We start from the raw sequence: 56,710 nt of genomic DNA, 5'->3' as shown, positions 1-56,710 counted from the left end.
CAGCGCCGAATGGGGGTCGGCGTTCATGGCGTAGATGTCACTGAGGCTGTGCAATGCCGCCACCCGGCCAAACAGATAGGGCTCGTCCATGAAGGCGGGAAAATAATCCACGCTTTGCACCAGCCGGTATTGTCCGGACCAGCGGATGATCGCCGCATCATCGCCCTGGGCCACGCCGGCTTCGATGTCCTCGCGGACCTCTGTCCGAAGCGCATCCAGCGCATGACTGAGCGTCGTGGCGCCAACCTTCGCCCCGCAGCCGGCGCAGTGCATGGCGTCGTCGTTGGCGGGCGCGGCTGGCATTGGCGCCGGCAGGTTGTCAAAGCGCTTCATGAAGGCCCGGTCGATGCGGTCCTTCCAGCGCCAGACCCAGGGGCCGGCCAGCGCCGGCCAGGGCGGCCTGGGAGGCCACCGCGTCACCGGCCCCCGCGGACAGCAGGGACAGAAAACGCCGCTGCGGGCGATAGGGGCGTTTGCGGCCACCCCGGGCGGCGGCAAGTAAATTATCGGCCAGCACCGGCGCCTGACGCACCGCGTAGACACCGGCCTTGGGCAAGGGCGAGGGAAATGAGGCGCAGTCTCCAGCGGCGTGGACGTGCGGGCTGCCCAGGCTGGTCAGGGTTGTGTCCACGCGCAGGAAACCGCGTTCATCGCAGGGCAGACCGCTGGCGGCGAGCCAGGCCGGCGCGCGGGTGCCGGTACACCAGAACACCAGATCCACCGCCTGGGACCGGCCGTTGTAGTGGAGCTGCCCTTCGCTGACCCGTTGCACCGGGGCGTGTTCCACGATGTGCACCCCGGCATCCCGCAGCCGTGTTCGCATCAGCGAGCGTGCCCGCGCCGGATAGCCGGGGAGCAGCTCGCCCGCGCTGATCAACCCGATCCTGGTGGTGGCGCCAAGCCGCTGAGCCAGAGCGGCGGCCAACTCGGTACCGCCGGCGCCGGCTCCCACCACCGCCACCCGGCGCGTCGCGGCGGGATCGGCCAGCAGGTCGCGCCAGCGTTGCTCGAAAGTAGCCACCGGTTTTACCGGTACCGCATGGGCCCGGGCACCGGGCACGCTGTCCAGGTCCGGGGTGGCGCCGACATCCAGGCTGAGTGTGTCGTACTCCACCTGATCGCCGTTATCCAGCTGCACGCGGCGCTGGGTGGGATCCAGATCGAGTACGCGTTGTGGCAGCCAGCGGGCACCGGCGGCGCGGCTCAGCCGGCTCAGATCAATGTGGGTTTCCTGCCGCTGGTAACGGCCGGCCAGCATGCCGGGCAGCATACCGGAATAGGCGGTCAGGCTGTCGGGGGAAATCAGCGTGAGGCGCAGCCCGGGGACCGGCCGCATGCTCAGACGGCGCAGTACCAGCGCGTGGCTGTGTCCGCCTCCCACCAGCACCAGATCATGGTGCGCGGTCGCCGCCATCACCGTGGGCGGCCCTCCGGCCGTCCCTGCCCCCGGCGTTCCCATTCTTGCAGGGTGGCGATGACCTGGTCGCGGCTGCCGCGAAAGTACACCGGCCCCTGACGATGGCTCAGCATGTAGTCGTACATCGGGTCGTAGTAGTCGCTTAGCAGGGCGCGTATCCAGCGGCGGTGTTCGCCGCAGCCATCGCCACGGCGATGCTGTTCCAGCGCCCGGGTCATGGTTTCACGCAGGGTCTGGTGCCGGGCGCCTCCGAGGCGCTTGCGGATCCGGTCCAGCGCGTCGAGCAGATGCTCGGCGAACAGATTCCGGGCTTGCTGCTCGTCATGGCCGTCGAGAAATTCCCGCAGCGGTGTCAGGACGTAGTCCTCCAGAATCACTTCCACCCGGCTTTCCAGCGGTTCCTGAATGTCGATGCGCGGCATGTTCCTCAGTTGCTGGTGGAGGGGCAAGGGCAAAGCGCAACGGCCGATCAGACGCCCTTCGTCCTCGACCAGAACCGGTGTCTGGTTCCCGAGCTTCAGCAAGCGGATCGCCAGGGCATTTTCAAAGTCGATTTGCGCTGGTTGTCCGCCGGGCCGGTGGCCGAAGGCGGAACCGCGATGGTGGGCGAGCCCTTCCAAATCCACCGCCCGGTACAGTTGATGCAGGACGCGGGTCTTGCCGCAGCCGGTGCGCCCGGTCAGCACCCACAACGGTCCCTGAAGCACATGCTGCTCCAGGTGCTCCAACAGAAAACGCCGCAGGGCCTTGTAACCACCAGTGACCAGGGGCGCGTCGATACCAGCCTGACGCAGCCAGTCCTGGGTTGTGCGGCTGCGCAGACCGCCACGAAAACAATAGAGATAGCCGTTTGGGTGCGCTCGCCACCAATCGTGCCAGGCGCGCAGACGGCGCTCCTTCACCTCGCCACGGACCAGCTCATTGCCGAGATCAATGGCTGCCTGTTGCCCTTGCTGCTTATAACGCAGGCCGATCAGATGGCGTTCCTGGTCGTCGATCAGAGGAAGGTTGGTGGCATGGGGGAACGCGCCCCGGGCGAATTCCACCGGGGCGCGGACATCCAGGAGCGGCGTGTCGTCCAGGAACAGCGCTGCGTAGTCGTTGGTGTCGTCACGGGTCATGGGCGGCAGTGTACACCGCCCTTATTTGTGGTTCATCGCGGAATGACGGGGATGAGCCTCTCCATCGGGGGCACGGGTCTGCACGGAGGCCTCCCCGGATCGCCCCGGTATGGTGGTTTGCTCGCGGTCGCCGGTCACTTCGAAGCGGAGCCGTATTACGCCTTTGCGGAAACCTGCTTCACGACGTTCCAGCAAAGGTGTAATACGGCTGATGGAGGGTAAGGAAGGCTGTTTCCCATTATTTGAGCAGATAGCGATTGAGCAGACCGGACGCCGGTTTAGTCGCTGACCGGACGCGCTGTTCCGCTCAAGTGGGGCTTGACGCCGTCGGCGGCCAGCAACTGAAAATCGATGCCGTCATCCTGACGAGTACGGACAAACTTTACCTTGGCCGGAATGAACATGGGCAGCTTGAAGCGCACATCCACGGTGAAGGCCTGCTCCGGCAGTTCCGGTTGCAAAGCCGCCAGGCAGCGAGCCTTGGACCACATGCCATGGGCGATCTGGCGTTTGAAACCGAAGGCCTTGGCGGTCAGCGGGTAAAGATGGATCGGGTTACGATCTCCGGACACGCTGGCGTAGCGTCGACCGGTGTCGCCGGGAACGTCCCACTCTTCGATCAGATCGGGAGCAGGGGCAGTGGTTTGAGCGTCTCCAGACGTGTCCCGGGCCTTTTTTTCACCGTGGCCGCCGCCGCGATGGAAATTCACCGATTCACTCTGCCAGACCCGTTCGCCGGCGGTGCTGACCACGGTGAAGATGGAGAACTCGTAGCCTTTCTCCACCTGGGTCAGATTGCCGGTATAGCATTTGATATTGAGCTGCTCGCGTTCACCGATCGGACGGAATTGAGTGATGCGGTTGCGCACATGGACCAGCCCCATGGCCGGGAACGGAAAACCGTCGCTCAGGATCAGCGCCATGTGCAATGGAAACGCGTGCATGTGTGGGTAGGTGATAGGCAGATGACCGTCGGCGCTGAAACCGCATACCTGGCGGTAGGCCGCCAAATGGCGAGATTTCTGAGCCACATCGTTGAGCCGCAGCCCCTCGGCGGGCAGCACCGGAGCGCTGCCCGGGCGTACCCGTGCGCGCAGCACTGCTTTGGCGAAATTCACCGCCATGGGCGGCGCGTGACGCAGCTCCTTGAATCGAACCTCACTCATAAGGACACCCTTCTCCCACGAACATTTAGCGCAATGTCGTGGCAGTATAGGCAGAGCGTCGGAGAGGCTGATTGGCCGTATCGCCGAGGGCTCAGGCAATCCTGTCGGGTTCGGAGCGCCACTGGGCTACCCCGAAGTAAATCAGACGAACCTGTTTTTCCGCCATGATCAGCATTTCGTTCTGGCCGGCTTCGTCGTCCTCGCTCAGCTCCAACATTTCCTGTGTCAGTGCCACCACGCTGTTGACCACCAGCGTGGCCATCATTTGCAGATCCTGGGAACTGACATTGATAAGGAAAGGAAAACGCGCCATGTCCATGGCCAGTTCACTGACGAACAGACGGATTTCCCGGCGGATCGCCTGCCGCATGGTGGCGGAGCCGCCGTACAGTTCCTTGGAGACAAAAAGAAAATAAGTGCGATTGTTGCGCACATAATTGAAGTAGGTCTCCATGGACCCGCGGATCATCTGTTCGTTGGGCAATTGATGCTGGCGGACCTCGCGCATCATCTGCCGCAGAGTGCGAAATGACTCATCCAGCAAGGTCAGGCCGAGCGCGCTCATGTCGGTGAAATGACGATAGAACGCCGTGGGCACCACACCGGCTTTCTTGGTCACTTCCCTGAGGCTGAGGGAAGAAAAGGGGGCCTTTTTCGCCACCAGATCCAAGGCCGCGTCCATCAGCGCCTGGCGAGTCCGTCCCTTTCTGGCTTTCCTTCCCCGGGGGGCGGTTTCTCTGGTCATGTGTCAGACAGTCTCCCGAATTGTTGTTTTAACCAACGAATCAAATCTAACCAATCAATAAGCAGTGATACGGCCTGGGTATTGTCGTTGCGCTTTTTGTCCCCGGCTCCGGCGGCAATGGTATTCAATTTCCGCTCCAGGATATAGCAAACCACTTGACAACTCCGTTCACAATTATTTTTGTGAACAGGTGTTGACTATAAAAACGGCGCCCTGTAAAAAGTGTACAACTGTTCACATCAATCATAGGAAGTGCCGCATGCAGACCATCATCGAGCCTCGCCGGGGCTGGTTTGGCCGCCTCGGCCAGGCTCTGACCAGCCCGTTTCAGCCGGAAGACTACCTGGCGCTGATCAACCCGGTGGCCTCGGCCCGGGAAATCCGCGCCCGCGTCACCGCTGTTCACCGGGAAACCGGGCAAGCGGTTTCCCTGACGTTGCACCCGAACCGCCTGTGGCCGGGGTTTCAGGCCGGCCAGCATGTGATGCTCGGCATCGACGTGAACGGTGCGCGGCAATGGCGCTGCTTTTCCCTGTCCAGTGCCCCGCAATCGGGAAGCCTGACCATCACCGTCAAGTGTCACCGGGCCGGCGGTGTGACCGAACATCTGCTTGAGCGTGCCCGCCCTGGTGACGTGGTGACGCTCAGCGAGCCCGCCGGTGAGTTCCTGTTGCCGGCCCGAATTCCGGACCGGTTGCTGTTCCTGACCGCCGGCTCCGGCATTACACCCGTTCACAGTATAGCAAGATACCTGAAAAACACCTCCTTTGCCGGTCAGGTGGAATGGCTGCACTTCGATCGCCGTTATGAGGATGTGATCTTGTTGGCATCCTTGCGGGAACTGGGACGCCATTCCCAACTAAACGCCCGTGTGGTGCTGGGGCATCAGGCGCCGTTGCCCGGCGATGAGCAGGGCCGCTTTGACGCCGCGTTGCTGACGGCTCTGGTTCCGGATGCCGCCGAGCGCCAGGTTTACGCCTGCGGGCCGGCCGGCTTCCTCGACGCGGTCAGTGAATGGCACCGCGCCGAAGGCCGGGCGCCGTTGTTACATGAGCGGTTCCAGCCGCTGACCAGAAATGCTGGCAACGGTGGTCGCATCCGCTTCTCCGGCAGTGACCTGGACACCGAGGCCGGTGGCGACGAAAGCCTGTTGGAGGCCGCCGAGCGCAGTGGGCTGAATCCGGCCCATGGTTGTCGCATGGGCATTTGCCACACCTGCCGGTGTTCGGTGCGGGGGTCGGTCCGCGACCTGCAGACCGGGGAGAGCCGGACCGTGGACAACCAACTGGTAAGACTGTGTGTCCATGCCGCCGAAGGCGACGTGGAAGTGGCGCTGTAAGAGCCTGTTCACGATCTTTACGTCACCGCGTTGCCGCCGGAAAAGCCGCCAGAGGGCGTTGGGGTCTGCAGGCTCTGGTGGTTCCAAAGTCAAAGGCCACAGCGTCGTCTGGCGGCTTTTCCAGCGCAACCCGAAGGGCCGGGCCCCACTTTCTTTAGGTGGAGAGTCCGTCAGGCTGCGATTACGCTTGTTTATGTAGATTGACTACACGGCACAATCGGAATCACAACCTGACGACACTTTCTACCAGGTGAGAAGGGAACTCCGGCGCGGCGGCGTAAAGATCGTGAACAGGCTCTAAGCGACGCAAAAACAAGGAGTTGAACAAATGGGATACGCAATGCAACAAGAGCACGACCCAATCGTCTTTCAGCGCGACGGTGTCAGCCTGACCCGTTCCCAGGTGGACGCTTTCGGCGAGGAAATCGAGGCGCTGCGCCAGCAGGTGATGGCGGATCGGGGCGAAGCCGACGCCCGCTATATCCGCCGTGTGGTGCGCTTCCAGAAAGGCTGCGAAGTGGCCGGCCGGGGCCTGCTGTTCCTTGGCTTCCTGCCGCCGGCATGGCTGGCGGGAACCGGTCTGCTGGCGCTCTCCAAAATTCTGGAGAACATGGAGATTGGCCATAACGTGATGCACGGTCAGTGGGACTGGCTGGGCGATCCGAATCTGGACTCCGCTCATTACGATTGGGATAACACCTGCCCGGCCGAGCAATGGAAACATTCCCACAACTATATGCATCACACCTACACCAATGTGGTGGGAAAGGACCGTGATGTTGGCTATGGCATCATGCGCATGTCCGAGCACCAGAGCTGGAACCCCGCTTATCTGTTCCAGCCGATCTATAACTGGGTGCTGGCGCTGCTGTTCGAGTGGGGGGTGGCGTTCCATGATCTGGAAATCGAGCGAGTGGTCCGTGGCGACAAGAGCCGTGAACAATACCGCAAGGAACGGAACCTGATCCTCAAGAAGGTGCGCCGTCAGGTGCTCAAGGATTACGTACTGTTCCCTTTGCTGGCGGGGCCGTTTTTCCTGTTCGTGCTGTCCGGTAACTTCACCGCCAATATCCTGCGCAATCTGTGGTCCTACCTGATTATTTTCTGCGGGCACTTCACCGAGCGCGCGGAGATGTTCACCGAGGAAGAAGTGGAAGGCGAGAGCCGTGGGCAATGGTATCTGCGTCAACTGCTCGGCTCGTCCAATCTGGAGGGCGGTCGGTTGTTTCATATCCTCAGCGGCAACCTCAGCCATCAGATTGAACACCATCTGTTCCCGGATATGCCGTCCAACCGATACCAACAGGTGGCGCCGAAGGTGCGTGAGATCGCCGAGCGGTACGGCTTGCACTACAACACCGGCAGTTTGCGCCGCCAGTTCGGCTCGGTCATGCGTCGTATTCACCGTTTGGCGCTGCCTTCCCGCCGTGGAGCAGCGGCGGTGAATTGATGCTGTTCCGGCCTCCCCAGGCATGTGCTACTCTCGCTCGTTGATACCAAAAAATTCGGGGAAGTCGCGAAAGGATGGCAGAGCTTACCGACTCCGGCGTGCTGTTGCGCATGGCCTACCGGGCCATGGTCAACGCAGGCATTGATGCAGACGCGGTTCTCGCTGAAGTGGGCGTGGACCGCGCTATTCTCCAGGTACCTGACCTGCGTACGCCGCATGATGCCCAGGAATGGTTCTGGCAGGCCGCGGAAAAGGTCTCCAAGGACCCGCACATTGGCCTGCATCTGGGCCAACACATGCCGGTCTATAAAGGTCAGGTCCTGGAATACCTGTTTCTCTCCAGCCCCTCATTCGGGGAAGGCTTGAGGCGGGCGCTGAATTATCAGCGCTTGCTGTCCGATGCCGCCCGCGCGGAGTTGATGGAGGAGGAAGGGGATCGTGCCTTCCTGCGCCAACCGTTCTGGGGTCGTCGTCTTGCCCATCTCAACGAGTGCGTGATGGTGGGGGTGATCAAATTCTTTCGTTTCGTTACCGATGGCGCCTTTGAGCCACTGGAGATTCACTTTGCGCATGAACGTCATGCGGACCCGAGTGAGTATGAACGAGCCTTCGGTTGCCCGGTGAAGTTCGAGATGAACTCGGTGGGGGTGTACTTCGATGCCCGTTTGATGGCTCTCCCGTCGGCCCATCACGAGCCGGAATTACTGCGCCTGCACGAGCAACTGGCCAGTGAACAGGTAGCGCGCCTGGAAAAACAGGATCTGGTGGCTCAGGTGAACCGCCTGATCGCCGAACTGCTGGAGTCCGGGCACGCCAATCTTGAGGAAGTGGCGGAACGTCTTGGCATCAAGGCGCGTCAGCTGCGCACCCGGCTGGCGGATGCCGGCACCAACTTCAATCAGTTGGTGGCGGATTACCGTTGCAAGCTGGCCAAGCGCTTGCTGGCCGGTACCGACGAGTCCATCGACGAGATCGTCTATTTGACCGGTTTCTCGGAGCCTTCCACCTTCTATCGGGCCTTCAAACGCTGGGTGGGCATGACGCCCATCGAATACCGCAAGATGAAAGCCGAGGAGGACGCCGCCGCTCGCGGTTGACGCGGGCGGTGGTGACGGTGCCTTCGCTCTGGAACCATCCCCGGAAACATCTCTCTAAGCCTGTCCTGACGGGAGTGCGGTTTTGCACCTCGCATGAATAGGGTGGTGGCGCTTTATGGGGAAACTCTCCTTCAATCGTCGTTCCCGGCGCGCCATAAAAGCACGCTGGTGGCTCGGTGGCGCGCTGGTGTTGACGCTGCTGGCCGGTGTGGCGTATTGGCGGCATTGGTATGAGCCCCTGTTTTTCCATCTGAAGGAACGGATTGAAGGGCCGCGGCAGGGCGTGCGGTTGGAACAGTACCGGGTCGTTATCGAAGGCAAAGCGGTGGCCGGTGTGAGCCGCAATCTGTCCGCGATCAGCTATGACAGTGGGCGTGACCGGCTGCTGGCGGTGACCAACGACCCGCCGGTGATGTTGGAGCTGGACCGTCAGGGCGAAGTGTTGGGACGCTATCCGCTGGAAGGGTTCGGTGACATCGAGGGCATCGCCGCTCTGGGCAACGGTCGCGTGGTGGTCGTGGATGAGCGTCGTCAGCGTTTCAGTGTGTTTGCTATACCGGAACCCGGTGCGGCGGTCGATCAGGAGCGGGTCCAGTCGTTGTCCCTGGGCATGGAAGAAGACGGCAACAAGGGGTTTGAAGGCATTTCCTACGATGCCAGGGGAGACCGTCTGTTCGTGGTGAAGGAAAGTCGTCCGCGCAAGCTCTATGCCATTGAGGGATTCGGCGCCAGTCTGGAGCAGGGCCTGTCCCTGCACATTCGTGATCTGACCGGCTGGATTGAGGGGCTGGTGTTCAACCGGGACCTGTCCGATGTGTTTTACCATGGCCCCACCGGCCACTTGCTGTTACTGAGTGACCGCTCTCATTCCCTGGTGGAGCTGGATCACGAAGGGCGTTACGTCAGCTACCGGGCCTTTCTGCGCGGGAATGAGGATATGCAACGGGACGCGCCGCAATTGGAAGGCGTGACCATGGACGATCAAGGCGATCTTTACCTGGTCAGCGAACCCAATCTGTTTTACCGGTTAAACAAGACCGGCCCCTAGGATTCTTCTGTAAAACGTCATGCCGGATTTGATCCGGCATCCCCCGCTTGGAAGTAGTGCGCCCTCCTGGGGAGATCCCGGGTCAAGCCCGGGATGACGCGGTATTTTTCCGAGATTCTTAGCTCCGCCGGTTCTGGTCATGCCCCAGCGGGTCGCGACTTTCCGTTTCTTCCCGGGCCTCGCCATCGATGATTACGCCGTTGCCCTGACTGTTACCCTGATGATGGCGGCCGCCACCGAACGGGCCACCGTTGAAGGAGCCGCTCTGATAGAAGAACGCGGAGCTCTGCTGGCTGCTGAAGGCTTGCAGGGTACCCCGGCGAACCAGCATGGCGGCCAGCCGGCGGCGGCTGAGCGGCACCAACATGAGAAAACCGACAATATCACTGACGAACCCGGGGGTGATCAGCAGCGCGCCGCCGATCAACAGCAGCAGACCTTCCACCAGCTCCTGGCCTGGCATCTCGCCGGATTGCATGCGCTGATTCAGGCGCGTCCAGGTTTTCAGACCCTGGCCGCGGAACAACCAGGAGCCAATGATGGCGGTGGCCAGGGTCAGGATGATGGTGACCGGCCAGCCGATCACATCGGCCACGGCGGCCAGGACCAGTACCTCCAGCAAGGCGAAGGCGAAAATTACGAAAAACAGGCGGCCAAACGTCATGGGGACCTCTTGGTGACGGCGTTGCAGCCGGGAGACGTGTCGCGGCATGGCTTGGCCCTGCCGACGACGACCTGTCCCAAGAGATGGCGGTGAGGGGAGAAAATTCAACCCCGGGGGCAGGCCGCTAACACTCAACACGCTGGCACGCTTACATGCCGATTCGCTGCCAAGGCAGCTTCCCACCGCGGCTCCGTGGTCCTTTCTGTGGGAAGCTGCCTTGGCAGCGAATACCACCAAAATTGGTGGCACGGCAGTGGTTACCGGGTTCCGAAAGGCCTCCGTACAGATCCGTGCCCCGATGGGGACACCGGACCGGGGAAGCCCCCCGGTCCGGTATTGGATCAGGCGCCGAGCATCATCTGCCCGCATACCCGGACCACGTTGCCCGTCAGGCCCTGAGCGGCGGGGCTGGCGAAGAAGGCGATGGTTTCCGCCACGTCCACCGGCTGGCCGCCCTGATTCATGGCGTTCATGCGCCGTCCGGCCTCGCGGATGGTGAAGGGGATCGCCGCGGTCATCTGCGTTTCGATGAAGCCCGGAGCCACCGCGTTGATGGTGATGCCCTGGTCCGCGTAGTCCTCGCGATAGGCGTCCACCATGCCGATCACCGCTGCTTTGGAGCAGCCATAGTTGGTCTGGCCGGTGTTGCCGGCGATACCGGCGATGGAACTGATGGAGACGATGCGGCCGCCTTCGCCCATGGCGCCGTCCGCCAGTAATTGCTCATTGATGCGCAACTGGCTGGCGATGTTGATGTTCAACACCATGTCCCAGAGGTTTTCCGGCATATTGCCGAGCATCTTGTCGCGGGTGACCCCGGCATTGTGCACCAGGATATCCAGCCCGCCGTGCTCCTTGGCGGTCCGGGCTATCACCCCCGGCGCTTCGTCGCTGGTGATGTCCAGTTCCAGGGTGTGGCCGCCGATTTCGCCGGCCACTTTGTTGAGGTCCTCCGCCATCGGCGGAATGTCCAGCACGATCACCTCGGCGCCGTCGCGGGCCAGGACCCGGGCGATGGCGGCGCCGATGCCACGGGAGCCGCCGGTGACCAGTGCTTTCTTGCCGGCCAGCGGGCGCTGCCAGTCAAAACCCCCGGCATCGAAGCCGGCCTGGCGGGCGCGTACCACCTGACCGGAAACATAGGCGGATTTCGGCGACAGGAAGAATTGCAGCGGCGCGGCGAGCTGGCTCTCGGCCCCGGCTTCGGCGTAGACCAACTGAACGGTGGCGCCGCGTTTGATTTCCTTGCCGACCGAACGGGTAAAGCCTTCCAGGCCCCGTTGGGCGACCCGGGCGGCACCACTCAGGGTTTCCGGGGTGCGGCCGATCACCAGCACGCGGGCGCATTTATCCAGTTTCTTGATCACCGGGTGGAAAAAGGCCCACAGTGCTTTCAGTTGATCCGGGTTCTCGATACCGGTGGCGTCGAACACCAGCCCCTTGAAGCGGGCGTCGTCTTCACGGGTGGCGGTGTAATTGTCGGCGTTGACACCGGCGGCGGCCGCCTGCTTTTGCAGCTCGCTAGCGTTGCCGTTATTGGCCAGTACCGCCAGTTGCGCGCCGGGAGCGGTTTTCAGGGTGGTCAGAATGGTCTCCATGGCGCTGCCGCCCTCGGCGGCACCCACCAGCACGCGGCCATCGATGAACGACGCCTGGCCGGGCCGCCAGCGCTCCAGGATCACCGGGATCGGCAGATTGATGGCGTTGAAAAGGGCCTTGCCCACGGAAGAGTTGGCAATCGTCTGATAGGTATCGTTCATGATCCTGTCCTTCGCCGTGCGATATGCGGAATGTCGACCCTTGGAGCGGAACACGCTTGCGGGTCACTGTTGGCTGCGTATTGAATCACCCGTCCGTGACACGCGGATTGACCCGCCTGGGAAGCGCCAGGGGCGCCGTAGCCAATGAGGCGCGTCAACGGAACGATAGACTGCGCTCATCTGTTAATCTTGGCGGAAACGCCATTGTGGAGGATTTGACTATGCTGGCAGGCGACGCGGTTCGCAAGGTAGCCGTGGTGGGGGGCAACCGGATTCCCTTTGCCCGTTCCAATACGGTGTATTTCGGCGCAAGCAACCAGGACATGCTCACCGCCGCCCTCAACGGCCTGGTCGATCGCTTCAAGCTGCAAGGCGAGCGGGTCGGTGAAGTGGCCGCCGGCGCGGTGATGAAGCACTCCCGGGATTTCAATCTGGTGCGCGAGTCCGTGCTGGGCTCCCGTCTGGCGCCCGAGACCCCGGCCTATGACCTGCAGCAGGCCTGCGGCACCGGTCTGGAAGCGGCCATCCTGGCGGCCAATAAGATCGCGCTGGGGCAAATCGACAGCGCCATCGCCGGCGGCGTGGACACCACCTCCGACGCACCGCTGGGTGTGAACGAGGACGCCCGCAAGGTGTTCATGAACATCAACAAGGCGAAGACCAACGGCGAGAAAATCAAAGCGGCGCTGAAACTGCTCAACCCGAAGATGATCGTGCCGGACATCCCCCGTAACGCCGAGCCGCGCACCGGCCTGTCCATGGGCGAGCACCAGGCGATCACCGCCGCCGAATGGGGCATCAGCCGCGAGGATCAGGATGAGCTGGCCTGGCGCTCCCACCAGAATCTGGCCAAATCCTATGAGGAAGGCTGGCAGGAAGACCTGATCACGCCGTTCCAGGGCCTGGAGCGCGACAATAACATGCGTGGCGATTCCACCCTGGAAAAACTGGCCACCTTGAAGCCGGTGTTCGGCGGGCCGGAAGGCACCATGACCGCCGCCAACTCCACACCCTTGACCGACGGAGCCTCCGCGGTGTTGCTGGCTTCCGAGCAGTGGGCCGAGGAGCGCGGTCTGCCGGTGCAGGCGTACATCACCCACTGCGAAGTGGCGGCGGTGGATTTCGTCGGCAAGAAAGAAGGGCTGCTGCTGGCGCCGGCTTACGCGGTACCGCGCATGCTGGCCCGTGCCGGCCTGACCCTGCAGGATTTCGATTTCTATGAAATCCACGAGGCGTTCGCCTCCCAGGTGCTGAGCACTCTGAAAGCCTGGGAAGACGAAACCTTCTGCAAGGAGCGGCTGGGATTGGACAAGCCGCTGGGCAGCATCGATCGCAACAAGCTTAACGTGAAAGGCTCTTCACTGGCCGCCGGCCACCCGTTCGCCGCCACCGGCGGACGGATTCTGGCCAATGCCGCCAAGCTGTTGAACCAGAAAGGCTCTGGCCGCTGCCTGATTTCCATTTGCGCCGCCGGTGGGCAGGGCGTGGTGGCGATCGTCGAGAAGTAAGAATGCTGGCACGTCGGCACGCAACACGCTGGCACGCTAGGAAGAAGGATGGCGCGGTCTGTTGACCGCGCTATTTTTATCGGGTTGGGCCTTGACCTGACTCGCCTTGGTAACGCCTTATGTTGCGTGTTGCGTGTTGCGTGTTGCGTGTTGCGTGTTGCGTGTTTGTCACATCTTCCGCATCAACCCTTCCTGGGCCACCGAGGCCACCAGCTCCCCCCGCTGATTGAAAATCTGACCGCGATTGAAGCCGCGGCCATCGGTGGCGATGGGACTGTCGCTCTGGTAGAACAGCCAGTCATTGATATTCACCGGACGGTGGAACCACAAGGCGTGGTCCAGGCTCGCCATCTGATGGTCGCGAGTGAGGAAACTCAGGCCATGGGGCAGCATCGCCGTGCCCATCAAGCTGTGATCACTGACATAGGCGAGAATGCACTGGTGCAGTATCGGGTCCTCCGGCACGGTTTCCGGCGCGCGCATCCATACCTGGCGCAACGGCGGTGCCGGCTCCGGGCGCAAAGGGTGGCGTTTCACCACCGGCCGCATCTCCAGCGGCTTTCTTCTCAGCATGGCGTTGCGGAAATTCTCCGAGATATCCTCATGCTCCAGATACTGCCGGTTCAGTTCCTGCTCGGTGAGCAGACCGTCCGGGCCCTCGGGAACCGGGGCATCGCATTGGTGCGCGGGGCCTTCCGCCGGCAGGGTGAAAGACGCGGACAGATCAAAGATCGGGCGGCCGCGTTGCTCCGCGATCACCCGGCGGGTGGAAAATGTCTGACCGTCGCGCACCCGTTCCACCCGATAGATAATCGCTTCCCGGGCGTCTCCGGGGCGTAGAAAATAACTCTGCAAGGAATGGGCGGTGCGGCCGGGTACGCTGTGGCAGGCCGCGCGCAATGCCTGACCGAGCACCTGGCCGCCGAAGATACGGGGGCCAACAATGTTGCGGCCTTCGCCTTGATAGAGATCGGGTTCCAGTTCGGTGAGGTCAAGCAGTTGCAGCAAATCGGAAAGATCGGTATGCATGGAATCGCTCTTGTTCTTTGACGGTCTGGACAGCGGCATGGCTGCCGGAAAAGGCTCAAAGTGACCGGATGCGGCGGATATTGCAAGAGGGTAAAGGGGGTTGACGGTGTTAATAAAGGGTTAAGATTCCATTCAGGGAAGGTTAAGCGGTGGTGAATAAAGTGATTCCCGTACCCCAACGGAAGTGACTCAAAGGAGATAACCCATGCAAGCCAAGAAAGCGATTCTGACCGCCCTGTTTCTCGGTACCGCCACTCTGACCGCCGGCGCCCATGCCGACGACGTGGGCCCCGACCAGGCGATGAAACTGGTTCAGGAAGGCAAAGTGAAGTCCTTCGAGGAACTGAACAAAGCCGCCCAGGCCCAGCATCCCAACGCCAAGATCGAGGAAACCGAGCTGGAAAAAGAGTTTGGCGGCTATGTCTACAAAGTGGAGCTGCGTGATCAGGACAACGTACAGTGGGACGTTGAACTGAACGCCGCCAACGGTGAAGTGATTCGTAACGAACGGGACGACTGATGTCTTTACCCCTCCGCGGGGCGGCAACCGCCGCCCTGCTGGTCTTGAGCGGTTCGGTGCCGGCGTTGGATGTGGGGCACGATGAAGCCTTGCGCCTGAGGCAAGAGGGCCGCATCCAGCCGTTTGAACGGATTCTGGCCGAAGCGTTGCGCCAGTACCCCGGCGGACAATTGCTGGAGGCGGAACTGGAGCGCGAGGATGGCCACCTGATTTACGAGATCGAGTTGCTGACCCCGGATGGTGTGGTACGCGAACTGGAACTCGACGCCCGTACCGGCAACATTCTCAAGGATGACGTGGACGACTGATGCGCCTGCTTTTGGTGGAAGACAACGTGGCCCTGGCCGACCAGCTCAACCCGTTATTGCGTGATCACGGTTACGCGGTGGATTGGCTGGCGGATGGCCGCGATGCGCTGGTGCGCGTGCACGATGACCCTTATGACCTGGTGATTCTGGATCTGGGACTGCCCGGCCTGGGCGGCCTGGACGTGTTGAAACAATGGCGCCAGGAAGGCGTCACGGTGCCGGTGCTGATCCTCACCGCACGCGACAGCTGGGCGGAGCGGGTGGACGGTCTGCGCGCCGGCGCCGATGATTATCTGACCAAGCCGTTTCATCCCGAGGAGCTGCTGCTGCGAGTGCAGGCGGTGCTGCGCCGCAGTCATGGCAACGCCAACCAGACCTGCCTGAACGTGGGTGGCGTGGAACTGGACGAGGAGCGGCAAAGCGCCGTGCTGGAGGGCAGGGAAATAGCACTGACCGGTGCGGAATTCCGGCTGCTGCGTTATTTCATGCTGAACGCCGGCAAACTGCTGTCGCGGATGCAATTGGCCGACCATCTCTATGACGGCGAGAGCGAACGGGACAGCAACGTGCTGGAGGTTCATATCAACCGGGTCCGGCGCAAGCTGGGAGCTCCGGTGATCCAGACCCGGCGCGGGCAGGGGTATGTGTTCACGGGATTGCACCGGTGACCTCCATTGCCGGCCGCCTCGGCGTCAGTTTGTTCGTTAGCCTGTTGCTGGCCGGCATTCTGGTGGGGCAGGGCGCGCTATGGTGGCTGGACCAACGCCAACGGCAAGTGATGACCGCCAGTTTGCGCGATGAAGCGGTCAGTGTGCTGGCCGCGATTTCCCAAGGGCCTTCCGGGCTGCAGTTGGAGCAGCCGATGTTGGACCCGGCCTATCGCCAGCCGTTTTCCGGCCGCTATTTCACCGTGTCTTTTGATGACCACATCTGGCGTTCGCGGTCGCTGTGGGATCAGCGCATGGCGGACACTGAAAGTCTCGGCCTCGACAACGAACTGGTGCCGGGTCCGGATGGTCAGCAGTTGCTGCGCTATCGCGGCGACTACGAGATTCATGGCCGCAAACTGGCCATCGTGGTGGCCCAGGATTACACCCCGCAGCTTGAAAATTTCCGCAATACCCGCTCGGTGAGCCTGCTGGCATGGGTATTGATCCTGTCCGGCTTGGCGGCGGCGCAGCTTTGGTTGATCCGCCGGGGACTGCGGCCCCTCAATGAGGCCCGCCGCCAGATCGAGCAGTTAGGCGACGGGGAACGCACCGAGCTGGATTGCGACGTACCCACCGAATTACGGCCGCTGGTGCAGGAGGTGAACCGACTGTTGGGCCACACCGACCAGCAGTTGCGCCGTTCCCGGCACGCCATTGGTGATCTCGGACACGCATTGAAAACGCCTCTGGCGGTGCTGCGTAACCGCTGCGACGCCAACCTGCTGCGTGACCATCCGGATCTGTACCGCTTGCTGGACGAGCAACTGGCCCAGGTGGAGGACACCGTGCGCCGGGCGCTGAACCGGGCCAGGGTGGCCGCCGGCGCCACCCCCGGCACTCTGTTTCACCCGGATCAGGACCTGGTGGCGCTGCGGGATACCATGATCCAGGTTTACGGCGATCGTTGCCGCATCGAACTGATCGGCACCGAGCTACCACCGCAGCCGGTGGAGCGGGATGACATGCTGGAAGTGCTGGGCAACCTGATGGACAACGCCTGCAAGTGGGCCCGAGGGCGGGTGTTGGTACGCTTGTGGCGGGAGCCGGACGCACTGTGGCTGAGTGTCGAGGACGACGGCCCCGGCATTGAACCGGGGCGCCGTGATCAGGTGATTCGTAGAGGCGAGCGTCTCGATCAGCGCGTGGCCGGTCACGGTCTCGGGCTGGCCATCGTCAGCGACACCGCCGAGGCCTATGGTGGAGAACTGACTCTGGGGCACAGCGCGGCGCTTGGCGGTCTGATCGCCCGTGTGTGCTGGCCGCTCAGGTAGCGTCCTCGTCGAGGCGCAGGCCGGCGATCATCAGATCCACCGCCTGGTCGCTCACCGCTTCCATGTCATCCTGGTTCAGATAGATGCCGTCCAGCAGCAACCGGCTCAGACCGTGCAGGGTGGCCCAACTGGCCTGGGCCAGGCGCAGCGGATCCATGCCCGGCGGCAGGCGGGTGGCCAGCGGCGGCCGGTACATCAGATCGATATAGCGGCGAAAACAGCCATGGGCCACCCGGGTCAGCGATTCGGTGGGGCGTCCGGTCTTCCACAGAGTACGGCCGAACATTAATTCGTATTGCTCCGGGTCCTCGCTGGCGAAGCGCAAATAGGCGTGCACGAAGCGGCGCAGGCCGCCTACCGGTTCCGTTTCCAGATCCTCTTCCTCCATCAGCGCTTCCAGCTTGCGGAAGCCCTGTTCCGCCAGCGCGCACAGCAGCGCGTTCTTATCCTCGAAATGATGATAGGGCGCGGTGCGCGAGACCCCGGCCCGTTCCGCCAGACGCCTCAGTGACAGCCCCTCGATGCCCTGTTCACGCAGTAGCACGGCGGCTTCGCGCAGCAGCGTGGCATGCAGGTCGCCGTGGTGGTAGCGGGCGGTTTGGCTCATGGGGACTCCCGGGTATCTTGACAGTGTCAAGACAGTATCCTAACTTGACGGCGTCCAGATCAAGCCGCCGCCAATTTGGAGAGCCCTGATGAGCGATTACTCGCGACTGCTTTCGCCCCTGGACCTGGGGCACACACAACTGAAAAACCGGGTCATCATGGGGTCCATGCACACCGGACTCGAGGACCGTTTCTGGCAGTTTCCAAAGCTGGCGGCGTATTTCGCCGAACGCGCCCGTGGCGGTGTCGGTCTGATCGTCACCGGCGGTTTCAATCCCAACCGGCGTGGCTGGTTCTATCCACTGGCGGGTACCTTCAACAGCCGTCTGGATGTGCGCAATCATCGCCTGGTCACCGACGCGGTGCATCGCGAGGGCGGCAAGATCGTGCTGCAGGTATTGCACGCTGGCCGCTACAGCTACCACCCGCTCTCCGGTTCCGCGTCGGCGATCAAAAGCCCGATCAATCCCTTCAAACCCAAGGCCCTGTCCACCCGCGAAGTGCGCCGCACCGTGCAGGACTTCGCCCGCACCGCGGAGCTGGCCAAACAGGCCGGTTACGACGGTGTCGAGATCATGGGGTCGGAAGGTTATCTGATTAATCAGTTCACCGCGCCGCGCACCAACAAGCGCACCGACCAGTACGGCGGCTCGGCGGAAAACCGCCGACGTTTCCCGGTGGAAATCGTGGCGGAGACCCGGCGCCGCTGCGGTGATGACTTCATCGTCATGTACCGACTGTCCGCCATCGATCTGGTGCCGGACGGTTGTACCCGGGAAGAAGTGCTGGCACTGGCGCGGGAAGTGGAAGGTGCCGGCGCATCGTTGATCAATACCGGTATCGGCTGGCATGAAGCGCGGGTACCGACCATCGTGACCTCGGTGCCCCGGGCCGCGTTCGCGGAGGTGACCAAGCAGATCAAGGATCAGGTGTCGATCCCGGTGGTGGCCTCAAACCGTATCAACGACCCGGATGTGGCCGAGAATATCCTGGCTAATGGCTGGGCCGATGCGGTTTCGATGGCGCGGCCGATGCTGGCGGATCCGGAGTTCGTGCGCAAAACCGAGCAGGGGCGGGTGGATGAGATCAACACCTGTATCGCCTGTAATCAGGCCTGTCTCGATCACACCTTCGAATTGAAACGGGCGTCCTGTCTGGTCAACCCGCGCGCCTGCCATGAAACCGAACTGGTCTACCTGAAGACCGCCAACCCGAAGCGCATCGCGGTGGTGGGGGCCGGGCCCGCCGGTCTGGCCTGCGCCACGGTGGCGGCGGAGCGGGGGCACCGGGTCACGCTGTTCGATCAGGCGGATGCCATCGGCGGCCAGTTCAATATGGCCAAGCGAATCCCGGGCAAGGAAGAGTTCTACCATACGCTGCGCTATTTTCAGCGGCGTCTGGAGGTGACCGGCGTGGAGCTGCGTCTGGGCGGGCGTGTCACCACCGAGGAACTGCAACAGCAGGGCTTCGATGAAATCGTCGTGGCCACGGGCGTGGTACCGCGTACGCCGTCAATCCCGGGGGTCGATCATGCCAAGGTGGTATCCTACGTGGACGTCCTGCAGGGCAAGGTTCAGGTGGGAGAGAAAGTCGCCATCATCGGTGCCGGTGGTATCGGCTTCGATGTGGCGGAATTCCTCGCCGAAGCCCCCCGTGAAGGCCATCAGCCGTTGCCGGAATGGATGGAAGAGTGGGGCGTGGATTTCACCTCCGACGCGCGCGGTGGCCTGGTGGAAGCGGAACCTCCGAAGCCGCAACGGCGCCTGTACCTGTTGCAGCGCAAGGACAGCACCGTGGGCAAGGGGCTGAACAAGACCTCGGGCTGGGTGCATCGGGCCACACTGAAACAGCGTCAGGTGGAAATGCTGCCGGGTTGTGATTATCAGAAGGTGGACGATCAGGGGCTGCATCTGACAGTGAAGGGTGAAGCGCGGATACTGGATGTGGACCATGTGGTGCTGTGCGCCGGCCAGGAACCGCTGAAGGAACTGTACCGGGAAGGTGAAGAGAATCTTCACTTGATCGGCGGCGCGCAACTGGCGGCGGAGCTGGATGCCAAGCGAGCCATCCGCCAGGGCGCCGAACTGGCCGCCTCGTTGTAAAAAAGTCGCGGTCCGTGGACCCGGGCTGTCCCACCGTTGAGGGAGAGCCTGCGTACACGCAACACGCTAGCGCTCCGCTTTAGCCGCGAAGGGCGTGTTGGCGTGCCGGCGTGTTGCGTGTAAGCGTGCCAGTGAAACAGTGGTCCACGGACCGCCACATGTCACTTCAGCTCTTTTGAACTCAATCCCAGCACCCGTCGGGCGATCACCAGTTGCTGGATTTGCTGGGTGCCCTCGAAGATATCGAGAATCTTAGAATCGCGGGCCCATTTTTCCAGCAGCTCATCCTCGGTGTAGCCCAGGCTGCCCGCCAGTTCCACGCAACGCAGCGTGATGTAGTTGCCGACGCGGCCGGCCTTGGCTTTGCTGATCGACGCCTCCAGTGTATTGGCCTTCTTATTGTCCGCCATCCAGGCGGCCTTTACCGCCAGCCAATATGCCGCTTCCCAATCCGCTTCCATTCTGTAGATTTCCGCTTCCACCGCGGAGCAGTTATCCACCGGTTTGCCGTGGTCGTAGCTGATTTGTTTTTCGAGCAATTCCTTGATGCGTTCCAGAGACGCCTTGGCGCAGCCGATGGCCATGGCCGCCACCAGTGGGCGGGTGTTGTCGAAGGTCTCCATCACCCCGGCGAAACCTTTCTTGGTATCGATCTCCGGGCTGCCAAGTAGATTTTCCGCCGGCACCCGGCAATCCACGAAATTGATGGCGGCAGTGTCGGAGGCGCGGATGCCCAGCTTTTTCTCCAGGCGGGCCAGTTCCATGCCCGGTGTGCCCCAGTCCACCACGAAGGACTTGATGGCGGCGCGGCCCAACTGTGGATCCAGGGTCGCCCAAACCACCACGCAGTCGGCGCGCTGGCCGGAAGTGACAAAGATTTTCTCGCCGTTGAGAACGTAGTGATCGCCGTCCTTTTTCGCCGTGGTGCGAATGGCGGCGGAATCGGAACCGCAGCCCGGCTCGGTGATCGCCATGGCGGCCCATTTGCCCTTGAACCGCTCCAACTGTTCGTCATTGGCGACGGCGGCGATGGCGGCGTTGCCGAGCCCCTGGCGGGGCATGGCGAGCAAAAAGCCGGTATCGCCATAGCACATCTCCATGGCGCCCAGGCAAACACCCATGTTGGCGCCGTTTTTCACACTGCCGCCGTCCTCCACCTTGCCGCTGCCGGTGGTGGCGGCACCAGCGGAATTGGCCGGGTCGCCTTCGTTGAAGCCGTCCAGAACGGCGGCCAGCATATCCAGCTCCTTGGGGTACTCGTGTTCGCCGCGATCGTACTTGCGGGAAATCGGGCGGAGGGTACTGCGCGCCACCTGGTAGGCGTTATTGATCAGCGGTTTGAACTTCTTCGGAATCTCGATATTCATGTGGGTTTCCCTCCTTACAGGTGCAAGCCGCCAAAGGCGACGCCAACGGCACGCAAATCACGGTACCAGCGCTCCACCGGATACTCCTTGGTAAAGCCGTGGCCGCCGAGCAGCTGAACGCCATCGGTGCCGATTTTCATGGCTTTGTCCTTGACCAGAGTACGGGCCAGGTGCGCCTCGCGGCGGAACGGTTTGCCCTGTTCGGCACGGCACGCCGCCCGGTAGGTGAGCATGCGCATGGCATCCAGTTCAATGGCCATGTCGGCGATCATGAAAGCCACCGCCTGGCGGTGGCTGATCGGTTCACCGAAAGCGGTGCGTTCGTTACAGTAAGGAATCACATAATCCAGCACCGCCTGGGCGGTGCCGATCGCCAGAGCGCACCAGGCCAGAGTGCCCAGGTCGACGAAGGCGCGATAGTCAAAATCCTCGTCGCCCAGACGGTTCTGTTCCGGGACCCTCACTTCATCGAGGCGCAGAGGACGCTGGGCGCTGGCGCGAATCCCCATGGCGGGGTCCTCTCCCACGGTCAGGCCTTTGCTGCCGCCTTCGACGATGAACACCGCCGGTCCTTCATCGGTGGCCGCCGCCACCAGAAACAGCTCGGCTTCCGCGGCCAGCGGAACCAGGGATTTCTCCCCGCTGATGACCCAGTCGTCGCCATCGCGGGTGGCGTGGGTGTCCAGCAGCATGGGATCGAACAGCGGGCGGGGCTCCGTTACCGCGATGGTGGCCAGTGGCGCTTGTTCCTCGGCGAAGCTGCCCAGGTACTTGTCCTGCTGCGAGGCCGTGCCCCAGCGGGTCAGCGCATTGGCGACGCCCATGGGCGCCAGAATCGCCACCGCCTGACCCATGTCTCCCCAGCCCAGATCCTCGGCCACCAGCATGCTGGTGACGGTGGTGCTCTCGTTGGCGGCGCCGCCGAGTGCTTCCGGGACGGCGAAGAAATTCAGTCCCAGTTCCCGTGCCTGGCTCAGCACTTGCTCGGCGGTGCCCTGGTCATGGTCGGCCTGCTCCGCCTGTTCTCTCAGCACTTCGCCGGCGAAGGCCCGCACGCTGTCGCGGATCATCTGCTGCTCTTCGGTGATATTGAGATCGAACAGGTCGATGGTGGTGCCCGGCGCGCTCAGGCGCTCGGGCCGGTCCGCTTTGCGAGTGGACTTGAAGGCGCGGGCGGAGGTGGTGAGTACCTGGAAACCGCCCTTGGTCAGGCGATAGGCCAACCGCTCGGCGGTATGGCGCATGCCCAACCGGTCCAGCAGTTCGGAGGACGCCAGACGGTTAAGGGCGGTGAGTGCGTAGCCAATAGCATCTTTGGCCATGAGAATCCCCGTGGTCGTTATCGAATGATCCGATTATGGGGCAGACGGCCTTTCAGCAATTGACTGCCTCGACCAGAGGCGGCGGCAGCGCAGTCATGATCGTGACCGGGCAGTCTTGACGGTGATGGATTTGGGGTTGCCGGGTAGAGGGATGGGGACTCCATCAGGGGCACGGGTCTGTACGGAGGCCTTCGTACAGACCCGCTTCGCTCCGAGTTTGGACTCCAATAACGTCGACCGCTGGCACAGAAGGGGGCTACGAAGCGGCTGTGGGAAGCTTGCTTGCAAGCGAATGGGCTTCAGTCCCTCCAGATTCGCTTGCAAGCAAGCTTCCCACAGCGGTGTTGTGGCTGCCTTCGAATTTATGTCTCCAAGGCCAGAAGGACATCCGCACTTTTCGGTTACCGGACAGCGGAGCCGTGTTACGCCTTTGCGGGACCTGCTTCACGACGTTCCCGCAAAGGCGTAACACGGCTCCGCTGTCCCTGATGGAAGGCAATACGATTTCCCTCCATACCGCGATGAACCATAAAAAAGCCCGGCGCGAGGGCCGGGCTTTTCCAGGAGTCGAGAGACTCTCTGTTTGAAGCGGTTCCGATTAGTCCTGGAACTGAGCTTCTTTCACGGTCGCTTTCATGATCGCTTCCACGCGACGGTTCTGAGCGCGGCCTTCGCGAGTGCTGTTGTCAGCAATCGGCTTGGCTTCGCCGTAACCTTCCACGGAGATGCGGCTGGTGTCCACGTTGAAGTGATCAACCAGTACGTCTTTCACAGCATTGGCGCGCTGCTGGGACAGTTTCTGGTTGTAGCCTTCCGGACCGGTGCTGTCGGTGTGACCTTCCAGAACCAGGTTCGCGGACGGGTACTCGCGCATGCGGGTAGCCAGACCTTCCAGCTCGGGGTAGGAGGTTTGACGAACAACCGCCTTGTCGAACTCGAACTCCACGTACAGGGTTTCTTTAATGTCTTCGGTCAGGTAGAGCTGGCAGCCCACCTCGTCGACTTTGGCGCCTGCCGGGGTGTTCGGGCACTGGTCAGCGCTGTTCGGTACGCCGTCGCCATCGTCGTCCAGCTCACAACCGCGGGCATCAACTACCGCGCCGGCCGGAGTGTTCGGGCATTGATCACGATCATCCGGAACACCGTCGCCGTCGCTGTCGGTGGCCACATCGGTTACCGGAGCCGGCTTGGCAGCGCTGGAAGCGCCGATCAGCAGGTTCAGGCCGGCGTAAACCTGGCCGTCCCAACGCTCACTGCGGAAGCTGTAGGTCGGGCGTGCGCCTACGTCCAACAGGAAGTTGCGAGCCAACGCGGTTTGCACGCCGAATTCAACACCACCAACGGCTTCTTTGAAGTCGTTGCTGCTTTCGCTGTTGAACTCAGTACGGGTTTCACCGGCGTTCAAACCGACATAGGTTTCGAACGGGGAAGCGTCACCACGGAAGTGCTTACGCAAGCTTACGAAGTTGTTGCGCAGGTCCACGCTGTTGTAGTTGTTGCGTTCCCACCATGCCTGGATGGACCAGTCACGGTTGAAGCGGTAACCCAGTTGCGCGCCCGGCAGGGTCACGGTGTCGGTGGTAACACCGGGAACGTTGTCGTCGATATACCCGTCACCCTCATAGTGATCGCCGATGTCCATCCAGCTTTGGCTGACGTGACCGCCGAGGTAGAAATACCGGTCGGGGATATCCGCGGCCGTGGCGACGCTCGCCACGGAGACGGAGGCCAGTGCAATGCTGGAGGCAAGAAAACGTTTAGCGTCCATAACTCCTTCCTTTTTATCGTGTAGGCAGAACAAACACGGGAACAGTTTGTCATGCATATTTTAGGAGTAAATGGGGCGGCGCTTATTAATAAGAAAATTTACAAACACATGTCATACAGCGACATGAAAGGCGTCACTTTGTGAATTATTGGTACTAAATGGTTGTGTTTTGTATAGGTAATGAGGGTTAGTTTTGGCTGGTGCGTTGACGGAGATCATTCCGGCTTTGATATAGCGTGTAATCGGCTTCATTCAGTAGAGCATTGAGACTGGGGCCGGTGTTCTCCGTACTGGCCACACCGAGGCGAACTTCAAACTGCAGGCCCTCCTCGATCCCCGGCACCTGTATGCTGGTGACCAGCGCACGCAGGCCCTCCGCCATGTGGAGGGCGTCGTGCTGGCTGGTATGAGGCAGTACCAGAAGGAACTGGGCGCCGTCGATGCGTCCGAACAGGTCACTTTCGCGAATCTTGTCGCGGATGCGGTCAGCGAACACCCGCAGCAACCGGTCGGCGGCGCGCCGGCCGTAACGGTCAGCCAGATCGGTGAAATCGGCCACATCCAAAAGTAAAACGGAAACCACATAATCGTGGCGCTGACTCAAGGAAAGTTCCCGCTCCAGCATGCTCAATAAATGCGGGCGATTGAACAAGCCGGTGAGGTGATCCTCGCGTACCTGTTGCTGCAGGGTGCGGTTTTCCCGCCGCAGGGAGGAAACACGCAACAACAACGGATAGCCGAGCGGCGGCAGCAACAGCAGGGGAATCAGCAACGCCAGGCAGATCGCGGACAGCCAGTCCCGTTCGCCGGTAAGCAAGACACCGATACTGGTGATAAGGGACGATAGCAGCAGACCGCAAAAAGTGATCAGGGCGGTCATGCGCAGGGCGTAGAAGCGGTCTCCGGTTCTGATCGGTGTCGGCGAATCCGAATGATCACTATGAACCGACGCCATGATATCCCCCAGAAAAAAGATTAATTCTTAGAAGCTGAGAGTATCCGGGCAGGTGGGGGCGGGTGCAAGTTCCCGGGCTTGACCCGGCATCTCCCCCTGGATGGCGCGCTACTTCGCAGAGGGAGATGCAGGACACCTCCGGCATGAGGTTTTTCAAAGGCGCCCTAATGGACCGCGCTGTGCAGCAGCACCTCGGGTTGGAGAACGCCGGAATCGAGAAGCAGGGTTTCCGGTTCGCACACCACCGACAGATCCTTGGCGGCAAGTGCGTCGAGAATGCGCGCGCGCATGCGCAGACTTTGCATTATGGAGGTTTCCGCCAGCAGCACCGCGAACTGGCCATGGCCGAGGTAGGCCACCATATCCTGTTCGCGCACCAGGGCGGCCAGGGAGTCGGCCAGTCGCTGGCGGCGGTCGCGGCGTTCCAGACCGGTGCCACGCAGACGCAAAATAGTGGCGCCGAGGCCGTAATTGCGGCAGCGTTGGCGTTCTTTCTCGAGCATCCGGGACCAGCCGGTAACATCAAGAATACCGGTATCCGGATCACGGCCGTCATCGTCGAGAAAGTCGCTGACTCTTTGCTGGTTGAGCAGCGAAAGATTCCACGACAGGGCGGTTTCCAGCAGGAACGCCTGGCGTTTCAGGGAGGGCAGTATGTGATCGGTCAGATGGGGCTGCGGTTCCGGATCCAACGCGCAAAGCACCGCCAGCAGGCGATTCTCGTCGCCATACAGCGGTAGCCGCAGACAGGCGCCCACTTTCATCGGCCGATTCAACGGGTAAGGAGGTGAATGAGCCTGGGTGTCCAACAGAACGCTTGCGTCGGCGTGGGTTGACGAACCGGTTCGGCCGCGGGCCTCCGGCCATCTGAAGTGCTCGCCAATGGTCAAGGCATAGCCGCTGCCGTTGCTGCGCAGCAGGCGCCAGTCGTCACCGGTTTTACGAATCAGCATCCACAGGGACAGGCCATAGCGTTCGCGCAGATCCCGTAGCTGAGTGTCAACAAACCGATGGAATGAGTGTGTTTTCCCCCACAACATATTTAAACACCGTTTGCTTGTGATATTTTTTGTATATTGTGGGGCGGAAGCCATTTTCTGACAACCGTCACCTTTGGTCTTCGCGAAACGCCTGGCCTGGTGGCGGCGATATTATCCCCGCCAGCCGGATACTCGAAGCCGCGTCCCCCAAAATGCGTCGCGTTCATTCTCGAAGCCAAGGATCCGCCTACCCCACAACACCCGTTTTAAATTCGGCATCGTTCATGCCGCAAACATCGCCGTTCCCGGGAGTATTTTCCTGGAACCGGACCGGATAGTGGCAAAAACGAGCGCCTCCTGCGCCGGGCGGTATCACAACTTCCACCAATTCGGAGATGCGCACCGACGTTAGCCGCTTTCCCCGGCGTTCTTACGGAAATAACGCCGCGCCGCCTGGTTCACCTTGGGTGCCAGCACGAGAGAAGCGGTCATGGTGGGAATCGCCATGAGAGCATACATGGTGTCCACCACACTGATCACCGTATTCAGCGATGCAATGGCGCCGAGTACTATTAAAAAAAGGTAAAACCATACGTAATGATGCTGATGCCGGGCTCCGATCATGAATCCCAGGCATTTACTGCCGTAGTACCAGAATGTCAGTACCGTACTGAAAGCCAATACACTCACGGTGAGTGCCATGACCACCGATCCGGCCTCGTCGAACAGACTGCCGAAGGCCGCGGCGGTCAGCGAGACGCCGTCATTGTCGCCGCTGGTCCAGACACCGCTGATCAGAATCACCAGGGCGGTGCAGGTGCACACCACCAGGGTGTCGATGACCGGGCCGAGCATGGCCACCAGGCCCTCGCTGACCGGCTCGCGGGTACGGGCGGCACCATGGGCCATGGCTTCGGTACCGATGCCGGCCTCATTGGAGAACGCGGCGCGCCGGAAGCCGGTGATGATCATCGCGCCAATGGCGCCACCGGCCACCGCCTGCCCGGTGAAGGCGTCGACGACGATCAGTTCCAGAGTGGGCAGAATCTGCTCGCTGTGGCTGATCAGCACCACACCGGTGAGGCTCAGATAGCTGAGTACCATGGCCGGCACCAGGGTGGCGGTGACCCGGGCCAGACGCGGCAGTTTACCGGCCACTACTCCGAGCACCAGGATCGCCAGCACCGCCCCGAGTCCGAGGTCGAATAAAAAGTGTTTATCATCGGTGGTCCAGCCGGCGGGAGTGGCGATTACGTCCCGTACCACCTGGGCTAGTTGATTGACCTGGAAGATTGGCATGGTGCCGAGCAGGCCGGCGAAGGCGAAAAAGTAGGCCAGCGGACGCCAGCGCCGTCCCATGCCTTCGCGGATAATGTACATCGGCCCGCCCTGAAGGGCGCCTTCGCTGTCCTTGCCCCGGTACATTACCGCCAGAGTGCAGGTATAGAATTTGGTGGCGATACCGAGCAGGGCGCTCATCCACATCCAGAAAATGGCACCGGGACCGCCAGTGGCGATGGCGACCGCCACCCCACCCACATTGCCCATGCCCAGAGTACCGGACAACGCCGTGCTCAGCGCCTGGAAATGGGATAGTGAACCCTGGTCGTCACGGTCCGGTGGCTTGAACAGCAGCCGCAGACCATGGCCGAGGTAACGATAGGGTAGCAGGCGGGAATAAAGCAGGAAGAACAAGCCTCCGCTCACCAGCAACGTGACCAGTGGCGGGCCCCAGACAAAGCCTACGATCTTTCCCAGTACCAGCTCGAGTTGTGATTGTGGTTCATCCATGAAGCTTCACTCTAAGGGCCTGTTTGCGATCTGTACACCGCGGTGCTGGCGTACCGATCGCAAACAGGCCCTTGGAATGAAGCCTGGAATCGCGGGTCTGGATCAATCGCGCAGGGCGCCGACGCGGGCGAAACGCTGCCGGTAATGGCTTGGTGACAGGCCGGTGTGGCGCTTGAACAGGCGGGAGAAACTGCTCACGTCCTGATATCCGACTTGTTCCGCCAGGGTACCCAGGTTGGTGGCGCCACGTTCCAGCATCTTGCGCGAGGCCTCGATCCGTACCCGCTGCAAATATTGCAGGGGCGGCTCGCCGAGGGCGGCGATAAAGCGCCGCTGCAACTGCCGGGGGCTCAGATGCACGCGCTGAGCCAGATCGGCCAGAGTGGTGGGATCGGCATAGTGCTCGTGCAGCCAGGACTGCACCAGTTGCACCTGCTCGTCGCGATGATAGGTCTTGGCCGGCAGGCCGGCGTAGATGCTCTGCGGGTCGTTGCGCACGTCGATGACGAACGACTTGGCCAGTTCCCGCGCCATATCGGCACCACAATAGCGTTCCACCAGTAGAATGGTCAGATCCCGCCAGGCGGTACCGCCGCCGGCACAGAAGATATTGCCATCCCGGGTGATCAGCTCGCGCTCGTTCAGGTTCACTTGCGGGTAGCGTTGACGGAACAGCGGACTGTAGCCCCAGTGGGTGGTGGCGCGGCGGCCGTCCAGAAGACCCGCCTCGGCGAGCAGAAAGGCGCCGGTGCAGTTACTGGCCAGGTCGGCACCGCCGGCATGCAGGAAACGCAGCCATTCCAGGGTGTCTTGTTCCGCTTTGAGTACGCTGGTGATCTCGTTGCCGATGGTCGGTACCAGCACCAGATCGCTGCTGTCCACCCGCTCGATGGCGTTATCCACCGCCAGCCGCAGCCCGGCGTTGCAACGCACCGGCTGACCGCCACGGGAGACCACCTGGACCTTGAATTGCCGGTCCAGAGGCAGACCATGGATGCGGTTCCAGGTCACGCCAGTGAGATTGAGCAGATCCACCACCCCTGCCAGGGCGGAGGCGAAAACGCCGTCATAGGCCAGGACGCTGACTTGATACATTGTTGTCCTTGGTAGGTTTGTCGCGAATCACCATAAATAAGTCATAGGCGACAATACCAGCCCTGGAGGAAGGGTGCCATTATTACTTCGATTACTCCTGAATCCTGTGGTCATGGCCGGGCGACGTTGCTGGAAGCCGGCGGTGACCTTGCCAACAGGCGCTGATTCAGCCGGGCCTTGCCCGCGCAAGTCGTATATCGTCATCAGGCTCGGGAGCCTGCTTCGCAGGCATGCTATGACGGTACTTCAAACCCCGGACCTCAAGGTCCGGGGTTTTTTTTGAACTGAACAGGCTGACCGTGATTTGTGGACCACTAATGTCCTGTCTCATAAATTTAAGAGGCTTTGGCGCCCGAATGCCAATTCCTTGGTGGTGGCCAGTTCGTCGGCGTAGGGGGCATGAATTCGAGCTGTCTTCGCAAGCCAGCTCGCTTCCCACAGAGGGGCTATGAAGCCTCTGTGGGAAGCTGCCTTGGCAGCGAATCGGCAAGGCGAGCCAGTGTGTTGCGTGTAAACGGGCTGGCGGATAGTAGCGGTCCGGGGCCGCGGCAGCTCACAAATTCTCATAGCGGTTCAGGTCCAACACCCCGGCCTGGATCGGCTCATGCTCCCGCAGGTAGTCCCCCAGATCGTCAAAGTAACGCCAGAATTCAGGATGGGTGCGGCGCACGCCGAAACGCCGCACCAATTGCTCGAAGCCGTCCTCGCCATCGGCCTGTTCCATCGCCTGAACGAAGTCTTCCAACTCGCCCTCCCGCAGATGGAACATGAAATTCGGATAGCTGGCGAGAACGCCGGGGTACATCGTCACGGTGTCCAATTCGGGCTGATAGCGCAGCGATTCGCCCATCATGAACGCCACGTTACTGTGGGCACGGTTGCGCAGCAGGGTGTACACCGCCAGGTCGCCGTTTTCGCCACGCACCTGCAGCAGGGACACTTCCGGCAGGTGATCGATCACCGGCAGGTCGTCGGCCCGCCGCGACGCCAGCACGCTCAGCGCCTGCTGCACGCGCTGTTCCAGACCGTTGGTGCCGGGCAGGGCGCAGTGCTCGTCCTGGCAGCGGTTCAGCGGGTCCGGGCGGGCATTGAGATGGGCGAAACGGGTCAGCAGCTCGCCGTCGAATTCCTGCTTGGGCGTGCTGGTGCCATAGTCGATGCCGGTGGGGGTGTCGGTATCGACGCTGGCGTAACTGATAAAGAGTTTGAGTTTACCAGTGTTCTGGTACCAGTCATCGAGCACCGGTTTGCGCGCCGCCGGCGGCAGGTAGCGCAGCATGTTCTGCTCGGAGCCATTGCGGATCAGGTCGAAGTACAGGCGGGTCTGGGCCTGGTGGGAAACCGAACCGAACACGTCGAAATTCACCACCAGTGCATAGTAAGTGCGTTCGAACAGCGGGTAATCCATGACCCAGGTGGTCAGCGGCAGGTCGCCGATCAAACCACGGCGCACCGAGGCGCTGTCATGGTGGCGGAAGATGGTCAGCAACGCGTTGCTGTTGTCACCATCGCCGTCCCAAATGGTGTCCCAGCCAGGGCCGCCGGGGGCGTATCGGGCATAGGCCTGTTGACGCTCGCGCAGGTAGCGATTGCGTTTGTGCTTGTACTTGAGCCACTGTGGTCCCAGCGAAATCAAATCGTCGTGCTGGCCGGGCAGGCCCAATAGCGGTGTGGCCTGACGTTGATAGTCGGCGTCGTCCACATAAAGGTCGTGGTCCGGATCCTGGAACACCGCCCAGAACTGGTCGCGGATCACATCGGTGGCGATTTGTCCCCGGCAGACCGGACCGCGAATGAAAGTACGCACGAAGTACTCGGCGTCGTCCAGCATGATCTGGTAACGGGCACGGGCGGGAATGGCCTGGAACGTTTCGAAGGGATTGGCGCGGGCATCGGCATCATAGCCGGGCAGCGTTTCCAATTCCCACGGCGTATCGAAGAACAGAGACTCCATGCGCTCGCGTTTGGCGTCGTTGAGCGCGTAGGTAATGTGGGTCTTGTGGATGATGGTCTCGGTGATCGGTTGCAACCGGTACCAGAACGGACCGCCGGGATCGCCGTTGGGTCGGCGTGTGGCCACCGGCTCTATCGGTTCGCCCGGGGGGGTATGTGAACGCACCAGAGAAAAGAAGTGTCGCGGGCGGTTGGGGCCGTGGTTATCGAAATAAAGATGGGCCAGGAACAGGTGCTCGTAAACCCAGCGGGCGACCAGACGTTGGCGCGGACGGTCACGGTTAAGCCAACCCTCCCAGGCCCGGATCCGGTTCTGTTCCTCCAGTGTCAGCTTCACCGGCGTAGCTTGCAGCGGCGCGCCCTGGGCCAGCCAGCGTGTCAGCAGATCGAATTCCCGGTCGCTCAACGCCGGCAGGCCCAGAGGCATGCCTTCCAACGGGTGTTCGCGGGCGTAGTCCGCCATGTCCTCCGGTGCCGGACAAACGTTGGTGCGCCCCAATCCCAGTTGAATGTCCTCGGGCAGTTTACCGTTTGGCTCGAAGCGCTGGTGTTGGCCCAGTACCAGCATCTGATAAAGCAGCCCCTCGTCCATGGTCTGGCTGCCTTCCAGCACCGAGAAGAAACCGCGATTGCGCCATTCACCGGAGCTGCCCGCGTCAATGAACAGACGGGACGGCGTCGCCGCCGAGGTGCGTTGGCCGTTATACACCGGTGTCTGGCTGGCGCCCCGGGCCAGCCCTTCCGGCGATTCCAGTTTCAATTGGCAGGGGGCGTCATAGCAGCCGTGGCAGGCGATGCAGCGCTGTTCCAGAATCGGTCTGACCTGCTGTTGAAAGGAGACCGGCTGAGTCGATCCGGAGGAGGGCGTGGTGGCGCCAATGCTGATCAGAGGCGCGAGAAACGCCATGGCTCCCAACAGAGCCTGTTGCAAATTTGCCACCTGGGTTCCCTCCGGTCGTGATTCGTTCGTCGCTCATCGCCAGTCTAGCGGATCGGAATATTGCCTGACCACGGTGACGAAAATGTAAATCAGCGGCGGCCCGGCCGATCGGGTGGATTGATCGCCGGCATCGGAACCGGAGTGAGCTCTTTCGGCAGGTACAGTGGGTGAGCCGGTTCCCCCGAGCCGTTCATGCGCAGACAGTGCAGGGTGTCGCCGAGGCGGTCGCGCACCTGGGCGGCGCGATTTCGGTGACGGCCATGATTGCCCCAGCCGGCCACTATCAGGCTGGCGTCGCGGGCCAGCTTGCTCAGCCATTGGTCGTTGCGCGGGCCCACCGGATCGTCGGCGGCGAACAGATCGCTCGGATAAGTGGCCCGGTAGGCGAACAGGTTGGCCACGCACAGCGCGGAATAGCCCCAGTCCCGGGCAAAACCGATACAGCGGCGAATGGTCGGGTCATCGCGGCGATGATCGGCGGTGGACGGGTTCAGCGCCACCAGCAGCACATAGTCATCGCCCTCGGCCCAGCGGCGCCAGAGGGCATAGCGGTATTGGCGGCAGCGGGAAAAATGGGCGCTTCGTTGCATGGCGGTTGGGGGAACTGATTTCCGGGCCGGCGATTATAGCGTCAGGAGTGAGCAATGCCGAATTGGCAAGTCTGCCATCCGTTGCCAAAAGCCGCTTTCCCGGACCAGACTACAACAGCCCTGTAGAGACCTCTGACGGCATGTCCGTGTGCTTTGACCTTGATGGCCTTTGGGGTTCACCCTGAAACGGAACAGATGGTGTGTTTAAGGAGGACCTTATGAGCGAGCATGTTTACAAAAAGCTGGAATTGGTCGGCTCATCCAAGGACAGCATTGAGGGCGCCATTCACAACGCCATTGCCGCTGCTGATAAAAGCGTCAAGAACGTGGAATGGTTCGAAGTCCAGGAAACCCGGGGCCATGTGGAAAACGGCAAAGTCGCCCATTTCCAGGTGGTGGTGAAAGTCGGCTTTCGAGTTGATGTCTGAGCCGGCCTGAAGCACACGCCAACGGGAAAGTCCGTTGGCGTGTGTTGGCATTAGACGGCTTCCAGTGACAGCGGTCGCTGACAAACGCGGGTGCGTTTGAGAATGTTCAACTGCTTGGCGGTGAGGTCCTGCGGCAGTGCCACGGTGCTGTGATCCTGATGAATACGGATGGCGCCGATCAGGCGGCTTGGCAGGCCCGCTTCGTTGGCAATGGCACCGACCAGGTTGCCTGGCCGCACACCGTGGGCATGGCCCACTTCCACCCGGTAAACCTGCATGTCAGCGTTGGCCTCGCCATCGCCACTGGCGGCACGGCGGCGATTGTTGGCCGGACGGCCTTCCTTGCGCGGATGGTCCTTGCGCGGGCCCTCTTTGTGGGCGCGCGGCGGTTTGCCCACCGGGGCCGGCTTGAGAATCACCGGTTCCTTGGCCACCAGCAACGCGGCCAGGCCCAGAGCCAGTTGATCGCCTTCCAGATCCAGTTGTTCGCGCAGCGCTTTCAGCACGGTCTCCGCTTCTTCGCGGTGCTTGCCTTCCAGGCCCGCCACCAGTTGTTCCTGCAACTTGGCCAGACGCTTGCTGTTGAGCGCTTCGACACTGGGCAGGTCCATGGCTTCCAGGCGCTGACCAGTGGCGCGCTCAATGGCGCGCAGCATGCCCCGCTCGCGGTGTGACACGAACAGAATCGCCTCGCCGTTACGGCCGGCGCGACCGGTGCGGCCGATACGGTGTACATAGGCTTCGGTGTCGGCGGGCATGTCGTAGTTGATCACATGGCTGATGCGCGGCACGTCCAGGCCACGGGCCACGACGTCGGTGGCGATCAGCAGATCGAAACGGCCTTCACGCAGGCGGGCCACGGTTTTTTCCCGTTGTGCCTGGGGAATGTCGCCGTTCAAGGCTTCCGCGCGCAGACCACGACGTTGCAGCTGTTCGGCCAGCTCCAGCGTGGACTGCTTGGTGCGGGCGAAAACGATGACGCCGTCATGGGGCTCGCCTTCCAGAATGCGGCACATGGCATCCAGCTTGTTGAGGCCGGAAACCGGCCAGAAGCGCTGGCGGATGCCGTCGTTGGTGGTGGTGTCGCTTTCGATGCGAATCCACTTCGGCGACTTCAGGTGACGCTCGGCCACGCGCCGGATCACATTCGGCATGGTGGCGGAAAACAGCGCAAGTTGCCGTTCTTCCGGGGTGTGTTCGAGGATCCATTCGACGTCGTCGATGAAGCCCATGCGCAGCATTTCGTCGGCTTCGTCCAGCACCAGCGCCTGCAGGCGCTCCAGATTCAGGCTGCCGCGCTGCATGTGGTCCATGATCCGGCCGGGGGTGCCCACCACCACCTGGGCGCCGTCTCGCAGCGCGCGCAATTGGGTGCGGTATTCGCTACCGCCGTATACCGCCACGACCTTAACGCCGCGCAACTGGCGGGCGAAGGTTTCCATGGCGTCGGCCACTTGCAGGGCCAGTTCGCGAGTGGGAGCGATCACCAGCAGCTGTGGGCAACGCTGCTCCGGATCGATACGGGCGAGCAACGGCAGACCGAACGCGGCGGTCTTGCCGGTACCGGTTTGTGCCTGACCGAGCAGATCATCGCCGTCCAGCAGGACGGGGATGCTACGCTCCTGGATCGGCGACGGGGTTTCAAAACCCAGTTTGCCGATGGCATCAAGAAGGGGCGCGGGCAAGCCCAAAGCGGCGAACCCGGAATCGCTATGCAACATGAAGGGGACCTTTCAGTGAAAAGGACGCAGGCCAGTATGGCGGGGGGCGTGGACTATACGGTAAATGGCGGGAGAATGCACCTTTTTATTTGTCGGCACGCCTGTCTTCGCGAGCAAGCCCGCTCCCACGGCGGCTTCGAGGGCCGCTCCGCGGATGGTTGTGAAAGCGAGCTTGCTAGCGAATGGCGCGTGAGCGCTGGTTTACAGCGGCAGCACTTCGAAAGTCCCCAGGTACCCCAGGCGCCGGCTCTCGGCCTGTTTGTCGCTGGTGTTCTGATCCGTGGTTTCCGCCTCCATGAAGAAACGGCCGGCGTGGGGCCAGTCGATCGCCACCTCGCCATTGTCGTCGCTGGTGACGGCCCAATCTTGCTGGGCGTCGCGATAACGGGTGCCGGCGGGTAGCAGGAGCACCTCCAGGCCGGCGGCGGGCTTGCCATCGATGACGAAACGGAAACGGGCGGTCTCACCGGTGTAAAGATCATTTGGATGGGTCAGCGGCACCAGTTCCAGGCCCTTGCCGGTGACGGCCAACGCGGCGGTATCCGGAGCACCGACGGAAGCGAAGGTCTCGATGCGGCTCACCGATTCCACCAGGCGCACTTTGTCCGCACCTTTCGGCACTTTCTTCAGCAGCGCTTTGATATTCTCGCCGAACACTCGCTTGCGTTCACCGTCCTGCTCAAAGAAGGCGAGGAAGAAATGGCCTGGCAAGGCAATGCGATAACTGCCGGTTTGCGCCAGATTGACGTCGAAGACACTGCGCCGGTGCATTTCCAGAAGATGGTCGGTTTCCGCCGCTTTGCCATCCGGGCCGGTGACTTGCAGATTGTCCAGCGGGTAGGCGCGATCCGGATAGAAGATGTCATTGGAAACACTGGCATCGACACTGATCCACTGCGCTTCCGAAACCACGCTATGGGTCGGCAACAGCCAGCGTTTGTGGGCCTGGGCAGTGGGAGAAAGCAGTAGCAGTGCGGAGACCGCGGCGGCGGCCAGGGAAACGGGTTTCATGGTTTGGCTCCTGTCATTGGCAGCATTCAAGGGGCAAGGGTCAGAGTGACGTCATGCAATTCTTCCGTGCCTTCGGCACGGAGCTGTTGGGCGCTGGCGGGAGGCCACTGGAACGGAATCCGCACCACTTCGCGGCCACCCACCTCGCGGGCGGCCTCCACCACCAGCTGGTAGTCGCCGGCGGGCAGTTCGGCCATCGCCGGCAGCTCGGAAAAGTCCACGCTGTGCTTGCCCGGTGAGCGGGTGGCGCCGGTGAGGCCGTCATAGGGCGCGCTTTGGGAGCGGCCGGTGCGGCGCCACCACTGGCGCAGGTCCTTGAGCCATTTCTCCTGGTCGTCGTACCAGAGTCCCAGCGGGGTGGCCACGGTGTTCTCCGGTGTCTCGATCCAGAACGCCACATAGGGCGCGTGGTATTCCGCTACCCGCAACCGTGGCACTTCCACCTCCACCTGGAATTGGGTCGCCTCGGCGGCGAGGGCCAGGGCGGACAGCATCACTATCGGGATCAAACGCATGACCATCTCCTAATGCATGAAAAAGGCAATCAGCAACCACGGCAGCACCAGCCCCAGTGCCGTGACCGGCCAGGTGGCGGGGCGCCGACGGGCGTGCAGAAACATCAGGGCCAGGCCGGTGAAGGCGAACAGCAACGTGGCGATGGCGAAAATATCGATGAACCAGCGCCATACGGTGCCGGTATCACGGCCCTTGTGCAGGTCATTGAAAAAGGCGATCCAGCCCCGGTCGGTGTTCTCGTAAAGCACCTCGCCGCTGCCGCGATCAATCGCCAGCCAGGCATCGCCGCCGGCCCGGGGCATGGCCAGATACACCTCCTGGCCGGACCATTCCGCCTCGCGGCCATCCACCCCGATATCCAGGTCCCGCTGGAGCCAATCCCGCAACGACCGGGGCAGGGCACCCTGATCCCGGCCGTTCAATTCGGCCAGCAGCGCTTCCGGCAGGGTGGCGGTGACTTCTTCCACCGCCGGTTCGCCGTCGATCTGGGCGGCATGGTTGAGAGTGATGCCGGTGACACTGAACAGCACCATGCACACCAGGCACAGGGCCGAACTGACCCAATGCCATTGATGAAGCTGCTTGAGCCAGCGCGCTTTTGCTTTCTTGTCCAAGCCGGAGATCGTCCACTGCCCTGGGATGACGGATGGTGGGCATGTTATTGCGAATGGTTCGCACTAACAATGAAAGGAATGGGTAAAGAATGTAAGAGCCTGTTCACGATCTCTACGCCGCCGCGCCGGAGCTCCCTTCTCACCTGGTAGAAAGTGTCGTCAGGGCGTGATTCCGATTGTGCCGTGTAGTCATTCTACATAAACAAGCGTAATCGCGGTCTGACGGCGAAAGGGGCCCGGCCCTTCGGGTTGCGCTTGAAAAGCCGCCAGAGGACGCTGTGGCCTTTGACTTTGGAACCACCAGAGCCTGCAGTCCCCAACGCCCTCTGGCGGCTTTTCAAGCAGCAACGCGGTGGCGTAGAGATCGTGAACAGGCTATAAGCAGGGAACCTGGCGGCCGGATCGGGGACGAACCAGCCATTCCCTTTGTGAATGATAATTCTTATTCTTTACGAATGACCGCGATATCTCCCTGTCCGGCCCGTCTGCTGGTAATCGAGGACGACGCCGTATTATGCACCCATTTACAGGACTTCCTCGCCTCCCGGCAGCACCATGTGACGGTGTGCCGGGATGGCCGGGCCGGCTTGCAACAGGCGCTGGATCAGCCGTTCGACCTGGTGTTGCTGGATATTCTGCTACCCGGCATGAATGGCCTCGATTTGCTGGCGGAACTGCGTCAGCGCAGCGCCGTGCCTGTGATCGTGCTGTCCGCCCTCGGCGACGAGCAGGATCGCATCAGCGGCCTGATGAAAGGCGCCGATGACTATCTGCCGAAACCCTTCAGCTCTGCTGAACTGGCGGTGCGGGTGGAAGCGGTATTGCGGCGGGTGACGTTGGAGCGGCGTCAGGGCCAGGGCGTGGCGCCGATGGGTGCACTGATCCTGCGCACCGAGGATGAAAGCGCCCGCTATCGGGACGCCGATCTGGGGCTCACCACCACCGAATTCCGCCTGTTGCAGGTGTTCCTGGAGCATCGTGACCAGGTGCTGAGCAAGGCGTTCCTGTATCAGGCGGTGCTGCATCGCGGCTATGGCCGTCATGATCGCAGCCTTGATCTGCATGTCAGCCACCTGCGCCGCAAACTGCGTGATGCCGGCATGGCGGAGCAACCGCTGCGCACGGTCTGGGGCCAGGGCTACACCCTGGTGTCCGAGGCGCTGTAATGCCCGGCCGTCATTCGCTGTTCTGGCGCCTGGCCCTGGTGCTGTGTCTGAGCGCGGTGGTGATCGTGGCCTGCAGCCGCTGGGTGACGATCTGGGTGGCCAACCAGGTAGTGCTGCTCAGTGATCAGGCCAAGGCGGAAATGCTGGGCTACGCTCATGAGGCGGAAGCGGCCTGGCTGGTGGGCGGAGAGCAGGGCGTGGCGGCCTGGCTGGCGGAGCTCGACCGGCGGGTGCCGGGGGAGGCCATGGTGGTGGACACCGCCGGACGTTCCCTGAGCGGCACCCCGCTTACCGAGAGCCAGATCGCCGGCTTTCGCTTTCAGCGCGAACTGGATTGGCGCATGAGTTTCCGCTACCGCGATATGCCGTTCATCGGCATGCCGTTTCCCGGCGCGCCAGACCAGGGGCGCCTGGTGATGCAGCTACCGCCGGAACACATGCCAGGCGGCGCCTGGCCGCTGCAACGCACCCTGATTCTGACCTTGCTGCCCGGCATCATGGCGCTGCTGGCGGTGATCCTGATCTTCTGGCGCATCATGGTGCCGTTGCGGGCGCTGGAAGCCCAGGTGCAGCGGTTCCGCGACGAGCCCGCGTCGCGGGTGGAAACCACCCTGACCGAACGGCGCGATGAATTCGGGGAATTGGGGCGCAGCTTCAACAGCATGGCGGAGCGGGTGTCCGGTTTGCTGGCCAGCCAGCGGCAACTCCTGCACGACATGTCCCACGAGCTGCGCACGCCGCTGAGCCGGTTGAATGTGGCGCTGGACAGCCCGCTGGACGAACCGGCGTTGCGCCAGCGGGTCGCCACGGAAGTGGACAAAATGCGCACTCTGGTGGACGACACCCTGGCTCTGGTGTGGCACGACACCGAGCAGCGCGGTTCGGAGATCGGCCCGTTGTCGGTCCGGGAAATCTGGGATCTGGTGGTGGACGACGCCGCTTTTGAAAGCGGCTGGGACCGATTGCGGTTCCGTTGCCAGTTGCCCGAGCACGCCACGGTGCTTGGCAATCTCAACGACTTCGCATTGACCCTGGAAAATCTGGTGCGCAATGCCATCCGCCACTCCCCGGAGAACGGCGAAGTGATGCTGCACGGCAACCGGGAGGGCGGTTATTGGCATCTGTGGCTGGCGGACCAGGGGCCGGGAGTGCCGGAGGAACGCCTGGAATCGATTTTCGCGCCGTTCGTGCGGCTGGATCCGGCCCGCACCACCGACAGCGGCTTTGGACTGGGGCTCAGTATCGCGCGCCGCGCGGTGATCCGGCAGGCCGGCGAGTTGTGGGCGGAGAATGGCCGCCCCGGTCTGCGGGTGCATGTACGACTGGCGGCGGCAGAGAATGTATAAAGTGTAATCCTGCCTTTTTCATCAAATAAGAATCTATATCATTCCTGTTCGCAATTTTACGTCCGGGATCGGGTCTTTGGACGCCATTGGGAAACTGCGGGAGTTCAGGAATGAAATTACGTTGTGCCTTGACCGGGGTGGTACTCGGCTTGGGGGCGGGTTCGGTGATTGCCGATGACACCGTCAACCAGATCGAACGGGTCACGGTGACCGCCGCGGGACGCATTCAGCAGTTGGAGGACGCGCCGGCCTCGATCAGCGTTATTGATCGCGAACAACTGGAACAGCGTTTCTACAAGGACGCCACCGACGCGCTGCGGGATATCCCCGGTGTCATCGTTACCGGCGGCGGCGCCGGTGACAACGGCAACGACATCGTCATGCGCGGGATGCCGGCGCAATACACGCTGATCCTGGTGGATGGCAAGCCGGTGTCTTCCCGGGAAAGCCGCCCCAACGGCAGCGCCGGTTTCGAACAGGACTGGTTGCCGCCGCTGCAGGCCATCGAGCGTATTGAAGTCGTGCGCGGTCCCATGTCCACGCTGTACGGTTCCGATGCCATTGGCGGCGTGATCAACATCATCACCCGCAAGGTCGCCGACGAGTGGGGCGGCGGCATGCAGCTGGATACCATCATTCAGGACGACTCCCGCTCCGGGGACATGCAGCAGGGTAACTTCTTCCTCAACGGTCCGCTGAAAAAAGACCTGTTGGGTTTGCAGCTCTCAGGCAAGTTCAGTAACCGTGAAGAGGATCGCTTTGCCAACGGCTTCGAAGATAAAAGTCTGCGCAGCCTCACCGCCAAACTGGCGTTCACGCCCACCGCCGATCACGACTTCACCCTGGAAGCGGGGGAAACCCGTCAGCGCCGTCGTGGCCATGTGGGTGAGAGTGTGGATCCGGACGGCTGCCGTGGCGGTTGTACCGATAGCGACGACGAGTTTCGCCGCGAAGTGCTGGCGTTGACTCACACCGGCCGCTGGGCCATCGGTACCTCGGACAGCTATGTGCAGCGGGAAGAGACCGAAAACGAAACCCGCGAGATGACCATCACCAATACCACCGCCAAGAGCAGCCTGATGGTGCCGCTGGGAGACCATATGCTGACCGTGGGCGCGGATTTCGAAAAGGAAGAACTGTCCGACAAGACATCGAATCGCATCTCTGACCGCACCCGGGTGGACGGTTCCAAATGGGCGATGTTCGTCGAAGATGAATGGATGCTGCCGCACAATGTGAGCCTCACCGGTGGCGTGCGACTGGACGATGACGAAAATTACGGCAGCCAGGTCAGCCCGCGTCTCTATGCGGTATGGGGCTTCGCGCCGCGCTGGACCATCAAGGGGGGTGTTTCCACCGGCTACCGTTCGCCGAACCTGCGTGAAATCACCCCGGACTGGGGGCAGGTCAGCCGGGGCGGCAACATTTACGGCAACCCGGATCTGGAACCGGAAACCTCACTGAACAAAGAACTTGGCCTGTACTTCAATGCCGGCCGGGTACTCACCGCCAGCGTTACCGTGTTCCATAACGACTTCGAGGATAAAATCACCCGGGTAGCCTGTCCGATCACCATTTGCACCGATGGTCCCAATGATTTCGGTGCCGACCCGACCTACCGTATCAATGTGGATGAAGCGGTGACCAAAGGGGTGGAAGCGACCCTGGCCACCACCCTGTGGCGCCAACTGGATCTGACCTTCAGCTACACCTACACCGATTCCGAACAGAAATCCGGTGAGTACAAAGGGCAGCCGCTGACCCAGATTCCGGAACACCTGGCGTCCCTGCGGGCGGACTGGCGCGCCACCGATCGGATTGCCCCTTGGACCTCCGTGCACTATCGCGGCAAAGAGAGCCAGCCGGTGACCGGGCCGTCCAGCAACACCACGACCGCGCCGTCGAATACCTTGATGGACGCTGGTGTGGCTTTCCGTCTGTCACCGCAAACCACGCTGAACGCCGGTATCTACAATCTTACCGACAAAGAAATCTTTTATGATGAATACGGCTATGTGGAAGATGGCCGCCGTTACTGGCTGGGCATGAGAGTGACGTTCTGATCGAAAAGCCGTGTCTCTGAAGGCGGAAGAAAAACAAAAGGACCGGCATTCGCCGGTCCTTTGGGGTTATGGACGTTGCTTTCCGGGCAGAGCCGTTACTGGGACTCGATGCGCTGGCGCAATTCGTTGTCGTACTGGGCCAGTTGAGCGATCTGGTTGTACTTCTGAACATCCATACCGCTGTCCTGCACCGCCTGCACCATCTCCTGTTGCGCCTCCTGCTGTATTTCCATGGCTTTCCGCGGATCCTGGGCACTCTCCTGCAATTTGCCCTGGTACTCCTGTTTGATGTCGTTCACCTTGCCCTGGGCTTCGGCGAAGCGCTGCACGTCCTGATCGGAAATATCGGTGCTTTGCGGCATGGCGCCTTGCTGTTGCGGGGCCTGCTGCGCGGCGCCGGCCGGTGGCGCCGACGGGTTTTCGGTGGTGTGCTGTTGCGCCAGCGCGAGGCTGCTGGCACCGGTGGCTAGAACAAAGGTGGCCACTGCGACCATCGGACCCTTTAGCGAAGCTTTCATGGTGTTTCCTCCTGATTGCTTCCGTGACAACGGCATGCTTTCCAGGCATGCCACAGAAGAATCCGACAGCGATCCAGAGGAAGGTTCGCGAGTGGTTTCCGGAATGTGATGGGTTTATCTTTTTATATTTCAGTTGAGTATAAAAGTAGCACTATTTATTTCTTTATAATGTTTACAGCGTCCTTATCATGGCCTCTCCAGTTACCTGAAGCGACTCGAGGTACAGCGACGTCATGGGCAATGCACAACTGATTACACGGGTAGGCGACAACAGCGCCGGTCTGTCCCGGGAGACCCTTGCCGACCTGAACCGGGTCTACCGTTCGCTGAGTTTCGCCGAGCGCATTCAGCGCGTGTATCAGGATTTCGCCCCGGACCGGATCATGGTGACGTCGTCCTTCGCCGCCACTTCCGCGTATTTCTTGCATATCATTTCCACCATCCGGCCGGAACAGAAAGTCCATTTCATCGATACCGGGTATCACTTCCAGGAGACCCTGGAATACAAGGATTACCTGGTCGAGCGTTTCAATCTGGACGTCATCGATGTGACCCCGGATCCACAGCACCATGAGGTATCCCAGCAGGAACGCATGTGGCAAACCGACCCGGATCTGTGCTGTCAGGTGAACAAGGTGACGCCGCTGGAAGAGGCCAAGGAAAACTACGACCTGTGGATTTCCAGCCTGATGTCCTGGCAAACCGAGCATCGAGCCGGCCTGGAGATCTTCGAGGAGCGTCGCGGCATGATCAAGTTCAACCCGATGATCGATGTGACCCGGGAAGAACGTGACGCCTACATCGCCGAACACGACCTGCCGTTCCACCCGCTGGTCCAGGAAGGCTACCACTCCATCGGTTGCAGCCATTGCACCTGGAAAGGCGAGGGCCGTGAAGGCCGTTGGCAGGGCAAGGCCAAAACCGAGTGTGGCATCCACCTGTAACCGCGTAGAGGTGGTCGCGTACCGACCGCCGCTGTCCCTTCGTTCGCGGGCAAGCCCGCTTCCCACGATCGCTTCGTAGTCCCCTGTGGGAAGCTGGCTTGCCAGCGAATTCATACCCTTCGTATTCTCGCACTGGCAATAGCTACCATTTTCCCTTCCTGCGAACGTTTTTTCTTGCCAGGATCGACGGGGCGATGACCGGAGCCGATCCGGGTTACCCTGTTTTACGGTTCTGTCTTCCGTTTTCAGGCAACTTGTTCTGTTCCCGTGGGTCTATGCCTGAGTAGCACACGGATGAACGGAAAAGGATGACGATGAGACGCATTATTAAGCCCTTGTTGGCGTTGTTGTTGCTGGCGGGGCTGGTGGCGGTGTTTCTGTGGCGCAATGCCAGCACCCCCGAACGGGTGGACGGTCTGGCGGTGGCCCTGGATCGGGACGGCGACACCGAGGTGATGCGGGTGATTCTGCATGACGCCGATCAGCGGGTCCGTTGGCAGGGCAAGGGCGATAACTATCTGGTGGACGCGCGCCGGGACGGTGGCGATGTCTACCATCTGATCGTGGTGATGGTGGACGAGCGCAAACGCTACCGGGTCAACTCCACCGTCCGTTTGGAACCCGGCAGCCACACCGTGGTGGCCAACTTCGGCCCGGAAACCCGGGTCAGCCAGGATGGCAAGGTCCAGATCAGCGGCGGCCGCCGGATCATCGTCGAGCTGCGCTGATCCGGGTGGCGCGGCGCCGCGACAATATGCCGCATTTTCTTCTTCCTCCGTACCGCTAGGCTTGCGCGCCAAAGTGTCCGCGTTCGCCTGGAGGTTTTCTTGTCGCTGCCGTTCCCTGTTTTTCCACGTTACCCCTCTCCACGACGTTATATCTCTCCGCGTTACGCCCTGTCCGGTTGTTTGTGCTGCGCGGTCCTGTGGCCGGGAGCGGTCTGGTCACAGCCGGAGCCCCATGTATTGGAGTCGGTGGAAGTGGGCGCGGACATCGAGGCCCAGCCCCGGCCGACCACCACCGCCGGGCGGCTGGGCCTGGAACCCCGGGAGGTGCCGGCCACCGTTAACCGCGTGGACCGCGAGGACATCGAACAACAGGGCCTGCGCAACCTGATCGAGCTGTACCGCAGCGCCCCCGGCGTCAGCGCCGGCAACATCCCCGGTTCACCGGCTTCCGCCGTGATGCGCGGCCTCACCGACGTGGGGTATCTGTTCGATGGCGTGCGGGTGGCGGATCCGGGCATGGTGGCGCGCAACCTGGACACCTGGAACCTGGAGCGGGTGGAAATTCTCAAAGGGCCAGCGTCGGTGTTGCACGGCACTGGCGCGCTCGCCGGCAGCATCAATCTGGTGCCGCGCAAGGCCAGCCTGGCAGGGGACAGCCGCGAAGGGATGATCTCCTACGGCAGTAATGACACCGTGCGCCTGGGTGTCGGCGGCAACAAAGTGGTGAGCGAGCGGCTGGCATTGCGCGCCGATCTCAGCCACGGCGAGAGCAACGGCTACATCGACGACACCTCGTCCCGCACCAACGCCCTGACCACCAGCCTGTTGTTCCAGGCCACCGAGCGGCTCACCCTCAGCGCCGCCTTCGATGTCTACCAGGACCGGTACACCACGCCCTACCAGGGCGCGCCGTTGCTGCCGGCCTCGGTGGCACGGGATCCCAGTGACGTGGTGTCCGGTGGTGATCTGGTGCTGGACGAATCGATCCGCGACCACAACTACAACGTCCGTGACGGCGCTATGACCGCTGACAGCCAGTGGCTGCGCACCAAGGTGGATTACCAACTGACCTCCACCTGGCGGCTGATCAACGAACTGGGGCTGTACAACGCCAACCGGGACTGGGCCAACTCCGAGGATTTCACCTACGAGGCAGACAGCGGATTGCTGGAACGCGGCACCACCCGCATTAACCACCATCACCGCTTCGCCTCCGAGCGGGCCTACGCCGTCTATGACGGTTACTGGGGTGAGCGCCGCCATCGCTTCACCGCCGGCGTCGAATACCAGTACACCGACTTCGACACCCGCCGCCGCTTCGGCACCACCACGGCGGTGGACCCGTTCAACCCGGACCGGGGCTATCTGCCGCCGAATTCGCCGGCGGATGACACCAGCCGGCTCAACTACGACAGCACCGTGTCCGGCCGCGCGGTGTTCATGGAGGACGCCCTCAACCTGACGCCGCGCTGGCTGATGGTGGCGGGGCTGCGTTACGAGTATCTGGATCTGGACCGGGGCATCGACGATCTCGACGCCGGCAGCCGCGAGACCTTCGGCCAGACCTTCGAGGATCTGTCCTGGCGATTCGGCACCGTCTATGACCTCACCAACGCCACCCAGGTGTTCCTGCAATACAATCGCGCCTCGGCGCCGGTGGGCGGCCTGCTGCTGAGCAACGTCACCAATGCCCGTTTTGACCTGACCTCGGGCCGTTCCGTGGAAGCCGGGATCCGCGGCCGGTTGTGGGGTGACCGGTTGACGCTGATGACTTCGGTGTACCGCATCCGCCAGGACGACATCGTCACCCGCGATCCCAACAACCCCGGCCTCTCGATCCAGGGCGGCAGCCTGGAATCCAGGGGCGTGGAAGTGGACCTGACCCTGCGACCGCACCCGCGCTGGTGGTTGAACCTGAACGGCGCCTTCAACGACGCCGAGTACACCCGCATGACCAGCAGCGGCGGCGCCGACCAGTCCGGCAACCGGCTCACCAACGTGCCGGAGAAAACCTGGAACCTCAGCAGCGCCTATACGCTGGCGTCGTTGCCGGTCACCGTCGGCGGCGCGGTGCGCTACACCGGCGACTTCTTTACCGGTACCGCCAACCAATACCGGGTGGCCAGCCGCACTCTGCTGGACGCCTGGGTGGGCTACCCGCTGGCCGGCGGCACCCTGACCTTGCGCGGGCGCAACCTCACCGATGAGTTCTACGCCGAGTGGTCCGGCTACAGCCCTACCCAGGTCTACATCGGTGAACCGCGCACCGTGGAACTGGGCTGGACCGGCCGCTTCTGATGGCGCGCAACGGCTACGCCACGGTGTGGCGCTGGCACTTTTACGCGGGGCTGTTCACGGCCCCGTTTCTGCTGATCCTGGCGATCACCGGCGCCCTTTATCTGTTCAACGACGAACTCAACGATCTGATTTATCCGCAGCTGCGTTTCGCCCCCAGCGGCGACGCCGTGCTGCCCGCCGGCGATCTGGTGGCGGCGGTGCGCGAGGCTTATCCGCGTGGCACCGTCACCCGTATCGACATGCCGGTGAGCCCCGGCCGCACCGCCATGGCGTTCGTGACGCCGGAGCAGGGCGAGCCGCTGCGTGTGTTCGTCGATCCGGGGGACGGGACGATTCTGGGTGACGTCATTTATGCCCGCACTTTGGTGGGCTTCGCCGATGTCATGCACGGCTCGCTGCTGCTGGGACGCGGCGGTGACGCACTGGTGGAACTGGCCGCCAGTTGGGCGCTGGTATTGGTGATCACCGGGCTGTATCTGTGGTGGCCGCGCGGACGCCGGAGCAGGGCGTTTAGGTTTGACCGGCGTAGCCGGGGCCGCAAGCGCTGGCGGGAAATTCACCGTCTGGTGGGTGTGTACACGGCGGTGATGATCGTGTTCCTGATCATCACCGGTCTGCCCTGGGCGTCGTTCTGGGGCGACCGCGTGCTGAGCCCGGTGAGCAACGCCCTGGGGCTGGGTTACCCGCCGCAACTGCGCCATCACGGTGGTGGGGAAGTACCTGCCGAGACCACCCTTTCCGACACAAACCTCTCAAAAACAATGCTGGAGACTCTCGGTGACGCGCCCTGGGCTTTACAGCAAGCGCCGTTGCCGGACGGCCGCCGCCGCACCACAGTAGCGAGCCAGCCCACTGATGCGCGACACGCAGGCATGCCCACACGCCCACCCGCTGCTGAAGCAGCCTCCCACAGCGGCTGCGTCGTCTTCTCCGTGGGAAGCTGGCCGGGCGGCGCTCCGCTCGCCGGCGAATACGGCGTGAACTCATGCCCCCAACACCAACAGACCGACCACCGCCACTCTCATGAGGGCCTGGACACCTCCACGGCGGCGATCAACCGTGTCCATGCGCTCCTTGCCGCTCAGAGGTTGCCTTACGGCTATCGGCTGTCGATTCCCGCTGACGCGGGGGATCCCTACAGCGCCTACACCTACCCGGACCGCCCCCAGGGCCAGCGTACCCTGCACCTGGACAGCGGCGGCCACCGGTTGCTGGTGAACGTGGGCTTCGACGATTACGGCGCCATCGCCAAGGCGGTGGAACTTGGCGTGGCGCTGCACATGGGCAACTACTTCGGCCGCGCCAATCAGATCGTCATGTTGCTCACCTGCGTCGCCATCGTCGCGTTGGTGATCACCGGCACTGTCATGTGGTGGCGCCGACGGCCCGCCGGTGGCCTCGGCGCGCCAGACTCGCCGCCGATCCGCAAACGCTATTGGCTGGCGGTCACGCTGACGCTGCTGGCGCTGTTGCCGCTGGCGGGGCTCAGTCTGTTGCTGGTGTTGGCGCTGGAAAAAGGAAGGGCGCTGGCGCGGCGCCGGTCAGTGGCCGGCTAACCGATCCTCCTTGCGGACATGGACCAGCAGGGCGTCGAAAGCGACCTTGAGCGCCTTGAAGTCCCGATAATCCGTCACCGGCTGATGCGAAAACCAGTGGGCCTCCCGCCGCTCCCGCTGGCGGCTGTCCGGCCAGATACGGAGTTCACAGGCGTCGCCGATCACCACCAGATAGAAATCGCGCTGTCCATCGGTGAAGGCAATGTGCCGTGGAATGTAAGCCTCCACATCGCAGGGCAGGGTGTAATGCAAGGCCTCACTACGCCACATGATGTTGCCCATGGGCGCCTTCACCGAGCAGCCGAAGGAGTTGTGGTGGTTGTGGAGCACGCGGTTGATGTCGTCCAGGGGAAACGCTTCCCAGGTCCTGGCCCGGCGCGGCCGCTCGAACAGCCGGTCGATCCAGTTCTGCTTCTCCCCGTTTCCGGACAGGCCGCCGCACAGGCGCTCCTCTCGGTAGTAGATGTTCATCGCGGTGATGCTCTCCTGGCCGGGTGTTCTGGCTTCCGTCTAAACACCGGGGCAACTTATAAGGGCCGGGAAAGATTGTCCACGGACATCGAGGTCCGTGAATCGTTGCCGCGCCACGATTCGCTGCCAAGCGGAGCGCCGCCCGGACAGCTTCCCACGGAGGGAGGCCACGGAGCCGCTGTGGGAAGCCGCCTTGGCGGCGAATACACACCCTGGCGGTGTGACCCGGGCCGGCCTCTGTGCCATAATCCACGCCGCTTTTTCTCTCTTTCCTCTCCATTCGCTCTTCGATCCGGAATCCGACCTTGCTGACCACCGCCAATATCACCATGCAGTTTGGTGCCAAGCCGCTGTTTGAGAACGTCTCCGTCAAATTTGGTGACGGCAACCGCTATGGACTGATCGGCGCCAACGGCTCCGGCAAGTCCACCTTCATGAAGATCCTCGGCCGCGATCTGGAACCGTCCGCGGGCAATGTGTCCAAGGACCCCAACGAGCGCATCGGCAAGCTGCGTCAGGACCAGTTCGCCTACGAGCAGTACTCGGTGGTGGACACGGTGATCATGGGCCACGAGGAACTGTGGAAGGTCAAGGAAGAGCGCGACGCCATCTACTCGAAAGAGGAAATGACCGAGGAGGACGGCATCCGCGCCGGCGAACTGGAAGCGGAGTTCGCCGAAATGGACGGCTACACCGCCGAGTCCCGCGCCGGCGATCTGCTGCTGGGCGTCGGTATCCCGGTGGAGCAGCACTTCGGCCCCATGAGCGAAGTGGCGCCGGGCTGGAAACTGCGCGTGCTGCTGGCCCAGGTGCTGTTCTCCGATCCGGACATCATGTTGCTGGACGAGCCCACCAACAACCTGGATATCAACACCATCCGCTGGCTCGAAGACGTACTCAACCAGCGCCAGTGCACCATGATCATCATTTCCCACGACCGCCACTTCCTCAACAGCGTGTGCACGCACATGGCGGACCTGGATTACGGTGAGTTGCGCGTCTACCCGGGCAATTACGACGAGTACATGACCGCCGCCACCCAGGCGCTGGAACGCAAGCGCGCGGACAACGCCAAGAAGAAGGCGCAGATCGCCGACCTGCAGCAGTTCGTCAGCCGCTTCTCCGCCAACGCCTCCAAATCCAAGCAGGCGACCTCGCGGGCCAAACAGATCGACAAGATCAAACTGGAAGAAATCAAACCCTCCAGCCGCCAGAACCCGTACATCGTGTTCGAGCAGGAGAAAAAGCTGTTCCGCAACGCGCTGGAAGTGAAGAGCCTGGCGAAAAGCTTCGACGAGGAATTGTTCTCCGGACTGGATCTGCGTGTGGAAGTGGGCGAGCGCATTGCCATCATCGGCCCCAACGGCGTCGGTAAATCCACCTTGCTGCGCTGCCTGGTCGGCGACCTGGAACCCAGCGCCGGCGAAGTGAAATGGTCGGAAAACGCCACCCTGGGCTATTACGCCCAGGATCACGCCGCCGACTTCGAGGAAAAGCTGAATCTGTTCGATTGGATGGCCCAATGGGGCAAACCCAGCGACGACGAACAAGTGATTCGCGGCACCCTGGGCCGGCTGCTGTTTTCCTCCAACGAGATCAACAAAACCGTGGACGTGATTTCCGGTGGCGAGCAGGGCCGCATGCTGTTCGGCAAGATCATGCTGCAACGGCCCAATATCCTGGTGCTCGACGAACCCACCAACCACCTGGACATGGAATCCATCGAGTCGCTCAACCTGGCGCTGGAAAACTACCCCGGCACCTTGCTGTTCGTCAGCCACGACCGCGAGTTCGTCTCCTCCCTGGCCACCCGCATCATCGAACTGACGCCCACCGGCATCGTCGACTTCCACGGCAACTACGAGGACTACCTGCGCAGCCAGGGCGTGGTTTGATCCAGCAGGTACCCCATTCGCTGCTGAAGCAGCTTCCCACAGCGGCTACGTAGTCCGGTCTGTGGGAAGCTGCCTTGGCAGCGAATAGAGCGTTACTTCGTATCTCCAAGACTAATGGACTGGTGACGATTCTGGACCGCACCCTCAAACCACATCCACCAGCACCACCTCGCTGTCCGCCTCGGCGCTGACCGTCAGCCGGGTTTCGTCGTCGATGGCGAGACCATCCCCGGCTTCCGCCAATACCCCGTTGACGCGCACCCGGCCCTTGGCCGGCACCAGGTAGGCCTTGCGCCCCGGCGCCAGCTCGTAGACCGCCTCCTGGCCGTGATTCAGGGTCGCCGCCACCACCCGGGCGTCGGCCTGGATCGGCAGCGCGCCGTCTTCCTCCGGCTCCCCGCTGGCCAGCGTCACGAAGCCGCCGGCCCGATCCCCCTTGGGAAACGGCTTGCTGCCCCAGGTGGGCGGCAGGCCCGTGGCGTTCGGGATGATCCAGATCTGGAAAATCCGTGTCTCGGTTTCCTCCAGGTTGTACTCGCTGTGGGTGATCCCGGTGCCCGCGGACATCACCTGTACGTCCCCGGCCTCGGTGCGGCCCTTGTTGCCCAGGCTGTCCTGGTGGGTAATCGCGCCTTCGCGGACATAGGTGATGATCTCCATGTCCCGGTGGGAATGGGGCGGGAAACCGGTCTGGGGTGCGATGCTGTCATCGTTCCACACCCGCAACTCGCCCCAGTGCAAATGCTCCGGGTCGTAGTAATTGGCGAAGGAGAAATGATGCTTGGTATCCAGCCAGCCGTGCCGGGCACCGCCCAGTTCATTGAAGGGTCGCAGTCTGATCATAATGTCCTCCTTATGTCCTCCTAAGTGGACACAGGCGTGGGTGCCTGGCCACTCGATGACGTCACTCTAGGATTGGATCGGCCGATAAAAAACAGGGAAAAGTGGTGACATTGAATCGGATTATTCGATGAACAGGCTCGCTGCGCTGCCGTTGTCGAAATGGCCGGCCGGCAGCCGACTAACCGGCATTCAGAGATCAAAAAAGGAGAACACCCATGTCCGGCAACACCGTTCGTCTGCACCGCGTCCTGCGCGGCACCCCCGACCGCGTCTACCGCGCCTTCATCGACCCGGACGCCATGGTCAAATGGCTGCCGCCCCACGGCTTCACCGGCAAGGTTTACGACATGGACGCCCGCGAAGGCGGCGGCTACCGCATGACCTTCACCAACTTCACCACCGGCAACAGCCACGCCTTCGGCGGCCGCTTCGTCGAACTCAAGCCCAACGAACTGATCCGCTACACCGACCAGTTCGAGGACCCCAACCTGCCCGGGGAAATGCAGGTCACCGTCACCCTCAAGCAAGTGCTGTGCGGCACCGAAGTGCACATCACCCAGGAAGGCATCCCCGACGCCATCCCGCTGGAATTCTGCTATCAGGGCTGGCAGGAATCCCTGATCCAACTGGCGCAACTGGTGGACCCGGAAATCCCGGACGAGGGCTGAGTTGAGCAACCCGTCCACTCGCTCCCACGGATTACTCTACGAAGCCGCTGTGGGAGATTCTATGGTGCCCTGCAATGCTTAAAAGAGCTTTGCGGGGCAATATTCTTGTTGCTGCTTCATCAGGGCGAAGGCGGTGCGGGCGATCTTCCGGGCCAGGATGACCAGCCTGCTGGCAAATTTCCTTCCCGGAGAGCTGTGATTCGCCAGCAAGACACTCGCAGCTTCGTACCAACCTCTCCATCACTGTGGGAAGCTGCCTCGGCAGCGAACGCCAAGCGCATCCCGCCTCAATGCCGTCCCGAACTCCCCATGCCTGCCCTCCCACTGGATGTGATAGCGTTTGTGAAGCGCCCGCTCACAGGAGGCCCCATGTCCAACGCACAGCACCCGCCCAACGCAAAAGAATGGCTTCAAGCGTTCATCGGCGGCTTCATCGCCACGCTGCTGTTCCACCAGGGCGTCATCGCTTTGTTCTGGCTGGCCGGATTGATCCCGGCGGCGCCCTGGAATATGAGCCCGGTGCCGCCTTTCGGTATTCCCAAAGTCCTGTCCCTGGCATTCTGGGGGGGTGTTTGGGGGCCTCCGATCTGGTGGCTGATCCGCCGCTGGCAGGGCCTGCGTCATTGGCTTGGTGCCCTGATCGCCGGCGCCATCGGCCCCACCCTGGTGGCCATGTTGGTGGTGTTTCCCCTCAAAGGCCTGGACGTCAGCGCCAACACGGTGGTGGGCGGCCTGATCGTCAACGGCGCCTGGGGGTTGGGGCTGGCGGTGTGGATGCGGCTTGTGTTCTCTAGAACAGAGGTTTGAAAAAGGCGATTTTTGCGGCGATAAACGCCGCAAACTAGTTGATTTTCAAACCTAAAGAGAGCCTCCCGGAAATAGGACAGCAAGATTCCACTTTGCGGATAATCGCCCCCAAAATGGGGCTTGAAGGCAGGGAAGGGCCCCGGCACCAGACGATACCTACACACCGCCCATGCCGGGCATGATCAAGGAATGACCCAAACAGCCGCTTGCATTTATTTTCGCCGCCGGTAAATTCGGACTTAGATCACAAAAAAGACGGCGCACCAGCGGCGTCCTGGAAGGAGACCGCCTTGGAAGGCGGCCGCCAGAAACCGCCGGCCCGAAGAGGCACGGCGTAAAACCAAAAAGTGGGGGAAGGGATGTCTTCCTATTGCTTCATCCAGAGGCCTTTTGAGGGGCCTCGAAGTACTACTGACCATGCTGGCGCTAACGTCCAGAGAATTGTGTGTGCCGCTGTATTTAGACCGAATTACTCAGGCCCCCTCAAAATCCTCAATTATGTCTACGACTTTGCCAAAGACTTCCTGCAAGCCCAAGACGCCGACGATGACCACATCCCCCTGATCGCCCCAGACGTGGCTGGCGCCAGCGGGCCAGAACCGCAGCCTCACAAGTTCGATGCCATTAACGACGAAGGCCACTATATCGCCTGCTGCATTCACAAATGGTACCAGAACGACTTGCCCCTTAATTCCACCGCCGTGATCTACGGCCATCACTGGCTGGCCGAAACGCTTCAACGGGCTCTTAAAGCCGTCGATATCCCCAATGCCTGGCTGAAAACCACCGCTGACAAAAAAACTACGACGACAACGCCGAAAGCGTGGCCCTGCCGATCCAGCAAAGTAGCAAGGAGCTGGAGTTCGGTACCGTATTGCTGGCGGGCCTGGATGGGCTAAAAAATGATGAAGAAAATCTGGAGAACGAAGTGCGGCCATTGTATGTGGGGATGATATGGGCGCGGTAACAATTGTTGCTGACGGATAGTGGAGTTGTGTTGACGTTTGGTGGGTAGTTGGAATATGCGTGCGGGACAAGACCTGGCTCCGTTTTGCGGACTATAAGAAGGAGGTGGCATGGGGAAAGAGACACCAAGAAGCCTAGCTACTGAGGGGGCGGGCTTTCTGGAGGCTGTACGAGGAATATGTACTGATAATGGTAGTCCCAAGAGAAACTGCTTGTTAGTGTACTATTATTTGGTCTGCCATTCGATTGAGCTTTCCTGCAAGGCTGTTTTACTCAAGGGAGGGTTTTCTACCTCGAGGTTAAAGGGAATAGGGCACGATTTGAGTAAACTGATAGTGGAGATAAAAAGAGGAGATCTTGGGAAAGGAATCAGCGAAGCTGATTGTTCTATAGTGAGAATGATGAGCGTTGACTATAGAGATAGAAGATATAGTTATGCCTTGGGGGGGTATAGATATAGTTTGGTGTTACCACCATGGCCGTTTGAAACCGCTGAAAGGATATCAATGTATGCCCTGAGTGCTTGTAAAGGGGGCGAACGAAATGGTGAGTAATAGAGATGAGCTATTAAAAATTTATGATGTTGCTCCTTTCCTAGAGCATCCTCTTTGGAAATCTATTATTGCTGGTGAGCTTTCTATTGATCAGATAAAGAAGGCTGAGCTACAACATGTGTACCGGACAAAATGTGGAAGGGAATTGCGTCGGGAGGCTGTAGAGAAGTCTCTACAATACGGAGAAAATTTTTTTCAAGCACTTTTTCAAACATTCATAGAAGAATGTACTGAACAGTCAGGACCTGATCACTTAGAAATGGCTGAACGGTTAGTGCTTGCGGCAGGTGGGACGCCGGATGAGCTGAAAGATATCCATCCAACGCCTGGGAACTCTGCTGCGATAGCCCTTTACAGAGATATTTCTGAGAGAGGAGCTGCATTCCACTTTTTAGGTGCCGGCGTAGTTGAGTATTTTTACTCCAAATTGAGTCCAAAAATATATAGTGCCTATACTCGCCTCTATGGTTTTTCGGATAAACAAGCAGAAACCTATAGAGTGCATGGGCCTATGGATTATCAGCATGGAGAGAGAGCATTAGCATCCTTGGACGAAGTCCTGTCTTCTCACGGATGGTATGAGATCAAGCTTGCTGTCCGCGATGCTTTCATTGCAACAAGTTTGCACTATGACGGGATGTACCAGGCTGCGATAGGTGAATTAAGCTATTGGAATGCTGGAGAGTTAATATGAAAGGTTATATTTATACGATGTACAAAGGTGCTGACCCCGGTGCTGGTTGGAAAATGAGCGATCCAGATATATATTCTGCAACCCCTTCATTAGGCGCATGTGTTCCTAACGTTAGGAGGGCCGTAAATGAAGGTGACTACATTTTTATTGTTTCTGGCCGAATTGCATCGATGAGGCAGTTTGTTGTTGGTGGCTTTCAAGTTGCTGAAAAAATTGACGCTCTTTCAGCCTTTGATCGTTTCCCAGAAAAAAGGCTTAAGAGAGATGATGAGACGGGGCAAATATTGGGGAATATTATCGTAGATAAATATGGAAATCATTCCGGTCTTGATGACCATAAAAATTTTGATAGAAGAGTGGAAAATTATATTGTTGGTCGAAATCCTGAGGCCTTTAAAGATGCTCTGGAAATAGAAGTGGCCCGGGATCAATCTTTAGGTATGTTGAAGAAAGTGTTTCATGTGGAAAATGCGAATAAAATGCATGATGTTATTGCTAGATGGCGGAAACTTGATAAAGAGCAAGTAGAGGTCATTCTTGCTTGGATAAGAAAAATTAAAGGTGGATGACTAGCATGAATAGCCTTCAGGATGTCCTTAATTCTTACGGCTCGACTTACGATGAGATATCCGCGAGCCTTGGTGTAAAGGTGGAAACTATCGAGGCTTTGCTAACTGGAGAGAATGTGGCACTAGGAGAAGCAAGGAAAGTTGCTGAAGCCTTAGGTTTAAGTCTTTCAGTACTTGCAGAAATGAGAAAGTCTGATTCTGCTAGAGATTTTGAGTTTTTTTTTAGAAGAGCTAATCCTAAAGCCCCGCCTAAAGAAATTATTGATATAAAGAGATATGAGAACCTAATCGGGGCTGCATCGGCTTTTTTGGATGATGGTAATAACGCGGATTGGATAGGCTGCTTTTATGAGGATAGGTTGGCTGACTATGAAGAAATGGCAAGCTTTATCCGAAATGAGGTTCTAGAAGTTGATCTTGTTTCTCCTCTTTCAAATCTTCCTTTTTTGCTTGATAAAATTGGAGTTTATAGTTTTGTAACTAGGTCAACCTTTTTTGAAGGTGTTTCTGTTTATTACTCTAGGCGACCTTATATTTTTATATCTCCTCGTTTTTCTGGCAGGATGCTTTTTACTTTGGCCCATGAGTTCTCTCACCTTTTGCTTCATGTTGATCCTGGAGAGGATTCGGGGGTTTTCGATGAGTACCGTGAAAAAGATATGCCTAGTTTCGCTGAAAGTAAAATGATCGAAAGAGAAGCTGATATTTTAGCATCTTCACTGCTTCTGCCTGCTCGAGGTGTGGGCCTGTGCCTAAAAAAAATCAGGGAGGTGCTTAAAAGTACGGATTCTGAAAATATTGGTGATATTGAGATACTTTACTTGGCAAATATCTATGGAGTAAGTTTTGAGGTGGCTGGTTACCGGCTCGAAAGATTAGGTGTACTCCCTGCCGGTGGTACTATGGCACTGGTTCAGCATATCCGAAAGCAACATGGTAGCCCAGAAAAGCGAGCAGAAGCTGCAGGGCTTCCTGCGCGACCTGAATTTAAGATGCCACAGATTCCTATTAGCATTGTAAAATCTGCAATTGGGAAAATATCGGCCGGAGAGTTTTCTTTGGGGTTTGTTCGGGAGAAACTTGAGTTGCCAATTAAGTCATTAATGGCGGCTAACTTGGGTTGACGTGTATGCATTATATCATTGATACATGCACGGTAATTAATTTTCACAATGCAAATATTACCTCTTTAGTATTGAGTAGATGTGAGGATGCTGTATATATCGGTGAGATTTGTTTGGCAGAGGTGGATGAAGAACAGAAGGCTACACTAACTCCTTATATTAATTCTGGTAGAGTGGAGGTGCTTTCTGCTAATGAATTAGATCTTGACGCTTTCATTGAAGCAAAAACGGAGATGATTCTGGGGGATGGTGAAACTGAATGTATAATCTGGGCCATGGCTGCGAATCTTTGTATTTGTACAGATGACGGAAGGGCCAGAAAAAAGGCAAAGGAAGTGTTAGGAGACGATCTGGTGACTGGCTCTCTAGGTCTGCTTAAACGGTTGGTTGAATGTGAAGTGATAACAGTTGAGTCTGCTTTTCTTATGTATTCAATGATGATTGAATCTGGAGCTTTTCTCCCAAGCTTTTCTAAAATTCAAGACATGACTGAATATTTGGCTATCTGAACATAAGAACTCCTGTATGTGGGATTACTTTCGAATCCGGCTTTTTTTTGTACAGTGATGGTTATTACCTGACAGTCCC

Annotated in this window: 52 protein-coding genes (1 of these 52 cut by a window edge); 27 read left to right on the top strand and 25 right to left on the bottom strand. The window is 60.7% G+C overall.

Annotated elements, in window-relative coordinates; translation table 11 throughout:
- The 5 genes from selD to A6D6_RS05365 form a co-directional block, all read right to left on the bottom strand.
- Window positions 1-420 carry the 5' portion of a selenide, water dikinase SelD gene (gene selD, locus A6D6_RS21820; protein ID WP_236563995.1) on the bottom strand. It extends 750 nt beyond the left edge of the window, so 420 of the gene's 1,170 nt are visible here — the first part of the coding sequence; its start codon is at window positions 418-420; the stop codon falls past the left edge of the window.
- Window positions 320-1,414, bottom strand: coding sequence for an FAD-dependent oxidoreductase (locus A6D6_RS21815; protein WP_236564002.1), 1,095 nt, complete (start codon window positions 1,412-1,414; stop codon window positions 320-322). The genes selD and A6D6_RS21815 overlap by 101 nt, the downstream gene beginning before the upstream one ends.
- Window positions 1,414-2,538, bottom strand: coding sequence for a tRNA 2-selenouridine(34) synthase MnmH (gene mnmH, locus A6D6_RS05375; RefSeq protein WP_159660154.1), 1,125 nt, complete (start codon window positions 2,536-2,538; stop codon window positions 1,414-1,416). The genes A6D6_RS21815 and mnmH overlap by 1 nt, the downstream gene beginning before the upstream one ends.
- Before the next feature lie 278 nt (window positions 2,539-2,816).
- Complete coding sequence (locus tag A6D6_RS05370) at window positions 2,817-3,704, bottom strand: MaoC family dehydratase (RefSeq protein ID WP_133490568.1); 888 nt, start codon at window positions 3,702-3,704, stop codon at window positions 2,817-2,819.
- Between the two features lie 91 nt (window positions 3,705-3,795).
- The gene (locus A6D6_RS05365; RefSeq protein ID WP_026949003.1) at window positions 3,796-4,449 is read right to left on the bottom strand and encodes a TetR family transcriptional regulator; all 654 of its coding nucleotides are present in this window, start codon (window positions 4,447-4,449) and stop codon (window positions 3,796-3,798) included.
- A gap of 259 nt (window positions 4,450-4,708) precedes the next feature.
- On the opposite strand from A6D6_RS05365, the gene A6D6_RS05360 reads away from it, so the two are divergent.
- The 4 genes from A6D6_RS05360 to A6D6_RS05345 all read left to right on the top strand — a co-directional run bounded on the left by A6D6_RS05360 (window position 4,709) and on the right by A6D6_RS05345 (window position 9,383).
- Window positions 4,709-5,788 (top strand): ferredoxin reductase, encoded by a 1,080-nt coding sequence (locus A6D6_RS05360; RefSeq protein WP_159660153.1) that lies wholly within the window; start codon window positions 4,709-4,711, stop codon window positions 5,786-5,788.
- Between the two features lie 328 nt (window positions 5,789-6,116).
- Window positions 6,117-7,238 (top strand): fatty acid desaturase family protein, encoded by a 1,122-nt coding sequence (locus A6D6_RS05355; protein WP_133490570.1) that lies wholly within the window; start codon window positions 6,117-6,119, stop codon window positions 7,236-7,238.
- 74 nt (window positions 7,239-7,312) lie between these two features.
- Window positions 7,313-8,335, top strand: coding sequence for an AraC family transcriptional regulator (locus tag A6D6_RS05350; RefSeq protein ID WP_022995536.1), 1,023 nt, complete (start codon window positions 7,313-7,315; stop codon window positions 8,333-8,335).
- Window positions 8,336-8,450: 115 nt separating this feature from the next.
- Complete coding sequence (locus A6D6_RS05345) at window positions 8,451-9,383, top strand: SdiA-regulated domain-containing protein (protein ID WP_133490571.1); 933 nt, start codon at window positions 8,451-8,453, stop codon at window positions 9,381-9,383.
- Window positions 9,384-9,501: 118 nt separating this feature from the next.
- Here A6D6_RS05345 and A6D6_RS05340 read toward each other — a convergent pair whose 3' ends face one another.
- Window positions 9,502-10,047 (bottom strand): FxsA family protein, encoded by a 546-nt coding sequence (locus A6D6_RS05340; protein WP_133490572.1) that lies wholly within the window; start codon window positions 10,045-10,047, stop codon window positions 9,502-9,504.
- A gap of 341 nt (window positions 10,048-10,388) precedes the next feature.
- Window positions 10,389-11,807 carry a 3-oxoacyl-ACP reductase gene (locus tag A6D6_RS05335; protein ID WP_159660152.1) on the bottom strand — a complete coding sequence of 473 codons (1,419 nt, stop codon included), beginning with the start codon at window positions 11,805-11,807 and terminating at the stop codon, window positions 10,389-10,391.
- 221 nt (window positions 11,808-12,028) lie between these two features.
- Here A6D6_RS05335 and A6D6_RS05330 point away from each other — a divergent pair, with 221 nt between their 5' ends.
- Complete coding sequence (locus A6D6_RS05330) at window positions 12,029-13,315, top strand: acetyl-CoA C-acetyltransferase (protein ID WP_133490574.1); 1,287 nt, start codon at window positions 12,029-12,031, stop codon at window positions 13,313-13,315.
- 168 nt (window positions 13,316-13,483) lie between these two features.
- Here A6D6_RS05330 and A6D6_RS05325 read toward each other — a convergent pair whose 3' ends face one another.
- A complete protein-coding gene (locus A6D6_RS05325) occupies window positions 13,484-14,344 on the bottom strand; it encodes an acyl-CoA thioesterase (RefSeq protein WP_159660151.1) in 861 nt (286 codons plus the stop codon).
- A 205-nt stretch (window positions 14,345-14,549) separates the two neighbouring features.
- Here A6D6_RS05325 and A6D6_RS05320 point away from each other — a divergent pair, with 205 nt between their 5' ends.
- Genes A6D6_RS05320 through A6D6_RS05305 form a run of 4 tightly spaced genes read left to right on the top strand, consistent with a single transcriptional unit; the run spans window position 14,550 to window position 17,153 of the window.
- Complete coding sequence (locus A6D6_RS05320; protein WP_133490576.1) at window positions 14,550-14,864, top strand: PepSY domain-containing protein; 315 nt, start codon at window positions 14,550-14,552, stop codon at window positions 14,862-14,864.
- Window positions 14,864-15,172 (top strand): PepSY domain-containing protein, encoded by a 309-nt coding sequence (locus A6D6_RS05315; RefSeq protein WP_166642999.1) that lies wholly within the window; start codon window positions 14,864-14,866, stop codon window positions 15,170-15,172. Before A6D6_RS05320 ends, A6D6_RS05315 begins: the two co-directional genes overlap by 1 nt.
- Window positions 15,172-15,840 (top strand): response regulator transcription factor, encoded by a 669-nt coding sequence (locus A6D6_RS05310; RefSeq protein ID WP_133490577.1) that lies wholly within the window; start codon window positions 15,172-15,174, stop codon window positions 15,838-15,840. Before A6D6_RS05315 ends, A6D6_RS05310 begins: the two co-directional genes overlap by 1 nt.
- A complete protein-coding gene (locus A6D6_RS05305; RefSeq protein WP_133490578.1) occupies window positions 15,837-17,153 on the top strand; it encodes an ATP-binding protein in 1,317 nt (438 codons plus the stop codon). The genes A6D6_RS05310 and A6D6_RS05305 overlap by 4 nt, the downstream gene beginning before the upstream one ends.
- Here A6D6_RS05305 and A6D6_RS05300 read toward each other — a convergent pair.
- Window positions 17,146-17,760 carry a TetR/AcrR family transcriptional regulator gene (locus A6D6_RS05300; RefSeq protein ID WP_159660150.1) on the bottom strand — a complete coding sequence of 205 codons (615 nt, stop codon included), beginning with the start codon at window positions 17,758-17,760 and terminating at the stop codon, window positions 17,146-17,148. The two genes, A6D6_RS05305 and A6D6_RS05300, sit on opposite strands and share 8 nt — an antisense overlap.
- A gap of 88 nt (window positions 17,761-17,848) precedes the next feature.
- On the opposite strand from A6D6_RS05300, the gene A6D6_RS05295 reads away from it, so the two are divergent.
- Window positions 17,849-19,861 (top strand): NADPH-dependent 2,4-dienoyl-CoA reductase, encoded by a 2,013-nt coding sequence (locus A6D6_RS05295; protein WP_159660149.1) that lies wholly within the window; start codon window positions 17,849-17,851, stop codon window positions 19,859-19,861.
- Between the two features lie 161 nt (window positions 19,862-20,022).
- On the opposite strand, the gene A6D6_RS05290 is transcribed toward A6D6_RS05295, so the two are convergent.
- From A6D6_RS05290 to A6D6_RS05250, 9 genes are all read right to left on the bottom strand, one after another.
- A complete protein-coding gene (locus tag A6D6_RS05290) occupies window positions 20,023-21,228 on the bottom strand; it encodes an acyl-CoA dehydrogenase family protein (protein WP_159660148.1) in 1,206 nt (401 codons plus the stop codon).
- Window positions 21,229-21,242: 14 nt separating this feature from the next.
- Window positions 21,243-22,550: an acyl-CoA dehydrogenase family protein gene (locus tag A6D6_RS05285; protein ID WP_159660147.1), complete on the bottom strand. Its 1,308-nt coding sequence runs from the start codon at window positions 22,548-22,550 to the stop codon at window positions 21,243-21,245.
- A gap of 598 nt (window positions 22,551-23,148) precedes the next feature.
- Window positions 23,149-24,318 (bottom strand): OmpA family protein, encoded by a 1,170-nt coding sequence (locus A6D6_RS05280; protein ID WP_159660146.1) that lies wholly within the window; start codon window positions 24,316-24,318, stop codon window positions 23,149-23,151.
- A 187-nt stretch (window positions 24,319-24,505) separates the two neighbouring features.
- The gene (locus tag A6D6_RS05275) at window positions 24,506-25,273 is read right to left on the bottom strand and encodes a GGDEF domain-containing protein (protein WP_133490584.1); all 768 of its coding nucleotides are present in this window, start codon (window positions 25,271-25,273) and stop codon (window positions 24,506-24,508) included.
- 164 nt (window positions 25,274-25,437) lie between these two features.
- The gene (locus tag A6D6_RS05270) at window positions 25,438-26,313 is read right to left on the bottom strand and encodes a GAF domain-containing protein (RefSeq protein WP_159660145.1); all 876 of its coding nucleotides are present in this window, start codon (window positions 26,311-26,313) and stop codon (window positions 25,438-25,440) included.
- A gap of 348 nt (window positions 26,314-26,661) precedes the next feature.
- Window positions 26,662-28,044 carry an alanine/glycine:cation symporter family protein gene (locus tag A6D6_RS05265; protein ID WP_133490586.1) on the bottom strand — a complete coding sequence of 461 codons (1,383 nt, stop codon included), beginning with the start codon at window positions 28,042-28,044 and terminating at the stop codon, window positions 26,662-26,664.
- A 102-nt stretch (window positions 28,045-28,146) separates the two neighbouring features.
- Complete coding sequence (locus A6D6_RS05260; RefSeq protein WP_133490587.1) at window positions 28,147-29,139, bottom strand: GlxA family transcriptional regulator; 993 nt, start codon at window positions 29,137-29,139, stop codon at window positions 28,147-28,149.
- A 553-nt stretch (window positions 29,140-29,692) separates the two neighbouring features.
- Window positions 29,693-32,032: a fatty acid cis/trans isomerase gene (locus A6D6_RS05255; protein WP_159660144.1), complete on the bottom strand. Its 2,340-nt coding sequence runs from the start codon at window positions 32,030-32,032 to the stop codon at window positions 29,693-29,695.
- 89 nt (window positions 32,033-32,121) lie between these two features.
- Window positions 32,122-32,622 (bottom strand): DUF1643 domain-containing protein, encoded by a 501-nt coding sequence (locus A6D6_RS05250; protein WP_133490588.1) that lies wholly within the window; start codon window positions 32,620-32,622, stop codon window positions 32,122-32,124.
- Window positions 32,623-32,840: 218 nt separating this feature from the next.
- Between A6D6_RS05250 and A6D6_RS05245 the strand changes: the two genes are divergently transcribed.
- Entirely contained in the window at window positions 32,841-33,050 is a 210-nt protein-coding gene (locus A6D6_RS05245) for a dodecin (protein ID WP_133490589.1), read from the top strand.
- Between the two features lie 50 nt (window positions 33,051-33,100).
- Here the strand turns inward: A6D6_RS05245 and A6D6_RS05240 are convergent, their stop codons facing one another.
- The 4 genes from A6D6_RS05240 to A6D6_RS05225 all read right to left on the bottom strand — a co-directional run bounded on the left by A6D6_RS05240 (window position 33,101) and on the right by A6D6_RS05225 (window position 36,912).
- Window positions 33,101-34,771, bottom strand: a complete 1,671-nt coding sequence (locus tag A6D6_RS05240) for a DEAD/DEAH box helicase (protein WP_133490590.1) — start codon at window positions 34,769-34,771, stop codon at window positions 33,101-33,103.
- A gap of 201 nt (window positions 34,772-34,972) precedes the next feature.
- Complete coding sequence (locus tag A6D6_RS05235) at window positions 34,973-35,782, bottom strand: DUF4198 domain-containing protein (RefSeq protein ID WP_159660143.1); 810 nt, start codon at window positions 35,780-35,782, stop codon at window positions 34,973-34,975.
- Window positions 35,783-35,808: 26 nt separating this feature from the next.
- A complete protein-coding gene (locus A6D6_RS05230) occupies window positions 35,809-36,297 on the bottom strand; it encodes a DUF2271 domain-containing protein (RefSeq protein WP_133490592.1) in 489 nt (162 codons plus the stop codon).
- Between the two features lie 9 nt (window positions 36,298-36,306).
- Window positions 36,307-36,912 carry a PepSY-associated TM helix domain-containing protein gene (locus A6D6_RS05225; RefSeq protein ID WP_133490593.1) on the bottom strand — a complete coding sequence of 202 codons (606 nt, stop codon included), beginning with the start codon at window positions 36,910-36,912 and terminating at the stop codon, window positions 36,307-36,309.
- A gap of 455 nt (window positions 36,913-37,367) precedes the next feature.
- Between A6D6_RS05225 and A6D6_RS05220 the strand changes: the two genes are divergently transcribed.
- The 3 genes from A6D6_RS05220 to A6D6_RS05210 all read left to right on the top strand — a co-directional run bounded on the left by A6D6_RS05220 (window position 37,368) and on the right by A6D6_RS05210 (window position 41,487).
- On the top strand, window positions 37,368-38,078 hold the full coding sequence (locus A6D6_RS05220; RefSeq protein ID WP_133490594.1) for a response regulator transcription factor: 711 nt from the start codon (window positions 37,368-37,370) through the stop codon (window positions 38,076-38,078).
- Complete coding sequence (locus A6D6_RS05215) at window positions 38,078-39,424, top strand: sensor histidine kinase (RefSeq protein ID WP_159660142.1); 1,347 nt, start codon at window positions 38,078-38,080, stop codon at window positions 39,422-39,424. The genes A6D6_RS05220 and A6D6_RS05215 overlap by 1 nt, the downstream gene beginning before the upstream one ends.
- Window positions 39,425-39,534: 110 nt before the next feature.
- Window positions 39,535-41,487 carry a ligand-gated channel protein gene (locus A6D6_RS05210; RefSeq protein WP_133490596.1) on the top strand — a complete coding sequence of 651 codons (1,953 nt, stop codon included), beginning with the start codon at window positions 39,535-39,537 and terminating at the stop codon, window positions 41,485-41,487.
- A gap of 95 nt (window positions 41,488-41,582) precedes the next feature.
- Here the strand turns inward: A6D6_RS05210 and A6D6_RS05205 are convergent, their stop codons facing one another.
- Entirely contained in the window at window positions 41,583-42,005 is a 423-nt protein-coding gene (locus A6D6_RS05205; RefSeq protein ID WP_159660141.1) for a DUF4168 domain-containing protein, read from the bottom strand.
- Window positions 42,006-42,238: 233 nt separating this feature from the next.
- Between A6D6_RS05205 and A6D6_RS05200 the strand changes: the two genes are divergently transcribed.
- The 4 genes from A6D6_RS05200 to A6D6_RS05185 all read left to right on the top strand — a co-directional run bounded on the left by A6D6_RS05200 (window position 42,239) and on the right by A6D6_RS05185 (window position 47,531).
- On the top strand, window positions 42,239-42,949 hold the full coding sequence (locus tag A6D6_RS05200) for a phosphoadenylyl-sulfate reductase (protein WP_133490598.1): 711 nt from the start codon (window positions 42,239-42,241) through the stop codon (window positions 42,947-42,949).
- A gap of 314 nt (window positions 42,950-43,263) precedes the next feature.
- Window positions 43,264-43,677, top strand: a complete 414-nt coding sequence (locus tag A6D6_RS05195; RefSeq protein WP_159660140.1) for a hypothetical protein — start codon at window positions 43,264-43,266, stop codon at window positions 43,675-43,677.
- A gap of 99 nt (window positions 43,678-43,776) precedes the next feature.
- Window positions 43,777-45,975, top strand: coding sequence for a TonB-dependent receptor (locus A6D6_RS05190; RefSeq protein WP_236563994.1), 2,199 nt, complete (start codon window positions 43,777-43,779; stop codon window positions 45,973-45,975).
- Entirely contained in the window at window positions 45,975-47,531 is a 1,557-nt protein-coding gene (locus A6D6_RS05185) for a PepSY-associated TM helix domain-containing protein (protein WP_159660139.1), read from the top strand. Before A6D6_RS05190 ends, A6D6_RS05185 begins: the two co-directional genes overlap by 1 nt.
- Here the strand turns inward: A6D6_RS05185 and A6D6_RS05180 are convergent.
- On the bottom strand, window positions 47,517-48,002 hold the full coding sequence (locus tag A6D6_RS05180) for a hypothetical protein (protein ID WP_159660138.1): 486 nt from the start codon (window positions 48,000-48,002) through the stop codon (window positions 47,517-47,519). The two genes, A6D6_RS05185 and A6D6_RS05180, sit on opposite strands and share 15 nt — an antisense overlap.
- Window positions 48,003-48,307: 305 nt before the next feature.
- Between A6D6_RS05180 and A6D6_RS05175 the strand changes: the two genes are divergently transcribed.
- The gene (locus tag A6D6_RS05175; protein WP_159660137.1) at window positions 48,308-49,897 is read left to right on the top strand and encodes an ABC-F family ATPase; all 1,590 of its coding nucleotides are present in this window, start codon (window positions 48,308-48,310) and stop codon (window positions 49,895-49,897) included.
- 144 nt (window positions 49,898-50,041) lie between these two features.
- Here the strand turns inward: A6D6_RS05175 and A6D6_RS05170 are convergent, their stop codons facing one another.
- Window positions 50,042-50,740 carry a pirin family protein gene (locus A6D6_RS05170; RefSeq protein WP_159660136.1) on the bottom strand — a complete coding sequence of 233 codons (699 nt, stop codon included), beginning with the start codon at window positions 50,738-50,740 and terminating at the stop codon, window positions 50,042-50,044.
- A 215-nt stretch (window positions 50,741-50,955) separates the two neighbouring features.
- Between A6D6_RS05170 and A6D6_RS05165 the strand changes: the two genes are divergently transcribed.
- The 8 genes from A6D6_RS05165 (at window position 50,956) to A6D6_RS05130 (ending at window position 56,631) form a co-directional block, all read left to right on the top strand.
- Window positions 50,956-51,408, top strand: a complete 453-nt coding sequence (locus A6D6_RS05165; protein WP_133490604.1) for an SRPBCC family protein — start codon at window positions 50,956-50,958, stop codon at window positions 51,406-51,408.
- Between the two features lie 369 nt (window positions 51,409-51,777).
- Entirely contained in the window at window positions 51,778-52,215 is a 438-nt protein-coding gene (locus tag A6D6_RS05160) for a hypothetical protein (protein WP_159660135.1), read from the top strand.
- A gap of 359 nt (window positions 52,216-52,574) precedes the next feature.
- A complete protein-coding gene (locus tag A6D6_RS05155; RefSeq protein ID WP_201303704.1) occupies window positions 52,575-53,114 on the top strand; it encodes a hypothetical protein in 540 nt (179 codons plus the stop codon).
- 177 nt (window positions 53,115-53,291) lie between these two features.
- A complete protein-coding gene (locus A6D6_RS05150) occupies window positions 53,292-53,735 on the top strand; it encodes a hypothetical protein (protein ID WP_159660134.1) in 444 nt (147 codons plus the stop codon).
- Window positions 53,725-54,429 carry an iron-containing redox enzyme family protein gene (locus tag A6D6_RS05145; protein WP_159660133.1) on the top strand — a complete coding sequence of 235 codons (705 nt, stop codon included), beginning with the start codon at window positions 53,725-53,727 and terminating at the stop codon, window positions 54,427-54,429. The genes A6D6_RS05150 and A6D6_RS05145 overlap by 11 nt, the downstream gene beginning before the upstream one ends.
- Window positions 54,426-54,998, top strand: a complete 573-nt coding sequence (locus A6D6_RS05140; RefSeq protein WP_159660132.1) for a hypothetical protein — start codon at window positions 54,426-54,428, stop codon at window positions 54,996-54,998. The genes A6D6_RS05145 and A6D6_RS05140 overlap by 4 nt, the downstream gene beginning before the upstream one ends.
- Window positions 54,999-55,003: 5 nt before the next feature.
- Complete coding sequence (locus tag A6D6_RS05135; protein WP_159660131.1) at window positions 55,004-56,122, top strand: ImmA/IrrE family metallo-endopeptidase; 1,119 nt, start codon at window positions 55,004-55,006, stop codon at window positions 56,120-56,122.
- Between the two features lie 5 nt (window positions 56,123-56,127).
- The gene (locus A6D6_RS05130; protein ID WP_159660130.1) at window positions 56,128-56,631 is read left to right on the top strand and encodes a PIN domain-containing protein; all 504 of its coding nucleotides are present in this window, start codon (window positions 56,128-56,130) and stop codon (window positions 56,629-56,631) included.
- Window positions 56,632-56,710 lie beyond the last annotated feature (79 nt).

Origin of the sequence: Alcanivorax xiamenensis, from assembly GCF_009846745.1 — a bacterium.
Taxonomy (GTDB): Bacteria; Pseudomonadota; Gammaproteobacteria; order Pseudomonadales; family Alcanivoracaceae; genus Alloalcanivorax; species Alloalcanivorax xiamenensis.
The sequence above is the reverse complement of the archived record's forward strand: the minus strand, read 5'-3'. Positions and strand labels throughout refer to the sequence as shown.

Excerpts from the sequence above, each read along its gene's own strand:
- A6D6_RS05370 (WP_133490568.1), bottom strand. The coding sequence starts at position 3,704 with ATGAGTGAGGTTCGATTCAAGGAGCTGCGTCACGCGCCGCCCATGGCG.
- A6D6_RS05270 (WP_159660145.1), bottom strand. The coding sequence starts at position 26,313 with ATGTTGTGGGGGAAAACACACTCATTCCATCGGTTTGTTGACACTCAG.
- A6D6_RS05195 (WP_159660140.1), top strand. The coding sequence starts at position 43,264 with ATGAGACGCATTATTAAGCCCTTGTTGGCGTTGTTGTTGCTGGCGGGG.
- A6D6_RS05220 (WP_133490594.1), top strand. The coding sequence starts at position 37,368 with ATGACCGCGATATCTCCCTGTCCGGCCCGTCTGCTGGTAATCGAGGAC.
- mnmH (WP_159660154.1), bottom strand. The coding sequence starts at position 2,538 with ATGACCCGTGACGACACCAACGACTACGCAGCGCTGTTCCTGGACGAC.
- A6D6_RS05135 (WP_159660131.1), top strand. The coding sequence starts at position 55,004 with ATGAATAGCCTTCAGGATGTCCTTAATTCTTACGGCTCGACTTACGAT.
- A6D6_RS05345 (WP_133490571.1), top strand. The coding sequence starts at position 8,451 with ATGGGGAAACTCTCCTTCAATCGTCGTTCCCGGCGCGCCATAAAAGCA.
- A6D6_RS05230 (WP_133490592.1), bottom strand. The coding sequence starts at position 36,297 with ATGCGTTTGATCCCGATAGTGATGCTGTCCGCCCTGGCCCTCGCCGCC.
- A6D6_RS05265 (WP_133490586.1), bottom strand. The coding sequence starts at position 28,044 with ATGGATGAACCACAATCACAACTCGAGCTGGTACTGGGAAAGATCGTA.
- A6D6_RS05320 (WP_133490576.1), top strand. The coding sequence starts at position 14,550 with ATGCAAGCCAAGAAAGCGATTCTGACCGCCCTGTTTCTCGGTACCGCC.
- A6D6_RS05205 (WP_159660141.1), bottom strand. The coding sequence starts at position 42,005 with ATGAAAGCTTCGCTAAAGGGTCCGATGGTCGCAGTGGCCACCTTTGTT.
- A6D6_RS05185 (WP_159660139.1), top strand. The coding sequence starts at position 45,975 with ATGGCGCGCAACGGCTACGCCACGGTGTGGCGCTGGCACTTTTACGCG.
- A6D6_RS05235 (WP_159660143.1), bottom strand. The coding sequence starts at position 35,782 with ATGAAACCCGTTTCCCTGGCCGCCGCCGCGGTCTCCGCACTGCTACTG.
- A6D6_RS05145 (WP_159660133.1), top strand. The coding sequence starts at position 53,725 with ATGGTGAGTAATAGAGATGAGCTATTAAAAATTTATGATGTTGCTCCT.
- A6D6_RS05250 (WP_133490588.1), bottom strand. The coding sequence starts at position 32,622 with ATGCAACGAAGCGCCCATTTTTCCCGCTGCCGCCAATACCGCTATGCC.
- A6D6_RS05360 (WP_159660153.1), top strand. The coding sequence starts at position 4,709 with ATGCAGACCATCATCGAGCCTCGCCGGGGCTGGTTTGGCCGCCTCGGC.
- A6D6_RS05215 (WP_159660142.1), top strand. The coding sequence starts at position 38,078 with ATGCCCGGCCGTCATTCGCTGTTCTGGCGCCTGGCCCTGGTGCTGTGT.
- A6D6_RS05150 (WP_159660134.1), top strand. The coding sequence starts at position 53,292 with ATGGGGAAAGAGACACCAAGAAGCCTAGCTACTGAGGGGGCGGGCTTT.
- A6D6_RS05325 (WP_159660151.1), bottom strand. The coding sequence starts at position 14,344 with ATGCATACCGATCTTTCCGATTTGCTGCAACTGCTTGACCTCACCGAA.
- A6D6_RS05335 (WP_159660152.1), bottom strand. The coding sequence starts at position 11,807 with ATGAACGATACCTATCAGACGATTGCCAACTCTTCCGTGGGCAAGGCC.
- A6D6_RS05315 (WP_166642999.1), top strand. The coding sequence starts at position 14,864 with ATGTCTTTACCCCTCCGCGGGGCGGCAACCGCCGCCCTGCTGGTCTTG.
- A6D6_RS05310 (WP_133490577.1), top strand. The coding sequence starts at position 15,172 with ATGCGCCTGCTTTTGGTGGAAGACAACGTGGCCCTGGCCGACCAGCTC.
- A6D6_RS05355 (WP_133490570.1), top strand. The coding sequence starts at position 6,117 with ATGGGATACGCAATGCAACAAGAGCACGACCCAATCGTCTTTCAGCGC.
- A6D6_RS05340 (WP_133490572.1), bottom strand. The coding sequence starts at position 10,047 with ATGACGTTTGGCCGCCTGTTTTTCGTAATTTTCGCCTTCGCCTTGCTG.
- A6D6_RS05350 (WP_022995536.1), top strand. The coding sequence starts at position 7,313 with ATGGCAGAGCTTACCGACTCCGGCGTGCTGTTGCGCATGGCCTACCGG.
- A6D6_RS05295 (WP_159660149.1), top strand. The coding sequence starts at position 17,849 with ATGAGCGATTACTCGCGACTGCTTTCGCCCCTGGACCTGGGGCACACA.
- A6D6_RS21815 (WP_236564002.1), bottom strand. The coding sequence starts at position 1,414 with ATGGCGGCGACCGCGCACCATGATCTGGTGCTGGTGGGAGGCGGACAC.
- A6D6_RS05275 (WP_133490584.1), bottom strand. The coding sequence starts at position 25,273 with ATGGCGTCGGTTCATAGTGATCATTCGGATTCGCCGACACCGATCAGA.
- A6D6_RS05160 (WP_159660135.1), top strand. The coding sequence starts at position 51,778 with ATGTCCAACGCACAGCACCCGCCCAACGCAAAAGAATGGCTTCAAGCG.
- A6D6_RS05155 (WP_201303704.1), top strand. The coding sequence starts at position 52,575 with ATGTCTTCCTATTGCTTCATCCAGAGGCCTTTTGAGGGGCCTCGAAGT.
- A6D6_RS05165 (WP_133490604.1), top strand. The coding sequence starts at position 50,956 with ATGTCCGGCAACACCGTTCGTCTGCACCGCGTCCTGCGCGGCACCCCC.
- A6D6_RS05330 (WP_133490574.1), top strand. The coding sequence starts at position 12,029 with ATGCTGGCAGGCGACGCGGTTCGCAAGGTAGCCGTGGTGGGGGGCAAC.
- A6D6_RS05130 (WP_159660130.1), top strand. The coding sequence starts at position 56,128 with ATGCATTATATCATTGATACATGCACGGTAATTAATTTTCACAATGCA.
- A6D6_RS05245 (WP_133490589.1), top strand. The coding sequence starts at position 32,841 with ATGAGCGAGCATGTTTACAAAAAGCTGGAATTGGTCGGCTCATCCAAG.
- A6D6_RS05240 (WP_133490590.1), bottom strand. The coding sequence starts at position 34,771 with ATGTTGCATAGCGATTCCGGGTTCGCCGCTTTGGGCTTGCCCGCGCCC.
- A6D6_RS05290 (WP_159660148.1), bottom strand. The coding sequence starts at position 21,228 with ATGAATATCGAGATTCCGAAGAAGTTCAAACCGCTGATCAATAACGCC.
- A6D6_RS05260 (WP_133490587.1), bottom strand. The coding sequence starts at position 29,139 with ATGTATCAAGTCAGCGTCCTGGCCTATGACGGCGTTTTCGCCTCCGCC.
- A6D6_RS05210 (WP_133490596.1), top strand. The coding sequence starts at position 39,535 with ATGAAATTACGTTGTGCCTTGACCGGGGTGGTACTCGGCTTGGGGGCG.
- A6D6_RS05180 (WP_159660138.1), bottom strand. The coding sequence starts at position 48,002 with ATGAACATCTACTACCGAGAGGAGCGCCTGTGCGGCGGCCTGTCCGGA.
- A6D6_RS05285 (WP_159660147.1), bottom strand. The coding sequence starts at position 22,550 with ATGGCCAAAGATGCTATTGGCTACGCACTCACCGCCCTTAACCGTCTG.
- A6D6_RS05300 (WP_159660150.1), bottom strand. The coding sequence starts at position 17,760 with ATGAGCCAAACCGCCCGCTACCACCACGGCGACCTGCATGCCACGCTG.
- A6D6_RS05365 (WP_026949003.1), bottom strand. The coding sequence starts at position 4,449 with ATGACCAGAGAAACCGCCCCCCGGGGAAGGAAAGCCAGAAAGGGACGG.
- A6D6_RS05280 (WP_159660146.1), bottom strand. The coding sequence starts at position 24,318 with ATGGACGCTAAACGTTTTCTTGCCTCCAGCATTGCACTGGCCTCCGTC.
- A6D6_RS05140 (WP_159660132.1), top strand. The coding sequence starts at position 54,426 with ATGAAAGGTTATATTTATACGATGTACAAAGGTGCTGACCCCGGTGCT.
- A6D6_RS05170 (WP_159660136.1), bottom strand. The coding sequence starts at position 50,740 with ATGATCAGACTGCGACCCTTCAATGAACTGGGCGGTGCCCGGCACGGC.
- A6D6_RS05200 (WP_133490598.1), top strand. The coding sequence starts at position 42,239 with ATGGGCAATGCACAACTGATTACACGGGTAGGCGACAACAGCGCCGGT.